The organism is Bowmanella denitrificans (assembly GCF_039522935.1).
In the GTDB taxonomy this organism is placed as follows: Bacteria; Pseudomonadota; Gammaproteobacteria; order Enterobacterales; family Alteromonadaceae; genus Bowmanella; species Bowmanella denitrificans.
Window position 1 is genome coordinate 173,015 of record NZ_BAAAEI010000031.1, and the last position, 57,671, is coordinate 230,685.

The following is a 57,671-nucleotide window of genomic DNA, read 5'->3' on the forward strand; positions in this document are numbered from 1 at the left end:
GCCGATATTGGCTCCTTCGGGAAATCGTTCATGTTGTACCAGTAAAGCGCCCAGCGTTTCAACTGGCGCACTGTCAATATCTTCCACTTCCATCACGCAATGGGGATTGCCCATCGATACGGCACCACAGAATACCGTGTGATCCTCTGCGCGAATAATATAAGTGGCTTCTTCTTTATTGGCTTTCAGTGGTATCTGGGCTGGCTCAAGTTGAGGCTTACCCATATTGACGGTGACCTGACCATCTTTTTCCAGGTACAGCACCATGCGGCCAGCCCGGGTACCCACCACGATTTTATTGCGGTTGGTCAGGCCTTTCAACTTAACAAAACGGGCAAAACAGCGGGCGCCGTTGCCACATTGGGATACTTCTGAGCCGTCGGCATTAAATATCCGGTAATGGAAATCCTGGTCTGGATCATAAGGCGGTTCCACCATCAAAAGCTGATCAAAGCCGATGCCGAAATTACGATCTGCCAGTTGCTGAATCTTGTCTTTGGTAAAAAATACATTCTGGGTGACATTATCAATCACCATAAAGTCATTGCCCAAGCCATGCATTTTTGAAAAGTGAATCTGCATCGGTACCACTAGTTGAATCCAATCGCCTTATTTTACGGAAGTTTATACTCGCCTTTAAACAGGTCCGCGAGCTTTTCCCGCTCACGAATCAGGTGGGGCGTATTTCCATCCACCAATACTTCAGCCGGACGACAACGGCTGTTGTAGTTGGAGGCCATGGCGAAACCATAAGCACCGGCACTGCGCACCGCAATCAGGTCGCCTTCGGCCAGTCCCAGTTCTCTGTCTTTGCCAAGGAAATCTCCCGTTTCGCAAACCGGACCAACCACATCATACAGGGCCTTTGGGCGATTGAGTGATCTGTCCACCTCAACAATATTCATCCAGGCTGAATACAATGCCGGGCGCAGCAGGTCGTTCATGGCGGCATCCACCAGGGCGAAATTCTTTTCCGCGCCCTGTTTCAGAAATTCCACCTTGCTGACCAGGATGCCAGCATTGGCCATAATGGCACGCCCCGGTTCAAATATCAGCGGCAGTGTAGAGCGGCCCTGCATACGGGATACGATGGCCTGTACGTAGGTATCCGGATCCGGTGGGGTTTCATCTTTGTAGGTTACGCCCAGGCCACCACCCACATCCAGATGTTCAATCTCGATGCCATGTTTGGCTAATTCATCCACCAGATCCAATAGTCTGTCCAATGCATCCACAAAGGGGGCTGTTTGGGTTAACTGCGAGCCGATATGACAGTCCATGCCAACAATTTTGATGTTGTCCATGGCGGCTGCCTGACGATAAACGTCGATGGCCTGTTCCCGTTCAATACCAAACTTATTGGCTTTCAGGCCGGTTGAGATATAAGGGTGAGTTTTGGCATCCACATCAGGATTGACGCGCAGCGAAACCGGCGCTTTTTTACCGGCCTGGCCCGCTACTTTGTTGATGCGCTGCAACTCGGATGGCGACTCGACATTAAAGCACTTAATACCTTGCGCCAGCGCATAGGCAATTTCTTCTTCGGTTTTACCTACGCCAGAAAAAACCACCTTGGCGGGGTCACCACCGGCTTCCAATACCCGGGTCAGCTCGCCGCCGGATACAATATCAAAGCCAGAGCCTAAACGTGCCAGCAGATTCAGAATACCTATGTTTGAGTTAGCCTTAACCGCATAGCAAATCAAGTGCGGGTGGTTGCCTACGGCTTTGTCAAAAGCTTGCCAATGGCGCTCAATAGTGGCGCGCGAATAGATGTAACAAGGGGTACCGTATTGGGCAACAATGTCGGCTACCGGTAAATCTTCAGCATGCAGTTGCTGATTCTGGTAGGAAAAGAAGTCCATCTAGTTTTGCTCTTGTGGTTGACTGTTTGGTGCTCTGTCGTCTTGCTGTTGTGTCTTCTGATTATCAGCAGCCTGGTCTGGCAGATAAAGTGCACCGTTCTTGCCACAGGCGCTGAGCATCAATACCAGCAGGGTTACTACAATTTTCAGCCTTTTCACACAGAGTCTCATCACAGGATATCGGGTCTGCTATGATGGCATTGCCGATTAAAAAAGCAAAGTCTGTGTCACGGCGAAGCTTTGTTATTTTGCGCCTTTCATATAAAAATTCTGGGGTTCTGCAAATATACCCATTTATAATATGCCCCGTTAGACAATAGAGATTTTCTTCCGCTGCTGGCAGACCAAAAGGTTGCAAGCGTCAGAATTACGCAAAAGTGGTACGGAATCAGTTCGACATCTGACACCTGCACCTTCAACTATGAAAGTGCACTCGCATGGAGCCCAAGCGGTTTCAACCCTGTTTTTCTTATCGACCAAAGGGAGATTATACCTTGGCAGATTGGACTATTGATGATGCAGAGCGTCTCTATCGCGTTAAGCGGTGGGGCGGCGGGTATTTTGAAATTGGTGAGAACGGTAACCTGCATATTACGCCGGTGCCGGGCAATCCCCAAGTCAGGATAGATTTTAACAGCGTAATTGAAGAGATGAAGGAAGAGGGCATCCAGTTTCCCGTGGTGGTGCGCTTCCATGACATTCTTCGTTCCCAGGTTGCGGAGCTGAACCAGACCTTCCGCAACTTGATTGAAGAAGCCGAATATCAGGGCCGTTACATGGGCGTATACCCGGTGAAGGTCAACCAGATGCGTGAGGTTGTGGAAGAGATAGTCGATGCCGGTGCGCCTTTCGACTACGGCCTGGAAGCCGGTTCCAAAGCTGAATTGTTGACGGTGTTGGCATTTAACACCAATGAGTCGGCCCTGACCATTCTCAACGGTTACAAAGACGAAGAGTTTATGCGTCTGGCACTGCTGGGACGCAAACTGGGCCGCAAAATTATTGTGGTGGTGGAAAAGTATTCCGAACTGCTGTCATTGGTACGTATTGCCAAGGAACTGGATATCGATCCCATTATTGGTCTGCGCTCCAAAATGACGGTGAAAGGTCGCGGCAAATGGGAAAGTTCAGGTGGTGACAGGGCTAAGTTTGGCTTAACCATTGCCGAGATTATCAATGCGGCTCGTTACCTTGAACAGCAGGGCCTGGCTCATACCCTGAAGCTGTTGCATTTCCATATTGGCTCACAATTAGTGGATATTCGCTCGGTGAAGGATGCCGTGGCTGAAGGTGGCCGAATTTACGCTGAACTGCGCAAGATGGGCGTTAATCTGGAATATGTGGATGTTGGCGGTGGTCTGGGGATAGATTATGACGGCACCCAGTCGACCAGCGACTCTTCGCGTAACTACAGCATGCAGGAATATGTGGCAGATGTGGTTTACGGCATGAAGGAAGTTTGTGATCTGGAAGGGGTGCCACACCCTAATCTGGTCAGCGAGAGCGGGCGCGCCATTACCGCGCACCACAGTTGTGTGGTGGCACAGATTGTTGGCGAGATCAAAAACAGCACAGTGCAGTTTGACACCTCAGAAGAAGAGGACGAACACGTATTTGTGCGCAATATGCGCGATCTGGCCGAGTCTTTGAAAGAAGAAGGCGACAATCTGCAGGAAATTTTCAACGACGCCTCACAGTGGAAAGAGCAAGCCATTGATGCCTTTAAACTGCGGGTGATTTCGTTGTCTGAACTGGCCAAGATTGAAACTTTCTACTGGCAGATTATGACGTACCTGCATCGCAAGATTAAGGAAGTGGAGTTTGTGCCTGAGGAATTGCAAGAACTGGAGTATGACCTGTCGTCCCAGTATCTGTGTAACTTCTCGGTATTCCAGTCTGCCGCCGACACCTGGGCAATTGACCAGGTGCTGCCGGTGGTGCCGCTGACCCGCATGAACGAAAAACCCACGGTAAATTGCTCGCTGGTGGACATTACCTGTGACAGCGACGGCAAGATCGACCAGTTTGTGGGTGAAAACGGGGTGGCGGATGTACTGCCTATTCATCCTCTTAAACCCGGTGAAGACTACTATATTGGTTTGTTCCTGACCGGTGCTTACCAGGACGTGATGGGAGACATGCACAACCTGTTTGGGCGTTTAAATGAAGTGCATATCTTCAGTGACGACGACGATCCACAGGACTTCTACATTGAAGAAGTGGTAACAGGTTCATCGGTTAGCAATGTCTTGTCCATTATGCAGTACAACCCGTCGGCCATGGCTCAGGATGTTAAGCGCATTATCGACAAACATGTTGCTGCAGGTAATATCAAACCGCGTGAAGGGGTGAAGTGGACGGATTTCTATGAAGACTGTCTGCACGGCTACACGTATTTGAAAACCAGTAAATAAGTCAAAGCCGCTTGATACAAACTCAAAGCCCTGTCAGGCATGCCAGCAGGGCTTTTTTGTTTTTAAGGGGCGGTTTGCGCACGGATTTTCATTTGTTCGAAGAAGTCTGCCCAGAAGTTAACCGTAATCTCATTCATCAGATTTGATTCGGCGTTCATTAAAAACACCATGCCGGTTTTATACTTAGGCGAAAAGCCCACATCTGCACGGTAGCCTTTAACCCAACCGCTGTGATGCACCAGCAATTCGCCATCAAAATCATACACCCGCCAGCCTAAACCGTAGTGGGCATCCTTTAAATGATCACGCCAGTGACGGCGATACAGCTCGCGGCTGGTACGGATTTTGGGTGTCAGTAACTGCTCAATTGCATGACTGGACAGCAGATGTGGGTATTGGCCCAGCATCAGTTTCAGCCATTGACGCATATCGCGAATGCTGGCGTTAACCCCTGCTGCAGGGGCAAAACGATAGTAGTCTTCATTAACCGCGACTTCATGCCAGCGGTTTTTGGCCAGCAATACATGCGGGCGTGCCCAGTTTTCGTCTCTCATCAGCGCCTGGCGTCCGACTCCTGAACGGGACATGCCCAGTGGCATCAACAAGTTTTCCTGTAGCAATTGCGCATAGTTCAGCTGCAGGCTGTTGTGTAATCCTTCTTCCACCACCGCGAATAACGCATTTTGATAGGTGTAACAGCTACCGGGTGAGCAGATAGGTTTCAATCCGGCTAATTCGTTGAGTACCCGCTTAACCGGATAGTCCGCTTCAATCAGGTTGTCATAGGCATTGGGCATATAACCACTGGATTGACTAAGGATGTGTCCCAGCGTCATGCTCTTGGCCAGCTCAGGTTTGAACGGATAATCCGGGGCAAGCTGCGAAAGGGGCAGATTCCAGTTTAATTTACCCTGTTCCACTAATTTTGCGGCAAGTACTGAGGTGAAGGTCTTCGACACTGAGGCCAGACGAAACACCGTATCCTGATTCACAGGTTGTTTGCCGTTTTTTCGGGTTTTACCCTGCACAAAAACCTGGTCGGGTTCCTCGGCGCTGACCACCGCAAAGGCATAACCGGGAATGGCCTTAAGGTGGGCTGCGGTTTTAACTTCGTCGGCAAAGGTACCGAGCCAATTGTCCTGGGCGCTGCAGGTCAGGCTGGCGGTGCAAAATAACACCAGCCAAAAAAAGTACTTCATTCTGTTTATGCTATCTCAATGTCGAACCGGTTAGCCCGGCGGTTACCACTATCAGTAGATTCGGTTTGGCATTCTATCATCTGAATAACAATTTTGGCTTGAGTTCCGCTTTCATCGCATTTTTTGTCACCGACTCGTTACAATACTCCGTATAGTTTTACAGTCAGAGACGATTATGAACCAGCAGGTTTATCAACGTGCCAGGCTTTCCCGCGATCGACGTTTTGATGGGCGTTTTTTCGTGGCAGTGAAGACCACCGGTATTTTCTGTCGGCCCATCTGCCCGGCTGTAGCACCCAAGGAAGAAAACGTTGAATATTATCCTATGGCGGAGTTGGCGATGCAGGCCGGTTATCGTCCTTGTCTGCGTTGCAGGCCAGATAGTTCTCCGCAATCCTGGGCCTGGAAAGGGGTTGAGACCAGTGTTGAACGGGCGCTGAAATTATTGGCGCAATATCCTGAGCTGAGCCTGGCGGATATTGCCGACAAACTGGGGGTAACAGATCGGTATCTGCGTAAGTTGTTTCAGCAACGTCTGGGTATCGCCCCTAAGCGCTATCAGCTTTTTCGCCAGTTGTTACAGGCTAAACAACTGCTGCATCAAACTAACCTGAACGTGGAGCAAGTGGCACTGGCATGCGGATTTCAGTCGTCGCGACGTCTGCAGGATAATTTTCGCCAATACTTGCAACTAAGCCCGGGGCAAATTCGTAGCAATGCAACTGGACAACAAAGTATGCAGATTCAACTTAATTTTCGACCGCCATACAACTGGCCGATGTTGCGTGATTTTTTAGCCTTGCGCGCCGTTCCAGGCACTGAATGGGTGACAGAAAACAGTTATGCCAGGCTGTTCAGACTGGCATCCTGTTCCGGGTATTTTTGCGCTGAATATCAACCCCAGCAACATGGCTTTAATGTTCGTCTGGATTTGGATGATATGAGTCAGCTCACCACGGTACTTGGGCAAATTCGCCGGGTATTAGATCTGGATGCCGACAGTCAGGTGATATCTGAACGTATGTTATCTGCAGGTATTCAGCCAGATCATCTGGTCGAAGGTTTACGTTTACCAGGGGTGTGGTGCGCTTTTGAAGCGGGATGTCGGGCGATTTTAGGGCAGCAGGTGTCGGTGAAAGCCGCTATTGGTCAAGTGACCTTGCTGGTGGAAACATTAGGGGATTCAACCGAGCGGGGGCGCTGGTTTCCCACGCCTGAGGTGGTTGCTGAAGCGGACTTGTCATTCCTGCGCATGCCTGCCAGTCGCCGGGACACTCTACAGCGTTTTGCCCATTATTGGGCAACAATTGGTGAACCACTGGATGCTGATGAATTGCTTCACCTGAAAGGGATTGGCCCCTGGACAGTCAACTATATGAAACTGCGTGGTTACTCACAGCCGGATATCTGGTTGGACACTGATTTAGTGATTAAAAAGCAACTGCTACAGCAAGCGGTGGATGACAGTCTGGTGGCGCCCTGGCGCAGTTACCTGACATTTCAGCTCTGGAGTCAGGCATGAGTGCGCAATATCAGTATTTGCATAGCCCCATTGGTCTGGTGGAAATTGCAGCTACTCATTCAGGCTTATGCTCGATTAAATTTGTCGAAACACAACGCTTTGACACGCAGCCGACGCGCTTATTGGACAAGGCTGTAACACAGCTTGACGAATATTTTCAGGGCAAGCGCAGACAGTTCGAGTTGCCCCTTGCAGCGCCTGGCACGGAATTTCAGCAGCAGGTTTGGCGGGCGTTGCAAACCGTTGATTTTGGCCAAACGGCAAGTTATGCGCAAATTGCCCGCCGTATTGGGAATCCTGCAGCCGTCAGGGCTGTGGGGGCCGCCAATGGCAAAAATCCGATTTCTATTCTGGTGCCTTGCCATCGGATAATAGGTAGCAATGGGACCCTGACAGGGTATGCCGGTGGTATAGAACGAAAGGCCTGGCTGCTGCAACATGAGCAAGCACAATTCAGCTTGGGAGACTGGTAAGTGGGATGGATTTATATCGGCGACCAATTCTGATTGTCGGACTTGCCACGGGTATGCTCAAGCTGAACAAGTGGGGGTATTTGAAACGCGGCACTGAATGATCAAAAAGTTGATCATGGTTTATGTCAATTCGATGGACAAGAGGTTACCCGATTCCGACCATCATTTCGCCGCCCCATCGGCCGACATAGTCTCCTTCACGCACGCCGTGACTGAGCTGTTCGGCAACGGCACGTATAACCTGGTCTCCAAGATTATGCCCATAAGTGTCATTGACGGATTTGAAATGGTCTATATCGGCCAACACTAAGCTAAGGGGCAACTGCTTTTCTTTGAACAATTGGAATACGCTATCGATATGCGCCCGATTGGACAGCCCGGTGAGGCTGTCTGTGTTGATGCGCTGGTAGACATTGCGCTGAAACTTTTTAGAGAGCAGAGCTGTCAGCCAGTAAAGTATCAATAAGCAGCAAACAAGTAACAGCATGTTGATGACGAAGGTTTTCCCCATTGCATGTTTTCTGTCTTCCAGCGGGGCAATGATAAATACCCGCCAGTTCATGGCGGCGATAGGAATCTCGGTAATCAGGGTGTCCTGTTCGGCTGAGTTAACTAAAAAGGAATGGCTGCCATGCTGTGGCGGGTTGTTCTGCCAATGTGGATACCAATCAAGATCCTCAAGAGTCAGTAGCGCTTGGTTACTGGGAGAAAGCTGAACCAGCGACGTCAGTAAAATTTCGTTTCTGGCATTAACAAAAACAAAATCATAACCATGTTCCAGGCGGTAGCGCTCGAAAACATGCAGAAAGTCATCCAGGGGTTTGCCGACGCCAATAAAACCCAGAAATTGACCGCTGCTGTCATATTGGCGTATATCGACGTAAAGATGCACATCCTCACGCTTGCCCAGTGCCAGCGTCAGATCATCTGGGTCGTCTTTCATCCTCTGGTACCATTGCACATCGCCGCTGTCCAGGCGACGAATCTCACCATTGGAATGGTATTGTCGCTTGGCTTTTTCACTGGCAATAAAAAACACCAGATCAAATTGTTGTTCCAGCCTGGTTAACTTCATCATCAGCGTTTGTTCATCTGCGTCCTCCTGCATATAGGGCAGGAAAATCTCAGCGCCTGCTAAGGCCTGAGCGATGTGAATAGGTTTGAGCAGTTCCTCTTCTATCAGACTAAAAACGGGCAGCATGGTGCGCTGTTGATGGCGGCTCTGCTCTGTGACTATGTTGCTGATAGCGAAATAAGCCACCAGGCTGATTGCTGCAACGGCCAGCAGAAATGTTATGAACAGAACTTTTTGTAGTGATTCTATACGATTCAACAAAGACTCCCTTGGCTAATTGGGTCATCAATGGTGTGTCTAAACTTCGTCATTTAAACCGTCCCTAAGCTGGCACAAATCTCTGCCTTAGTTAGAATAGCAGCCATTGTCGATATAAAAGGAATCAAGATGGCGTTTTCAGTAGTTGTTCTGGCGGCGGGAAAAGGAACCCGCATGAAGTCTTCATTACCCAAAGTTTTGCACCCTATTGCGGGCAAACCCATGGTTCAGCACATTATTGATACTGTGAAGGGGCTTGGAGCTCAGCATATCCATCTGGTCTATGGCCACGGTGGTGAACAATTGCAACAAGCGCTGGCGCACAATCAACTGAATTGGTGCCTGCAGGCCCAACAGTTAGGCACCGGGCACGCAGTTCAGCAAGCAGCACCGGCATTGCTGGATGAAGAAGATGTACTGATTCTGGTGGGTGACGCGCCACTAATTAAAACCGAGACCTTACAAGCACTGCTTGCAGTCAAACAGGGTTGTGATCTGGCGTTGCTCACTGTTGAGCTGGATGACCCCACCGGCATGGGCAGGATTATCCGTGAAGGTGATCAGGTGGTGGCCATTGTTGAGCATAAAGATGCCACCGAGCAGCAGCGTCAGGTGCGTGAAATTAATACCGGCATGATGGTAATGAAAGGAGCGGATCTTAAGCGCTGGCTGGGTAATCTGAGTAACGACAATGCCCAGGGTGAATATTATCTGACCGATGTGATTGCCATGGCAGCTGCAGAAGGCAAACGCATTCAGGCGGCCCATCCGCGACATGTTACCGAAGTGGAAGGTATCAATAATCGCAAGCAACTGGCTAATCTGGAAAGGGCCTATCAACTTGAACAGGCCGAGCGCCTGATGATGGAAGGGGTCAGTCTGTTGGACCCTGCGCGCTTCGATCTGCGCGGTCAACTGCAATGCGGTCAGGATGTCAGTATTGATGTGAATGTGATTGTGCAGGGCAAAGTCGTGTTGGGTAACAACGTACAAATTGGCGCTAACTGTATCCTGATTGACTGCGAAATTGGCGACAATAGCGTTATCGAAGCCAATAGTATTGTTGAACAGGCCAATGTCGGTGTGAACTGTCAGGTAGGCCCTTATGCTCGTTTGCGTCCTGGTGCTGTGTTGCAGGAAAAGGCTAAAGTCGGCAACTTTGTCGAGATGAAAAAATCCACCCTCGGCAAAGGTTCCAAAGCCAACCACCTGACCTATCTTGGCGACAGCGAAGTGGGTGATGGGGTGAATATTGGTGCCGGTACTATTACCTGTAACTATGACGGCGTGAATAAATTTAAAACGGTCATCGGTGATGGTGCCTTTATTGGTTCAAACACCGCTTTGGTGGCCCCGGTATCGGTAGGGAACAACGCCACTATCGGAGCGGGTTCTACTATTACTCAAGACGTCCCGGATGAGCAACTGGCTGTCGCTCGCGGTAAACAACGCAACATCAGCGGTTGGAAGCGGCCTGTTAAGAAATAGACTAAGGGGCAAAAAACAAGTGGGCAATCTTATTGCCCACTATGCTCTGTGGGTCGGACGTAAGTCCGATTAAAGCCGCGAATAAGCTTAAGGTTATCCGGAAGACTCAATTATTCGCAGCGGCAGTAAAGACGATTTCCACCAACATTTGCGGGTTAACCAGCTCGGCAATAATACAAGCCCGAACCGGCGCCTGGCCTTCAGGCAGCCAGGCATCCCAAATCAGGTTAAAGCCATCAAACAGTGTTCTGTCCTTCAGATAAATGGTAGCGCTCAGCAGGGCGCTTTTGTCGGCGCCAAACTGTGCCAGAGTCGTTTCGGCCAGGCTCAATAAATCCGCCGTCTGAATCGCTATGTCACTATGCAAATTTTCCGGCACTTCGGCCCAGTAAGCCGTTTGATTGTGAATGCAGATATCCGACATGCGCTTGCCGGGATTAATACGCTGAATGGTCAATTGCTGTGCTCCATTTTGATTCTATGCACGCCAAAGTGGCCAAAGAAGAAATACAAATAAGTAATGGCCAATATTATCAGGGCTATGGCGGCCAGCCTTGCCATTGGCTGTACCGCCAGCATAGTGAAATCGATAAAAGCCGGAGTAAAACCGTAGAACAGAAACCAAATGGCGTTGGTAAAGCCGTTGCGGCCCATTCTGATATACCTGAGTGGGATCAACAGCAGCATCATCGCGCTGAATAAAAAGGGTATTTCCAGATCGAAATACACCAGGAACAAACAGGTAAAGGCCAGATTGGCGCAGAATATATGACTGATTTTCACAGATACCTCAAATTTCCATAAATATCAGTTGGTCTGATTATACCCATGACGCAGATGTTCGCATGGGGAAATGACACAAAGATGTAAGGGGGGAAGCCCCCCTTCAATTACTCAGTCTCAGCCGTTTTCACATGTGTCTCCAGCCACTGGGACTGTTCCCACAGCATATGCAACAAAGATTCTCTGGCCCGGTAGCCGTGCTGTTCATGGGGGAGCATCACCAGCCGCGCATTGCCGCCCAGCCCCTTCAGTGCGGCGAACATTCGCTCTGACTGCATAGGGTAAGTACCTGAATTAGGGTCGTCCTCACCGTGCAACATCAGAATTGGCTCGTTGATTTTTTCGGCATGGAAGAATGGCGACATAGTGCCATACACATCCTGAGCCTCCCAGAAGCTGCGTTCTTCACCTTGGAAACCAAAAGGGGTCAGGCTGCGATTGTAAGCCCCGCTGCGGGCAATGCCGGCCTTAAACAAATCAGAATGGGCCAGCAGATTGGCTACCATAAATGCGCCATAGGAGTGGCCACCGATGGCAATGCGTTGTGGGGCGGCGATGCCTTTGTCTACCAATACCTTTACCGCGGCTTCGGCACTTTGCACCAACTGAGTGCGGAAGCTGTCATTGGGCTCTCCCTCACCTTCGCCCACTATCGCCATGGTGGGGTCGTCAAAGATGGCAAAGCCCTGAGCCAGATGTGGCATTGGGCCCCAATAGCTGACGCGTACAAATTCATAGGGTGAATCCTTAACCTGGCTGGCGACGTCTTTATCCTTAAATTCCCTGGGGTAGGCCCACATCAGTACAGGTAATGATCCCTGAGATTTGTCGTAGCCGGGTGGCAGATACAAGGTACCGTTTAACGCCACGCCGTCGGCACGTTGATATTGAATCCGCTCTTTTGTCACACCCACAAAGGCCGGGCTGGGATGAGGAAAGTAACTGAACTGGGTCAGGCTGTCCTTTTGCAAATGGCGAATAAAGAAATTCGGCTGCTCGGTCTGTGACTCTCGCAGGGTCAGCAACTGGCTGACATTGTCATCCAGTACCAGCATCACTTGCTCATAATATGGCGCTTCAGACTGCCACAAACGCTGCTTTTGGTTGGTGGCAAAGTCAAAACGGTCCAGAAATGGTACATTACCCTGAGGAGAAGCCCCGCGGCCTGTCAGGTACACCTGGCTGGCGTTTTCCACCTTAATCACCCACTCGCCGTATTGATTTTGCGTGTATACAAAATCGCCGGGATCTTTGTATCTGTCGTTGTAGGAACGCTCTTCAAATAGTACCCAGTCAGCTTTTGGATTGGCTGGCTGGAATTTCCAGCTGCGCAGCATGCGATCGCTGAAGCGCCATTCACTGACGATTGCCAGCCCCTGGTTACCCCACTGAATGCCTGAGTAACGTCGTTCCAGACGCAGCATCTCAGCAGGTTTGCCATCAAAAGGCGCGGCCAGGCTGTAAACGGCATCATGGTGGGGAACATCGACACTCATATCACCGCCATCCAGCGCTTCTGCCCATACCAGGGTGGCGGCGGTATCGCTGCGCCAATGCACTCTGCGTGGGCCTTCCCGTACCGAATCAAAGCCCTTGGGAATGGTTTCACCTGAAGGCAGGTTGGCAATTTCTTTTACCAGCTTGCCCTGTGCATCCCACACTTCAATCAACTCAGGAAATCTGCTGTAAGGCACCATATAGGAAAAGGGCTTTTGCAGTTGTGTCACCAGCAAAAAATGGCCGTCTGGCGAAGCGTCAAACTCGCTAATCATGCCAGGCTGGCCGAGCAGTTGGATGCTGCCGTCAAGTTCAATGCGGGCCAGTTGTGAGCGGGTCAGAAACTCAAACAGTGCTTCGTCATAGGGTGATTTCAGCAGGTCCGAATAGGTGCGCACGGCAGCTTTTTTGCCATCGGTGGTTTGAATCACGGGTTTAGTGGCGGTAAGGCTTGGTTGTGGACGCTCATCGGCTTTGGCGACGGTAAGCCGGGTATAAACGCCACTGCTATCCGCTAACCAGCGGTATTTCTTGCCGCGCAGAGAGGCGTTAATTAAACGCTGTGAGGCCTGATTCAAACGACGATCGGCCAGATGATAAAACCACAGGCTCAAACCCTGTTCCGTTTCCAGCACAAACGCCAGTTTCTGAGAATCAGGAGAAAAGCTCACATCCAGAATTTTTCCGGCTGGCAATTTATCCAGTTGGTATTCCTGGCTGCCGTCCAGGCGCTTAAGTTTTATACCCTGGTAACCGGATGCACGGCTTGGGGCAAACAGCGTTGGGTTGATTTTAAGGCCAGCCAGTTTTTCTTCCGGTTGGGCCAGATCGGCTAGTGTTTGGGTACCGGGCCTTTCCAGAAAGGCCAGCCACTGCCTGTCTTTAGAGATGGCCACTCCCGGGCGCTGCGGGGCATCTACCAGGTCAGCCATTATCTTAATCGGGGTCTGATATCCATCATCCTGTGCTTGGGCGGCCTGGACTGATGCCATTAAACCCAGTGCCAGCAATATGCCGGGCAATATCCTCATTGTCTGTCCTTATTGTTGGTTATTATCCATGTGATGTTATCTCAATTTGCGGCCCTTTTGCGCGACTATTTCGGCCAAAGCAAAGCTGAAAAAGATAATCTGCAGCAAATAAAAAAGCCGCCGCTCCGGGGAAGGAACGGCGGCTTCAGCAACACTATTACAAACTTTCGATGGTCTGCTTTTGTTCCAGCAGTTTATCCACCTGGGTTTGGAACTCGGCCAGTTTAGCCTGCTCTTTTTCGATAACCGCGGGTGGCGCCTTGCTGACAAAGCTGTCATTGCTCAGTTTGCCCTGGGTGCGGGCCATATCCGCCTGCAGTTTTTCCAGCGCCTTACCAATACGGGCCAGTTCAGCATCTTTGTCAATCAGGCCTGCCATGGGGATCATCACTTCCATTTCACCGACAATAGCGGTGGCTGATGCCGGGCCTTTGTCTCCTTCAGGCAGGACAGTGATGTTTTCCAGGCGCGCCATTTTGCTCAGCAGCAGTTCGGTATCGGCCAGGCGGCGTTTGTCTTCGCTACCGGCGTTACGCAGCAACACAGACAATGGCTTGCTGGGGCTGATATCCATTTCACCACGGATATTACGCACGCCGACAATCACCTGCTTAACCCATTCAATATCTGCCAGCACCTGTTCGTCTACCAGGCTGCTGTTCTGCCCTGGGAAGGCTTGCAGCATAATGCTCGATGGATTAGCAGTCGGATTGAAGTCCGACCTACACAGCGGTGCTACCCGTTGCCAAATTTCTTCGGTAATAAAAGGCATAATGGGGTGCATTAAGCGCAGCAGGCTTTCCAGCACATTCACCAGGGTATGACGGGTACCGCGTTTTTGTGCCTCGCTGCTGCTGTCGGCATTCAGTACCGGCTTGGACAGCTCCAGATACCAATCGCAGAACTGGTTCCAGGTAAACTCATAAATCGCCTGCGACGCCAGGTCGAAACGGTAATCTTTCAGGGCCGTTTCAAAGGCGGTCAGGGTTTGCTGGAAGCGCGCCCAAATCCATTTGTCGGCCAAACTTAATTCCAGTTCCCCGCCATTGACGCCGGTGTCCTGCTCTTCGGTATTCATCAACACAAAGCGCGAGGCATTCCACAGCTTGTTGCAGAAGTTGCGATAACCTTCCACCCGGCCCATATCAAAGTTGATATCACGGCTGGTGGAAGCCATGGCCGTAAAGGTAAAGCGCAGGGCGTCGGTACCGTAGGCGGCGATGCCGTCAGGGAACTGTGCGCGGGTGCGTTTGGCAATTTTCTCGGCCAGTTGCGGCTGCATCATGCCGGCGGTGCGCTTGGCCACCAGCGACTCAAGATCGATACCGTCAATCAGGTCGATAGGGTCCAGTACATTACCCTTGGACTTGGACATCTTATTGCCCTGCTCGTCGCGGATAAGACCGGTGATGTAGATTTCCTTAAACGGAATACGACCGGTGAATTTCTTGGTCATCATAATCATTCTGGCCACCCAGAAGAAGATGATGTCGAAACCTGTTACCAGCACCGAAGAGGGGACAAAGGTCTCCAGTTCTGGGGTCTTGTCTGGCCAGCCCATAGTGGCAAAAGGCCACAAGGCCGAGGAAAACCAAGTGTCCAGTACGTCTTCGTCCTGGCGCAGGTTAACGTCGTCGGCCAGACCGTGCTTAGCCCGGACTTCGGCTTCGTTACGCCCTACATAAACATTTTCGCTATCGTCGTACCAGGCAGGAATACGGTGGCCCCACCACAACTGGCGGGAAATACACCAATCCTGAATGTTGTACATCCACTGGTAGTAGGTTTTGTTCCAGTTCTCAGGAATAAAGCGGATCTCGCCGGACTCCACCGCATCAATGGCGGGCTTGGCCAGGGACTCTACCGCCACATACCATTGATTGGTCAGGTAAGGCTCAATCACCGCACCAGTGCGATCGCCCCTTGGCACTTTGAGTTTGTGGTCTTCTACTTTTACCAGCAGACCCTGGGCGTCCAGGTCCTGGACCACTTTTTCTCTGGCAACGAAGCGATCCAGTCCGCGATAAGCCTCCGGGGCGTTTTCGTTGATTTTGGCGTCACTGGTAAAGATGTTGATCATCTCCAGGTTGTGACGTTTGCCCAATTCATAGTCGTTGAAATCGTGGGCTGGGGTGATCTTGACACAGCCTGTGCCGAATTCCGGGTCCACATAGTCATCGGCAACGATTTTAATCAGACGGCCAGACAGCGGCAGGCGGATATCTTTGCCAATAAAGGCCTGATAGCGTTCGTCATCCGGGTGCACTGCTACGGCGGTATCGCCCAGCATGGTTTCCGGACGGGTGGTGGCCACCACCAGCTCGCCACTGCCATCGGCAAGTGGGTAACGCATATGCCACATATGCCCGGCTTCTTCTTCGTTAACCACTTCCAGGTCTGACACGGCGGTATGCAGCACCGGATCCCAGTTAACCAGGCGTTTACCGCGGTAAATCAGACCCTCTTCATGCAATTGCACAAAGACTTCCTGTACGGCATTGGACAGATCTTCGTCCATGGTAAAGGCTTCGCGGGTCCAGTCACAGGATGCGCCAATACGACGCATCTGCGATGTAATCGTGCCGCCGGAATGGGCTTTCCATTCCCAGATTTTTTCAATAAAGGCGTCGCGACCTAAATCGTGACGGCCTTTACCCTGGGCGGCTAATTGGCGTTCGACGACCATCTGGGTCGCGATACCGGCGTGATCGGTACCGGTTTGCCACAGGGTGTTATCGCCTTTCATGCGGTGATAGCGGGTCAGGGCATCCATAATGGTCTGCTGGAAACCGTGGCCCATATGCAGGCTGCCGGTGACATTAGGCGGTGGTAACAGAATACAGTAAGGGTCGCCTTTTCCACTGGCCTTGAAATAGTCACGTTGCTCCCATTCCTGGTAGCGACTTTGTTCGATATTTTGTGGATTAAAAGTCTTATCCATCTCAGCTCTCATTTAAACTTGAAGCGTTGCGGGTATCCAACTGGTGGCCCTGGGCGCGATATTGCTTGTATCTTTCTCTGGCCTGCGATTTTTGTTGTTCTTCTACAGGCACAAAATCATAAATCTGTCTGGCACGCTGGTGCTGTGGCGGTAACTGTTCGGCCAGATTAATCAGCACTGGACGGGGCCCACTTTGTTGCCCAACCCAACTGATTTCAACCGGTGTGCCCTTAGCCGGTCCTTCGCCACACAGATTGTGTGGAATAAAGGCATCACTGGGGCGTTGCCATAACAATTCATCCAATGCTTCGGCACTTTGTTGATCCTGGCACCACAGCAGGCAGGCCTGCTTATTGCGAAATGCCTGGGCCGCCAATTGACAAGCCAGCGCAAGGGGCGCTGGCTGGTTGTCGAGCTTGTCCTGCTCAAGCAGGTAAAAAATTACCTCTGCCAAGGCATCAGTCTTCCATTTCCACGCCGGCGCGGTTCATTAAAAACTGGGTCAGCATAGGCACCGGGCGGCCTGTGGCACCTTTGGTTTTACCACCACTGGTCCAGGCCGTACCGGCGATATCCATATGTGCCCAGTTGTACTTCTTGGTAAAACGCGACAGGAAGCAGGCAGCGGTAATAGTGCCGGCCGGACGACCACCCAGATTGGTCATATCCGCAAATGGGCTTTCAATCTGTTCCTGATACTCGTCCCATAAGGGGAGGCGCCAGGCTCTGTCGCTGCTTTGCTCGGAGGCATTGATCAGCTCATGGGCCAGTGGGTTGTGGCTGCTCATCACCCCGCTGGCATGTTTGCCCAAAGCAATAACGCAGGCACCGGTCAGGGTTGCCACATCCACCACAGTGTCTGGATTAAAACGCTCGACATAAGTCAGTGCATCGCAAAGTACCAGGCGCCCTTCGGCATCGGTATTCAGTACTTCAACTGTTTGACCGGACATAGTGGTAAGAATATCGCCCGGGCGATACGCATTGGCATCCGGCATATTTTCACAACCGGCTAATACGCCGACCACGTTCAGCGGCAAACCCAACTGCGCCAGTGACGCCATAGTACCCAGTACAGAGGCGGCGCCACACATATCGTATTTCATTTCATCCATGGCTTCGCCAGGCTTAATGGAAATACCGCCGGAGTCAAAGGTCAGCCCCTTGCCGACCAGCACAATAGGGGCCTGGCCGGGGGTGCCACCCTGATAATGCATCACCGTCATAATGGATTCATTTTCTGAACCGCGGCCTACCGCCAGGTAAGAGTGCATGCCCAGTTCATCCATTTGCTGTTCGCCAATGGCTTCAATACTCAGTGAATCGTGCCTTTCAGCCAGTTCTTTGGCTTGTTCCAGCAGGTAAGCCGGGTTACAAATATTCGGTGGCATGTTGGCCACGTCTTTACAGATTTTCACACCGGTAGCCACTGCCAATCCATGCTGAATGGCGCGCTCGCCAACTGTCAGTTCCCGGCGGGTAGGAACATTGAAAACAATCTTGCGCAAGGGGCGACGTGGTTCTTCTTTCTTGGTTTTCAACTGAGTGAAGCTGTACAGGGAGTCCTGGGTGGTTTCCACCGCCTGGCGCACTTTCCAGTATGTGTCACGGCCTTTAACATGCAGTTCTGTCAGAAAACAAACGGCCTCCATTGAGCCGGTTTCATTCAGCGTACTGATGGTGCGGGCGATTATCTGCTTGTACTGGCGCTCATCCAGTTCGCGTTCCTTGCCGCAACCCACCAACAGTACCCGCTCGCTGAGAATGTTGGGTACATGGTGCAGCAACAACATCTGACCGGCTTTGCCTTCCAGATCACCGCGGCGCAGCAGGTTGCTGATGTATCCGCCACTGATTTCATCCAGTTGTTCTGCAACCGAGCTTAAGCGACGCGGCTCAAACACGCCGACCACAATACAAGCGCTGCGCTGTTTTTCAGGGCTGCCACTTTTTACACTAAATTCCATTCTTCACCCCATTAGAACTGGTGTTGAGTCACCTGGTGCGTTAGCCTTTTCGTTGTGGTTTGTGGCCGCCGCAGCAATAACGCGCAGTGGCCAACCTTGTGTGCAAAGGGAATTTTTAATTTATTCCGTTGCCAAACCGTTAAAAAAGGCCGGAATCGCAAATTAAACTTGTGAAAACATTAAGTTTACTTAAAAATTTACAGCATTCCACTAAAAATCCCGCTTTTCTATTGGACAGGACGTGCTGATTTTCCGATATTTGCTCAAAGAAACCTTCAAGTCGCAAGTGGCGGTTTTTCTGGTGCTGATGGCGATTTTTGTTATTCAAAAGTTCGTCCGTGTACTGGCCGAAGCCACCGATGGCGATATCCCTGCCGGTTTGGTACTGGGCTTTTTGGCGCTGAATATGCCGGTGCTGGCTTCGCTGATTCTGCCATTGAGTTTATTCCTGGGCATTATGCTGGCCCATGGCCGTTTCTACGTGGATAACGAAATGGCAGTGATGCGCGCTTGTGGCATCAGTGAATGGTATGTTACCAGGGTTATGTTAGTGCTGGCGGCGCTGGTGGCCGTGGTATCAGGGGCACTAACCCTGTGGCTGGCTCCGCTGTCTATGGAAGTAGAGTATCAGTTGGAAGAGCAAATCAGTGCCGAGTCTGGACTAACCAGCCTAATTCCAGGCCGCTTCCAGCAAACTGCTAATCAGAAAGCGGTGATTTTTGTGCATGATATTGGTTCCGGTGACAATCAATTGGAACGTATTTTTCTGGCCCAGCAGGGGGAAGGTCAGGCAGAGTCTGAATTCAGAATTATCTACGCAGATCATGGCTCGGTACAGCAAGCGTCTGACGGTTCAGAAAAACTGGTGCTGCGTGGTGGCGTGCAATATGAAGGGGCGCGTAGCAAGCTGGATTACCATGTGGTGAAATTTGACGAGTATCAGGTGCAGATAGCCGAGCGCCCACCAGAGCATAAAGCCCGCAAATTGGCAGCTTATCCCACCAGCCAACTTTGGGGGGATAAAGAGTTGGATGCCATAGCGGAAATGCAGTGGCGCCTGGCCATTCCCTTATCCCTGCCGTTTCTGGTTCTGATCGCGGTGCCCCTTAGTGCGGTGAATCCACGCCAGGGCCGCTTTGGGCGGATTTTTCCGGCACTGTTGTTGTATCTGGGCTATTACCTGCTGCTGATGGCCGGCCGCAAGGTACTGGAAAACGGCAAAGTGCCGCCTGAACTTGGCCTTTGGTGGGTGCATGCGGTGATCCTGCTAATTGGTGTGCTGCTGATTGTCAGAGGTCGAAGTGCTGGTGTGCGTTTGCGGGCCCGGCTCAAAGGTAGTCTGGGGAGTCCGTCATGATTAAAACCCTGGACCTGTATCTGGCCCGTACGCTGCTCAGTACGGTATTTATTACCTTGCTGGTGCTGGTCGGGCTATCCAGCCTGATTAAGTTTGTTGAGCAGCTTAAGTATCTTGACCGCGGTAACTACGACATGATGGTGGCTGGCATCTATGTGTTGCTCAGTATGCCCCGCGAGATAGAACAGTTTTTCCCCATGGCTACCCTGATTGGCGGGCTGATTGGTATGGGTATGCTGGCCAGCAACAGTGAACTGGTGGTGATGCAGGCCGCCGGTATGAGCCGCTGGAATATTATCGCATCGGCGATGAAATCGGCCTTGTTGATGGTGGTGTTTGTAATGGCGCTGGGTGAGTGGGTAGCGCCGGTAACAGAAGCCCATGCCAAGGCTATTCGAACCCAGGCTATCTCGGGTGGCAGTCTGTTTTCATCAGAGCGCTTGGAGTGGGCCAAAGATGGTCGCAACTTTGTCAGCATAGGCGAAGTAGTAAGTAAGGACCAACTACTGGATATCAGCATCTATGAATTTGATGAGCAGTTACACCTTACCCGGATTATCAATGCCGCTCAGGCGAGTTTTATTGGCCAGAGCTGGCGCTTGAATAAAGTGGTCACCACCGATTTTACTGAAAACCTAATTCGCAAGCAGGTGGATAAGCAAGGTAAATGGGAGTCCAGCCTGACCCCGGATAAGCTGGAAGTGGTAAAGATTAAACCCGAAGCACTGTCTGTTCGAGGCTTGATGGATTACGTCAACTATCTGGAAAACAATAGTCAGGATGCCAGTCGTTACCAGTTGGCTTTATGGCGTAAAGCCTTTCAACCCGTCACGGTCGGCGTCATGCTGCTGGTTGCGTTGTCCTTTATTTTTGGGCCGCTGCGCAGTGTGACTATGGGCGCCCGGGTAATTATGGGAGTATTGACCGGATTTGGTTTCTTTATCGCCAATGAAGTTTTTGGCCCCCTGAGCCTGGTTTACCAGTTGCATGCGTCAGTAGGTGCATTGCTTCCCAGTTTTTTGTTTGCCCTGATTGCCGCTCATTTGTTACGTAAGTAGCAGGTAATTGGTCCGACCAGATCTGGTTGGGCCAGTTTGTCTCTTGCCCTTGCCCGCCGTTACGGTTTTGACTGAACCACTCTACAGCCCGCTTTTTAATTGAACGTTTAATTAATAAAAAAACAATCCATTCCAGTTTTTGGCTGCCATAGTCAAAAAACTGTCATGTCGATGACATTTTTCTATCAAATTGGTGACATCAAATATCTTTTAAATGCTGCCCTTGACCATTTTCTGGTCATTTTTTTATCCATAAAAAGGGCGCATTCATGTTCAACTTAAAAGACCTCTTTAGGCACAGGTCATGGCTGGTGCACGGCTTACTGACTTGTCTGCTGGTCGGTTTCAGTTCGCTGGCTTTGGCCAACCCCGTTCCCTATCTGCAATCTGCGACACCCGATTCCATCTGGGTCTCCTGGAAAACCGCCAGCGGCAGCGATTCCCTGGTAGAGTATGGGGTAACCGCAGAACAACTTGAACACAAGGTTAGTGGTAACGTACAAACGCTGGCCAGTGACTATCTGTACCACAGCGTACAGCTGACTGGCTTAAAGGCTGAAACCCGTTATTTCTACCGGGTCACCACTGGCAATCAGCAATCTGCAACATACAGTTTTATGACCCCACCGGCTGCCGGAAAAAACGACGGTAAGCTACGCATACTGGTGATGGGGGATCATCAAATCCGCAATCAAAACCGTTACTCACAACTGGTCAATGCGGCCAAGAATAAGATTGAGGACTTGTATGGCGAGCCCATTGAACAGGCTCTGAACCTGATTCTGAATGACGGTGACCAGGTCGACGTGGGTACCTTGGATCATTATGAGAATCTGCACTTTGCCCAGTCTTCGGCCATTTCCCCCAATGTGCCTATTATGACCACGGTGGGTAACCATGAGTATTACTACGATGGCAATCTGGCGAACTATCAGGCCCACTTTATTTACGACGGCCTGAGTTATCAGGGCATTGCGCCTGCCAGTGATGAGAGTTACTACAGTTATCAGGTTGGTCGGGTGCTATTCGTGCACCTGAACAGCATGCGCACCGATGCCACCCAGCAGCAATGGCTGAGCCGCGTGATCGCCGCGGCGGATCAGGATCAACAGGTGGACTGGATTATCAGCATCATCCACCACCCTTACCAGGCAGAACAGTACGTTGGCGACATTTCCAAAACGCTGCGTGATTCCTGGATGGCGATTCTGTCTTCCACCCGTAAGCATGTACTGAATATCGGCGGCCATCACCATTTATATGCCCGCGGCCAAACCCGCGAGTGGCCCACTTACCATATGATTTCAGGGGGAACCGCCTGGGATCAATATTGGGGACAGTCCAGTGAAGTGGACTTTGACGATGTGCAAAAAACTATCGCCAACTGGGCCTGGCAGCTAATAGAGATAGATGTGGCCAGCCGCCAGATGAAGGTGGACACCTATGCTGAAGCCCATCCGATTGTGTATAAAACAGAAGGCTTTCATCTGCATAGCAAGCTGATCGACAGTTTCCAGCGTCGTCTTGACGGTGGACAGCCTAATCAGCCAGCGATTCAGAATGAAATCACTGCCCCGGTTGCCCTTCCTTATGATTTTGTCAGTAGCAGCTTTAGCTCAGCCTATCCGGATGGTTTAAACAGTACCCAATTCCAGATCGCCGACGATGCTGAATTTAAGCAGTTACGGGTGGATCGTATCCGCGATATTGAAAACATCTTCGGTGATACCGGTGCACCCTTATATGAACCCGTGGATTTGCATGCCAATGTGGACATTATGACCTGGCAGGTACCGGCTTATGGTTTGCCTAATGGCCAGTACTTTGTGCGGGTCAGACACCGTGACAGCAATATGGAATGGTCGCCCTGGTCTGACTCTGTCAATTTTGAAGTACAGGGCAGCAGCAGCGGTGATCCCGCGCTAAAACTGGACAACAACAAATATGCCAGCGGGGCCATGGTGAAGGTTGGTTACAGCGGCGGACGTGGTAACCCTACTGATTGGATTGGCATTTATAAGGCGGGGGACAAACCCCAGTCAGTGCGCGCCACAAAATGGCAATACGTGCCAACACCGGCAGGCGAACTGAGTTTCACCGGCCTGACGGATGGTGAATATTTCGTGGCGTTTTTTGAGAAAGACAGCTACGAGGAAATCGCTCCGCGCCAGCATTTCTATATGGGGCCGCTGGTGCAACTGAATATGGCCAAACAGCACTTCAATGAGCAGGAACCTGTGGTCATAAACTGGCAGGGCTCAGGCGCTGGTAGCAAAGATTGGATCGGCATCTACCGGGTAGGGCAAACACCCGGCGGTGTTGGCTCCACAAAATGGCAATACACCACCTCCGCAGAAGGCACGGCCACATTCAGTGGCCTGGCCAAAGGGTATTACTTTGCCACTTTTATGATCAATGACGGCTATACAGAGATTGCCGAGCGTATAGCTTTCTCGGTCGGCGCGGAAATTGCCTCGGTGAGCCTGGACAAGCAACGTTTCGAGCAGGGCGAAGCCGTGCAAGTGCATTTTAGTAATGGCCCTGGCATTGCCAAGGACTACATTGGTGTGTTCCGTCAGGGTGCTATCCCCGGCCAGACCGGCAGCGAGCTGGTAACTTACCTGTACTTTGATGGTGCGGTGGCCGGTACGGTTAATTTCGAGCAAGGTTTTGAGCCGGGCCAGTACTTCCTCGCCATGTATACCAATGACTCCTATGACCAGGTATCCAATCGCGCCTGCTTTGTGGTGGGGAATGGCCCCCTTTGCGGCGCAGTGGCCGGCCTCAGTGTTGGGCAGCAGGACTACGAGACTGGCCAGGCAGTGGTATTCAGTTGGAGTGACACTCCGGGTAACAGCAAAGACTGGCTGGGGGTTTACAAAATTGGCCAGGAACCGCAATCCGATTACGCCACAAAATGGCAATACCTGAGCGACAAACAAGGCAGCCTGAGCATTAGCGGGCTGACCGCAGGGGATTACTACGGAGTGGTGCTGCTTAATGATGGCTATCAGGAAGCGACCAGCCGGGTGACCTTTAGCGTCAAAGCCGCTGTTATGGCCGGTGATTTAGACGGCGACGGCCAATTAACCATGCAGGATGCCCAGCAATTACGCGCTGCCTTTGGGCGCTGTGAAGGTGATGAGGGTTACCTGCCTGGTGCTGATCTGCAGGCCGACGGCTGTATCAATTTTGTTGACTACGGAAAATGGCTGGCCTTGTTCCGCCAGCAATAACCTTCTATCTGGCGGCCATTGGGCCGCCACTCTTTATTTAAGGAATACAAAATGTTGAAACGCAACAATCTGAAATCTGTACTGCTGGCTCTGGCGGCAATCTGTGGGCTGACGACTGCACCTGCACATGCGGCTTTTTTGAGTCTGGACTTGTCTGACACCGACGCCAAAGTGGGGGATGTGGTGACTCTGGACTTGGTTCTGCACAACCCCTTTGACAGCGTAACGGATGGGCTGCTGTATGGCTTTGGCTTCAGTATGGACTTCGATAACCAGGGCCTGAGTCTGGGCCAGGCCACAATGGGCGCTGACTGGGAAGATGTCTCTGCCCTGTATGCCCAGACCGATTTGGCGGGTCTGTCCATGTTTGGCGTACCGGATATGGGCCAGACCAGTCTGTTGCTGGCCAGTTTTGAGTTGACGCTGAACAAGGCCGGCAATTTTGTGCTTGATGTGTTTAGTGACAGCAACCTGCCAGGTGAGCAGGGCCTGTTCTACCTGGACCAAAGTGGCGCACCTGTATCATTGCTGCTGGATGCCAGCACCAGCCTGAATGTCAGTGCGGTGTCTGAACCTGGTGCGCTGGCGCTGTTTACTCTGGGCCTGATGCTGGCCGCACGACGCCGTTTTAACTAAGTTCACAGCGGGCGCTGCGGCGCCCGGATATTGCCGATGAAATATTTATTTAGTGCTGTACTGGCAGTCTTCAGCTTTGTTTGCCACGGGCATCTGAGCGGTTTTACCGACACCGCCATTGAGGTAGCACAGCCTGGCGTGCGCATTCTATATACCTTGCCTGCAGATAATCTGCTGGAGCTCGACCCGCTAACGGCTGGCAGAGAGCAAGCCGATATTCAGCCTCCTGAATATTATCTGCCCTGGGTGAGCCGTGGTTGGCAGGTCGATGCGCGAATGCGTAATTGCACACAAGCTCAGGCACTGTCCCGTGAACTGAAAGAGATACAGGCTTATCAGTTCGAACTGATCTTCCTGTGTCCGCAGGGCGTGGATGCGCTGGATATCCGCTATTTATTGTTTACCGAACAATGGCGCGGGCACCAGAATTTTACCCGTATCTTTATGGCCGATCAGCAACAGCGCATGCGCTTTGCGTTTGATAAGAGCCAACTGAGTATTCCGGTCAGTGACCTGCTTGGTCAGTGGCAAGCCAGTTTGGCTGAAACCTTTTCCGGCCTGGACCCGAATCGCAAATTCAGTCGCCAGGATATGGGCATGGGCGCCGATGGCGGCACAGTGGAAAGTTACAGTCAGTGGCAGGAAGACCCGTATTTTATCTGGATGGGGATGCTGCATATCTGGGAAGGGGCGGATCATTTGCTGTTTATTCTGGCGCTGATGTTAATTCCGGTGACAATCAAGCGTCTGGCCTGGTGGGTGAGCCTGTTTACCCTGGCGCATTCCATTACCCTGGGACTGGCTTACTTCGGACTTTTTAGTGTATCACCCGCAATTACAGAGCCATTGGTGGCGCTGACCGTCGCCGCCATTGGTGTTGAGAGCCTGATACTGCTGCGCCAGGCCCAACCCAACTTACGTTGGCGGGCATGGGTGATCTTTTTGTTCGGACTGATCCATGGTGTCGGCCTGAGTTACCAGCTCAGCGCCACGTCAAACGGTGTGCCGTCATTGGGGCGTTTGCTGTATTTCAATCTTGGCGTAGAACTTGGACAACTGGCGGTGTTGTTGCTGTTAGCTGTACCTTTTATGTTATTACGCAGGGGAGGTTATGCTGCCAGAACCTCCATGGCGTTGTCTGTTGCCCTGACGGGTACCGGCTTGATATGGCTGGTGCAACGTACCTTGTTTTAGGTTAATTCCCCTTTGGTTTGGCGGCCTTCAGGCAGTCAAGCCAACTGCTTCGGTCAAAGTACACCTCATTGCGTTGGATCAGCCCGTCCGTGTTGATCTGAACCAGGCATACGCCCTTAATTTCCAGGAGCTGATAGCCTACCGGAATGCGTGCCAGCCATTTGTTAACAAAGCCCATTTCCATCGGAATGGCTTCCAGTTGCTGCCAGGTCCATTCCGGATTGCGCGCCAGTAATTTAACAAAGTGCGCCATGATGGCCTCCCGCCCTTTTAAGCCCTGCGGCTCAGCCGGATCCAGATAAAACGCATCGCTGGCGTAAAAGCTGATAAGCAGTTCCGGATGATTGCCGGTCCAGGCAGGTAACCAACTGGCGGCGAAAATTCTGGCTTCATCTCTTGTCATCGTTTTTCCCTTCCCGACAGATTGCAAAGCTAACAGACACAGGGCAGGCCACGTTGGCCCTGACATTAGTTATAGCCTGTGGCTGGCCTGGTACAAGGTGGTAAATGTAAATGAATGATAAAAAATAAGTAAAATATATTGTATGCAATATATCGTATGCTATTTTAAATAAGCCAGCAGAGTAGTGGGCACAAATAACTAAAAAGCAATCAGCAACAAACGAGGAAGCAAAGATGAAAGCTCCACTTCTGTGCTGGATGGCGTTAGCCCTGGGGGCAACGAGTCAGGCGCAAGCCGGGCAGGACCATCCGCAAGACCCGGGCCAAAACCCGCTTAGCAGACAATCTGTTCTGACGATAGAACATGGCGTGGATACAGGTGAACAGCATCCGCCCCGACCACCACGCACCTTATCGCCGCTGGAATTTCAGCAGCGCCTGATGCAATCCGAACATCTGCCGGTGCTGAAAAGCAAAAAAGCTGCCAGTCAGGCGCTGGACAAACAATCCGCCAGCCTTAATGCGGTTGTCAGCAGTTGCAGCAGTGCCAGTGAATTACAGGGCCTGACCGGCAGTGCGCTGGTGGATGCGGTAAAACAGGGGCAACTGACCAGTTGCCTGTATGGTTTGTACAATGTGTCCTGGGTTGGCAGCGGCATGTTCAGTGACGCTAATTTACTGAGTATTGTCGGCGCTATTAACGATGTGCTGGCGGGCTACGATGGCAGCACCGCCACTGGCGCTACCGAACTGGAAAAGCTGGTGACTTTCCTGCGTGCCATGCACTGGGCCGAGACGTCTGCCGGCAGTAACCGCCAGTTCCAGGCCGCCTATAAACAACAACTTCAGCAGGCCTTCGACAGCTACTTTGGCGGCGCGCACTTTGTGCAGTTTAACGGCAGTGCATCGCGGGATTTTATGACCCGCTACGAGATGCTGATCCTGGTGAACAGTTCCGGCACCAACCGCTTACCTTATATGGCCAGATTCAGCCAGGCGTTGCTGGGGTATGCCAATACGGTGGATCGCACTGACAACTGGGGAATTGGCTATGAGGAAAGTGGTGTCACGCAACTGCTGACCCATTACTACAACGCCATGCAACAACAGCAGCAGGATTATGCCCAGGTGCTGGCGGCGCATCCGGAAATTATCACCAACCTGCAGAGCTTTGTGATGCAGCAGGGCCTGTGGCTGGTCAGTCATACACGCGAATATCAATGGTCTGACGCGGTATCTGAACTGGGACGCTTCCTGCAAATGGGCGGGCAGATAGCCAATACCGTGCGCCCCAGTATGCAGAGCATTCTGGCCACTTACAGTTATGACGGTGTGGGAGCCAATGGCTGGATTAATGCCCAGGGTATGGTCAGCTTCTACGACAGTGCTAATTGTGACCTGTATGGCAATGCCTGTGATTTTGATTTAGAAGCCGTGGTGCTGTCTGGCAATCATGTGTGTGGCAGTACCCTGAAAGTACGCTTCCAGGAGCCTATCAGCAGCGAAAACCTCGGGCAGATCTGTGCCTCCCTGGCCGGTCAGGAACAACTTTTCCATCAAACCTTTGGCACCAATCCTGCCACCCCGGTGGCCGACGATTTAAACGAAGATCTTGAGGTCGTGATCTTTCAGTCGTCGTCTGATTATCAGAATTATGCCGGTACTTTCTTCGGCATCAACACCGACAACGGCGGTATGTATCTGGAAGGTGATCCGGCTGTTAGCGGCAATCAGGCCCGTTTTATTGCCTTCCAGGCCACCTGGCTGCAACCCGACTTTGTGGTGTGGAATCTGGAGCACGAATACATTCACTATCTGGATGGGCGTTTTAACAAATGGGGCGGTTTTGGTGACCAGCCCGCCAATTCGGTGTGGTGGGGTGAAGGTGTGGCCGAATATCTGTCGCAGCCCAACACCAATCCTAACGCACTGGCCGTAGCGGCGCAGGGCACTTATGACCTGAGCCAGCTGTTTCAGACCACTTACGAGAACGGTGATACCGCCCGAGTGTATTACTGGGGGTATTTGGCTGTGCGCTACATGATGGAAAATCAGCGGGTCGAGATTGACCAGCAACTTCTGCCCAGTATGCGCGCTGCTAAGTATGCAGCAGGCAATGAAGGCTGTTTATTTGACTGGCAGTGGAAAGCCAAGCCCGAGGCGCAGGCCAACGGTTGGTACTGGCTGTACGACGACAGTGAAAATGGCTACACAGGTTCCGGCTACTGGGTGTGGACCTGTGGGCAAAGCGAAGCGGATAACGGTGGCGAACTGCCGGAATTCACCCCTTATGAGGATATCATCAGTGACTGGGGCAGCCGTTTTGATCAACCATTTGACCAGTGGCTGGTCTGCCTGGTAGCCGGTGCCGGTGAGTGTGCAGGCAATACCAACCCTGCCGACCTGGACGGCAACAACAGTATCGACAGCCGTGACGTGCAGTTATTTATGCAGCGTTTACGCAACCCCACCACCCTTGGCGCTGAATTTGATTTTAACGGTGACGGCCGGGTAGATCAGCGGGATATCCGTGCCCTATCCGGTCAGTGTGATTTACCACGCTGCGCCATTGCATCCTGAGGAAGTAAAAGATGAAAGCACTATTGATAACTATATTGCTGGCCTTTAGTTCTGCTGGCCAGGCTGCTTTGTTGACATGGCAAAGCGACCAGAACCCACTGCAGGTCGGGGACAGCCTGAATGTACAACTACGGGTCAGCGACTTTAACGAGTTACTCGGTGGCTTTTCCGGCCAGGTCAGCTATGCGCTGGCCGGGCTGGAACTGACCGGCTGGCAGTTTGGCGACGGTTTTGACGATGGTCTTGGCTCTTTGCAGATGGACGACCACAATGCCCTGGCCGGTACCCTGACGCTGGATGACTATGCGGATCTGTTTGCCGACGCCTTAGTGATAGGGGCCAAACAAGGCACAGATTTTGTGCTGGCCACGCTGAGCTTTCGCGCCATCAGCGCGGGTTTGCACAGCATTGGTCTGGACAGCCTGAGCCTGGTGAGTTTTGATAACCAGGATCTGCTGATGCCGCAGCTCTCTGCCCTGACCATTCAGGTGCAGGACGCTGCCCAAGTACCGGTGCCCGCCACCATACTGTTGCTGGCGAGCGGCCTATTGCTGCTAAGAAGACGCCTGTAAGCACGTTTGGCATGGCCTGCGGGCCATGCCACTTACGGCAGAAACGTGGGGTAGTCGGTGCGCCGGTACGGCACCAATTGATATTGCGGTTGTAAAAAGGCTACCAAGTCGACCAGTTCGCTAACCGTCATCAGATCATTGTAATTACGCATCTTAGAATGCCCCTGGTCATCTGATACCATGGATGGCACATAATGCTGGGCTATCTTGTGGGACGGGTTAATTACCGACGTCACCAGCTCTGCGTAAGTTTTAATCTGGCTGACATTGCCGCCTAATCTTACCGGTGTGGGTAACTGCTTTTCAGTGCTATCGTCCTCGAAGCCTTTTAAGCTGTGGCAGGCCAGACATTGGTACTTTCTGAACACTAATTCCCCTTTGGCTGGATTACCTTCGGGCAGACTGAAGCCTCTTGGTGAGTCAGCGCCCTGACTGCAACTTAGCAGTAGCAACATCAAGCCAGCAGTAAGCAGGAGTTTCATAACAGGATCCCAGGATGCAGTTTGCGGTAATCCTAGCTTAGGTAATCCGGGTTGGTGATATTTTGACCAGGATCAAGTCAGGCTCAGAGATCTTTCCAGGCTTTGTGATGATTGGCATCTTTGCTTAGCACCAGCATTTCGGTGTGCGCCAGCCGGTCCTGCAGGGATTGTTTGTGTTTTACGTCAAACAGCACCAGCAGGGTGCCCAGGCCACCTAACGAACACAGCAAACGCCACAAGGCCCGACCATAGCCCAGTGGTTGCTCGTTGGTGCTGAACAGGCGCAGCCGCCAGGCGCGCATGCCAATCGTTTGGCCGCCGTTGCGCCAGAACCATAAAAAGAAGCCCAAGGTCCACAGCAGCGCCCAGGTAAATATCAGCCGCGACAACCATGGCGAATGGCCGATGGCTTCCATACTGTGCTGATAGCCCTGTTTATCCAATACGCCGTTTTCCAGCAGAATAATCAGCAGTACGGTAATCAGAATACCTGCCACCATAAACACCGCCAGGGCCACCAGACTGTCGTACACAATGGCGGCCAGGCGGCGGAAAAATCCGGCGCGGGGGAATGAGGCGTGTTCGGTCATGGCGGCTTCCGGCTGGTCAAAACAGTGCGGAGTCTACCAGCCTGTGCGCTGCCGGGGTAGTCAATCCTTAAGGGGCCGGTTGATGGCTGAACTGCTGCTGCAGCATATGGGCGCGGCCGGGGTGTTCTACCCTGAAGGTTTCAATGGCACCGCGTTGCTGCATTGTCACAAATAAGGTTCTGCCGTCATCACCGCCAAAGGCGACATTGGTGGGGTGCTGTCCCTTCAGGCGATATTCCCGCAGCAGCTCGCCGGCAGGCGACAACACCGCTACGGTGCCGGCACCATAACGGGCAATATATAAATTGCCCTGGGTGTCACAGCGCATGCCATCCAGACCGTGGTCGTCAAACTGGTGAAACAGGGTTTTGTCTTTGGGCATCCCCTCGGCATCCAGCTTGTAACGCCAGACTTTACGCTGCACTGATTCATTCACATACAAATACTGCTCGTCTGTACTGACTTCCACCCCGTTGGTGGTGCCCATACCTTTTTCCACCAATGTGACCTGCCCCTGTGGACTGATAGCCCAGAGCTGGCCGCTGTTGTCAGCCCAGTTTGGATCGCTGGCATACACAACGTCCGTGGCGCTGATGGCAATATCATTGGGCTGATGCATGGCGGGCTCGTGGGCAAATACACTAACTTGCAGGCTGTGCATATCTACCGCCAGCACGTTGTGATTGACATAATCGGCCACCAGTAATTGCCCGTTGCTGTTAAAACGCAGGCCATTTCCCACCGAATCACCGGGCAGTTTAACCAGTAGCTCGGCCTGGCCTGCTGCGGTTACCTTGCCAATAGTGCCCTGCTCGGCAAAATTCACCGCATACAGCACGCCGTTATTGTCTACCACCGGGCCTTCCACGCCTTTGGTAAATACACCATCAGTGATGTAATCAAGGCTATCAATAGCCTGTTGCTGGGCACAGAGTGAAAAGGGCATCAGGGCCAGGGCAATACGAATAAGTGAATGCATTCAGTCTGGCCCTCCTGCGGCCTGCGGTGTTTCTGTTTAGTCTGTTGGTAAAAATTCTGACCGGATGGTTATCAATTAACCATTCTGGCTTTACTGGATGTTAAATAAAAACATGCCAATCAACAACGAGATAACGCATTGATTTATCGCTACCGCAACAACAAGGCTGGCGCAGGTACAAGCTGCGGCTTAAAAACAGTGCCTGACCGGTTAAGGTCGGGAACAGCAACAATTGCCGCCAAAGAGCCTAAGTGACGGTTTATTAAACAGTTGCAAGGGCAATTATGACAAAATACTTGCATGGCCAAAGCCAGTCGCTATAATGCCTGCCACTCTGACAGCCAAGCCCTTGGTATCATTGTCAGATGTAAGACCTCCCTTAACCGAGAGGCATAATGGTAGACGACGTGCAGGAAGCACTAGTGTCGCGATAGGCAGGAGGCCGGTAGCGACCGCAGCGAGAGTGCAAAGCGCTCTTAAAAGCTGAAAAACCATAATTTGTTTGAAAGACCTCCCTTGCCTGGGTGGCGACAAATTTGCCGGGAGCAAATTTGAACAGCTTTAGCTGGCCTGCACAGCAGGTGAGTCACAGGACGTGACGAATAAATTGGTAGACGCAAGAGTGCAGGGCACTCTCAATGTACCGATAACACTATAATCTGAGTAAATGTCCCCCTTGCCTGGGTGGCGAAATTGGTAGACGCAGCGGATTCAAAATCCGCCGATGGCAACATTGTGTCGGTTCGAGTCCGACCCCAGGCACCATAAGTTCCCTCAGTTTCAAATTGTTAAATCAAACTAAGTGTTCGTGCGTCTTATAGCATGATCCGAGTGCTTCGTTTTAATGCATACTTGCCAGATATCAGGTTCTCTGTTGGCTAATAGAAGTGATAAAAATTCAGTCAAAGAACGGCACATGATACTTGCGCAAAGCGTTGATGTAGTCCTTGAATATTATCTTACCGCCTCCGTGTTCCAGTTCATTCTCCATTTTGGAGATGGCCAACTCAGCCACATCCCGAAATCGTCTGCTCTTGGACAGCGTACCCTGTTCGGCCTTAATCCGGCTCTCCAATATGATGTAATGCGCTTTGGCGATAGCTTTATCTTTGTCCTTCTCTTTTGTGGATTTACAGTACCATTTACCGAAAAGCTGGAATCGGGCATACCAGTACTTGCTGTTGTCTTGGGTGTAAATGTAAAGGTTGTCTTCGATGTCGTGCCGAGCGGTCTGTGTGGTCATTAGTGCTTGCAAAAAAAAGTAACGTGTCTATCAAGCATTCTAACTGACTGATTTTAAACCGCTATCTATTTAGCAGCTTGCACTACGTCTAGTCAGTGTTAATTACTATTAAGATGACTAATCAGTCAGAGCCTAGAAACCTGATGGTGATCAACTGCGAAGTTTGCGGCTGAATGGCAAGCTAACTTCAGAATCGTGATTGTGTATGAACTTGTGTCCACGCTGTTCCAAGCTCGTCTTGTTAACACACATTAACGTGACTAATCAGTCTGAATCTAGAAATCTGGTGGCGATTCAATTCGTACCAAACAGGCTACTTATCAGATACTAATTTTCTAACAGATAACACACCATATACAGCTATCAAAAAATGCAAGATGATACCTATCAGTGTAATAGCAACACCAGGCAAAATCTTTTCAGCGCGCAATCGTGTTTGCGTTTGCGCATCCAGGGCGAACACTGGCTCCATAAGACGAGATTGAGACTCAACTGGTAAATTGCTTAAGGGTTGAACGGAGGTGTTTTTTATTGCCTTGAGAATTTCAAACCACACAGGAAAAAATCGCCCAGAGTCATAGGATTCTGGTTTTGTCGGCAAACACATACCATTCGAATCTTTTTTTAGGTACAAGCCCTGACGGTCAGGATTTACGGCCAAATGGTATACTGACTGAGGCGTACCATCTTCTTTACGAAGAGTCCATTTCGACAATAACGGGCGCACGGTATTACGATCCATACGTGAATAGTCCCAACGAGGTAACCTATAACCAGAAATATAAGAAAGGGCCTCTGTCTTGATATCGACAAAAAAGTGCTGATTTTCATCAAACAAAAATGGTGTTTTAAATAGTGAAAAAATGCCAGGAGTACCAAGATTAGATCGGGTTGCTTTTAAGTAGATACCATTCTCGTATGCCTCTTTTGGAACCACTCTCATCGCCGATTTTGATGCATTCATGAATTTCTTTCTATTTTTTTCAATGATGCCTTCAGGAAAAAACCACATTCCGTAATCGTCTGTGAGAATAATATTTACGTCACGCATCCCATCATTAAAAAACGTGAAATCCGAAACTTCTAAACTATTGTGATAATACGCAGTAAAGTTTGTAGTTTTTGAATTTGAACATTCGGAGAAAAGCTCGAGAGTATGTTTAAACTGATCGTCAAATCCTTGAAGTGATAAAGCCACCCGAGCTTTCTCTCCTATGAGAAATGCAGAATGGTTAGACTCATAATTTTGGAATTTAGCTATTAATTTTATGTCCGTCGGCTTCTCATCAACATTGAACGGCTCCAATACATGAATTTTTTCGCCTGGAGGAGTGATATCTTTCGCATATATATATTGATGGCCCATGTTCTTACCATTGACATAGACTTCTATCTTCAATTTATCCTCTGGCGAAGGCCAACGCACTTGAATGATTGGCTTGAGCTTTATAGATGAGCTAGTTGTTGAATCTATACGAACAAATGGTCTGCCGATTATCATGGGCATATCGCCAATTTGTTGGACTGTTGCATCAGCATGTATCGCAGAGATAGGGGAAGTTACCAATGATGGTACTGAAAGATATGCGTCAATTCCTGTCCAAGCATGCCCAGATGGTGTCGTCCTGGGGTGTGCTTCGACTGTATAAGCTCGTACATTTTTTGTAAGAGTGATGGCTTTAAGCATCGAAATTTCGATACTCTCAATCACCCATCTAGGAAAATGTTGAATCCAAGGCTTCAAATTTGGATTTTCCTCTATTTCAGAAGAAAATGACTGTTCAATAGCTTCAATAAATATATGTGCATTCCCAATGTTTTCTCGGTCCCATGCTCTATTCGCGTAGTTATTGTTTAAATATTGTAATGCGCGATCAACGTAGGGTTGTAAGTCGATCGGTGATAATCCAGCTTTTTTCGCTTGAGCCTTCCATTCTTCAAGTTCGCCATCCCATCTGCTTTTGGAAGTTGGATCAAATGAATACGGATGCGAACCACTTTTTAAATATATTGCATATGGCACGTGTATTGGAACAAGAGTAAGCAAGACACCAATCCCAGTCATTATTGGTAATATGAAGGCTAATGAGTAATTCAGGAACTTGCTTTTAGATCGGAAAAGCCCTTCGCTACGTGACCAGCACCCTCCAGTATTAAGAAACCAGTAGGATGCAGTTGAAAATACAATAACAAGTAGGGTAGCTAACAGTGCAATTGGCCATGGCCAAAAAGTTGGAGAGAAATACAACATAAACTTTTCAATCCACTCTATCATCAGTCTGCAACTCCGGACTCGCGGATTTCAGATAGGACCTCCGAATCCACCATTTTCGTGTCGAAGATAGCAACTTTCCCTCCATGCCCTTCAACGCTTGCTCGAATTTGACCGAGCCGCTTATCCCGAATCAATCGTGTTTCTGCCTGTGTCCATTCCGACCTATCAACAAGCGTTCCGGATTGAATATCTCTGAGAAGCATATTAGCGTTTAGCTCTTCCTCACTTACGACAAGTAGCAAAGAAAAACTGGCACCATTTGCCATCACGCGCTCAGAAAGTTTTTCAATCTGGCTAGTTGATGCTGATAGTGGATCGATGATCACAATAATGTATCTATTTTCTTCATCGTCCGTGATTTCCTTATGATCTAACTGAAATGCCTCACGACTTTCCGCAACCTGTCGATAAAGTTCTGATTCGAGATGGTTTGGATCCGTATCAGGCTCAACATCTAGACTAATGGGACGGGCGCTTGTAGTAGCTAGCTTCACACTACCACTGGCTCGCATGGCCAAAGCAAGTGCAGAAGCTAGCCTACAGGCAAATTCACTTTTCGTAATTTTTTCATTGATAGCAGGGAAGTTTAACGCGCCTGTGCTATCTAAGACGATTAGAGACTCTTTGGATTGATTTAGAGAGCGCAGCTTTACCCTGGGCTTTTTCATGGGGAATCTTTCGGGTGAAACAATGCCGATTAGATCAACCCAAAATACACTAGCCAACGAATCACCTGATATTAGGTTTCTCACACCAAGGGGAACCCCTGCGTGTCTCCCTGTTCCAGGTCTGCCAACATTGGCTCCCCATTCTGTTAAAACTGCCTGTACAGAAAAGCCAACTGCACTGACATCTCTCAGTATCGTTGTGTTATGGCGACGTAGAAATGCCATGATTGATAGCTTTGCACCTTTCCAAGGCCTGACAAAGCCGCTCATCAAAAATAGAACACCTGTTAATACTATTACCGATATTGTCGCAGTACCGGATTTATTGGCTGTGAATGGAATTACACCGTAATACAGTTGGCTAGTTCCACCACTCATCTCTGAAACTTTTCTAAGAAGTCCATACACGCTGTCACCCGCGGCCGGCGGTTGTAAAACGGCTGCAATAGGAGTGCTCAATCCTTGGCTTGTTATAACAATTGGAGAAGGAGAATAACCGGGCACTGACTCTGTACGCCGAACTCTATAGGTAACGAACTGGTTTATCGGATCATAGCCAACGGGGGCGGCTATATGTCCGCGTGAAATTTTAGGCTCTTCCCATGCTTTAGCTTCATCAGCGCTCACCATAATGTCCAACGAATTATGATCTTTACTCTCTATTGCGCTGATATGCCCGGCGGAGGTATTTGAAATATCAGCAGCAGATATCCTCATGATATCCAGCAAAGACTGCAAGCCCCATCCATCTGTATGTGTACTATAACGATACAGCTCCTCGTTATCCACTTGAATACTCTCACCAGGAAGAAAGCAGCTATCCGACATCCAAGGTTTAGAGTTCGAAGATGTTGGCTCTGGTGGAGTAAGCCCGATATGCGCATCACGTTCGATAAAATCCCGCGCAAATGGCGAATAACCGTATGTATGGATGCGGCTTTTTCCAAATTCGTGTTCTGTATAAATAACGTCAGTATCACCGTTAGAAACGACTGTCGTTAATGCTGAATCTAAAAAAACATCCGTGGGTAGTAGAGGCGTAAATCTTTCAGGCCCTGACCTTTTACCACCTTTACGTATAACACCGCAGTAATTACCGTTGTTATCTCGAACACAATCTGCCTCTGAATCAAAACTTCGACCAAAACCGGCCCTCTGCATGTCAGAAGCTTTGTAGGTCAATCGTGACTGAATATCACCGGCGTTAAAATTTGCCTTAATCACCGAATCCCCACCGATTGCCTGCAGGGCTTGAAAAGGGCCCTCTGCGCCACGAGGATAATGTTGTTTCATGAAAAGTTTAACTTGCTCTTTAGAGACATACTCTTCATTTTCAGGAAGTGGCACGACAATTACTCGTGCGCCGCTTTCAAAGAAGGCCTTCAACGCCTCCTTATCTACAGTGCTGAGTTCTGGTTGATATACATCTGCCGCAAACAGCACTACGATCGTGTTGGGCCGCTTGGTTTTTGACCACGCATCCTTTCCGCCGCGTACATTTACAAATCTCGTAAGCTGGAGTAATGCAATACTGTCTAAATATGGATCCAATTTAAACTGATTGAAATCACCACCTGTGGAAGTTTTATTGTATAAGTCTGATTTCTGTGGCCCTGAAATGTCAACTCTTGCCAATACGGGGGAAGTATCGTCGTAAGCATATGAGAAAGTAGCCCTTGGTACTAAAAATTCTAAATCATCCCCTCCTACAATAGTTCCTCTGTCTGTATCGCTGGAGCCTGGATATTCACATTTTAGATATTTCTCGTTATCTTTTAATAATGAATAAATAATTTCCCGCTGCTGTGATATACCATTAGGATAAGCCTGCGCCAGAATTGACCTGTCAAAGATGACCTGTATTTTCATCTCTTGATGTGTGGTAAGAGCGAAGGATTTGCCAGGTGCCGGTTTTGAACCATTCACCCAAGTGGGCAATATATCACTCGCGACAGGCGGTCCGATAATTGCTATTACCTTACCATTGTTTATTAGGTAGCTTTCGAATTTTTGCTTCTGATCGATCCAAACCAAATCTTCTGTACTAGGCTCAATGATTACAACGGAATCTGCTTCAGACAAACACCGACGATCGAGGGTTTCTGAACCACTTCGCAGAGTTGAAATAGTGTAAATGCACTTCTTTTCTTCTAGCTGGTTTGCTAAATTTCTCAAAAATATGGCGTATAAATCATACTTTCCTAGAAAACTATCTCTATTGATTTCTTGAATAAGATTTATTGATGGACTTGGTGTAGTTAGCCCTTTCCACCAAGTTTCCCTAGAGAGACGTCCTTCATTTTCCCCAATAAGAAAAATAACGGGCTTTGTTGATTTTTGCTCAAGATATACAGAGGCGCTAGGAAAGTCGATTTGCCTATCCTTAGTAATCGACGCTTTACTTTCAAGTTGAATCCATCCATTACAAGCGAGTCGCCAGACACCAATATTGGTAAGGTAAGATGGTGAAGCACTATAGATAACACTATTATTACTTCCTTCCCATGATAGAAATGGAAAACTCTCATTGTAGAAAACGTGTTCTTTGCTTTCGGAAATCTCATTACAGCCAGGGCCAACTAACTCTCGGAAAGTTGTTGTAACCTTTGGCTGAGATATGTTTTCAGTACGGCTTAACTCGATGTTGCTCAGCTGTAGGTGTAGAGTTTGTTTATTAAAAAGCAGGGAGCCTGATACATCGTTGACCCATTTCAATTCACTTGTAGTGACATAATCGTTTTTAATTGAACGATTTAATATATGGAGGGGGACATGTAGTGAAAGTAATTTTTTTACCAGCATCAGATCGAGCGATTTTGAGATGGCCTCGCTATTTTCATTGGTCGCTATGTCACTAATATTTTGGGTAAGCTGGCTCTGATTTTCAAGAATTAGAATTGCTACCGATACAGTAGCCCAGTGTTTAAAACGCTTATTCTCCCGAGCAAAGTCAATTCCACAAATAATATTATTTACTAAGTTTGACGCGGAATCCTCACAATCTTCGCTTGTCGCAATGCCAACTCTATCTGGCCATACCGTATTTACGTCACTTCGGTAATCAATGCTTGAGAAGGGGTGCTGGGCTTCAGAGAATGCCGAGCATTGCTTATTGTTATCCGATGTAAACGTAACAAGGGATATGCTCGAGATATTTGAGAATTTCTTCAGCTCATTTTCAACGGTTAGTAATGATGTGGTGTTGCAGTCAAAAATGGCGATCAGATGCCTTGGCAATTCTATCGCTTTTGCACCGGAGTCTAGATAAAGCAGCCCCCCAGTCATTAAAGCTAACGCAATTGATCCACTCAATAGTCGATTCCGGCGAGGCCGAAAAAGACTTATCACTATACCGAAGCAAGCAACTGCCGCGATACAAACCAATAGCACGTTAATATTCATCGCACACTATCACCCATTCTATGGCTTCAATGGGTATTTGGAATCAATGAGGTGCTTGAATCGTTTAGTCCCTTGCCCGAGCCTTTTACTATAAATTATGTTGCTAAGAATGTGCAGGGCCTGAGCGACAGATTGCTGATCACTCAACAAAACCAACAATCGTTGGCTCATTGAATGAAGCAGACGTTCAGGATCATCGATTTCAACGTGGTGCCATAGGATGTCGAGTTCATCACCAAGGCTCCTTATGAAGCCATGATCACTTTTGCATATATCCTTAAAGTCTTCTTTCAATTTTTCTGCATTTAAGCCCGCTTGAACAACACTTAATGATTCCAAGTATCGGTCAAGCGGTTCACTCCTTGCTACTGGGAACTTTTCAACACAACTCTTAAAGTTCTCTGATATTTCCAGTTTCACCCAAGAATCCGATTTTTGGCTGTCACTTTCTCCACAACGCTCCCCGATCCATTGGGCAAAATTTCGATCGCCTACAGAGCGAAAAATTTCCGTTTGTCCAGATGGTTCAATGATTTTTGCTGACTGTAATATATTAGATAGATCACAAGATGCGTTGGCCGGAGAATATCGATCAAAGCATTCAGACCATCGCTCAAGATCCTTATCGCCACTAAGACCGCATGAAAGCAATTTATTGCGAACGATGCTTACTAAATTATCGGGCACCTGATCTTCCACTAGTAGATCCGTGCGACAAATTGGCTTTACAAACCCCTTTAGGTGAGATTCATCATCAATATTACGCCTAAGCCCCACTATAGTATTGTATGTTTCAGGGTGAGTGAGTATCTCATGGGCGATTTGCCGTATAGCATTTTCTTTTCGTGCCAATTTACCAGGGTTAGTAGCTTGAGCGAATGCATCTTGAATTTTGTGTCCAAGTGTTCGCACTGATACTCTGTCAAAATGTATCGGCTTAACCTTAACCCGCTCATTAAAACGATAACCAAGTTCTACACTTTCTCTCTTTGCTTCAGCATAAGCGGCGCTGTACCAATCTCCTAATGCTCGACCATCAGGACCAAAATTGCACAACTCGGAAATCGTTGCCATTGCATTTTGCAATACACCAGGGCTTCCTTCTCGCTTTGCTTTCTTCAATGTTTCAGAAAGCAAGTCTCGCGTATTTCCAGATAAATATTCGAGACCAGGTTTATCTGCATTCGGATCGCCCCAGCAACAGAGGGTAACAAGCGCTGCGCGCCTCAGCAATGACCAATCTTGATCCTCATCCCCTACCTGTTCTCTTAAGATAACATCAGATAACACATCAAGGCTTGGGCTTCTAAGTCTGAACGACTGACCAATACGTGCTGCTAGCGGGGGGCTCAATGTTCTTGCAGATGCGTCGTAGCCGGGAGGATTCATCGTCATACAAACGACAACATCCATTTGGTAAAGGTTCTCGCCAATGGCAACCTGACCTTCTTCAAGAAGGAGAAGGAGACTGTCCAAGATGCCGTCAGAGAACCGGTTAATCTCATCCAGGAACAAGACAAACGGCTTTTTATCTGCATAATCTAGCTCAAGCGGTTTTATTGTGGCTTTATTACTGGGCGCCGTGTGTTTTGGGCGTCCTTTGTCATCGCGGTTTACCCTTCTAAGCAAAGGGGCTCCTTTCCTATCCGGAAGCACATTTCCACCGGTGTCTTTATCTGTTATGAGAATGATGTCGTCTTCAATAAGCGCATCTCGAGACATTTCTTTATTCCCCTGGACCTTCGTCCATGCACCCTCAACGATGATATTGTTGCGTTCCGCCCTCTTTATCGCTTCACCAATACAATAACTTTTGCCACATCCCCTGGGGCCGTACAACACGACATGCTGCCTACGTTCAATAGCTGCCATTACCGTTTGAATTAGTTGGTCACCTGTTTCATAGAACCGCCCAGCATCACGCTCATGAGGTTCAGGTAACAACTCAGGCTTGAACGTCAGCCATTCGATTAAATCTCTGCCAGCTTCTCGGGCAATGCTGCGCATTCGATTTACGATTTCCTTATTCATCGGTCAGTAACACCTTTAACAAGTTCGACATATTTATCTAGCGTGGGTGCATCATCAACGCGCTCATTGAGACAATTTATTATTGCTTCGCTTGTTGAAACGGGGAGAGTCATCCCTTCTGGGAAAGTCACACCCTCTATAAGCTTATTGCACGTATCATTGACCCAAGCGTTCAGTTTTGAGTTGGCGTCTTTTGTTGATGGATTGTTTTTATCTAAAAAATTATCGATGGAATTTAATATGTCATTCGCATCTTCTTCAGAAAGACCTCCATCTTGTATTTGATTCATTAGGGCTGCAATCATAGCTTTTCGCAGCTCATATGCTTGGTTTATATCCAGATTGGTAAATTGCGCTTTTAATTGTTGGACAACGCCTGCTTTGTCAAAACTAGTGGTCGAGGTGCTTTTTACAATTTTATGAACTGTTGTTGTTTTCGATCCGAATGCACCACCAATTCCACCTCCTAAACGCCTAAATATTTCCTCGATTAGGCTTGGGCTATCTCGGTAAACTCTACGGTAATTTTCGGTCGTTGTCGTAGCATCTTCGCCTCTACCCGACGCCACTATTTTTCCAATATCTTCACCTGTGGCTTTGTCATTTTCACTTTGATTACTGATCTTATCCTCTGAAAATTGGTCTTCAGTTTCCGGTGGTGAGATATAGTCTTTTTTTGCGGTATCTTGTTCTGGGTTGCTTTCTAGCGCTTTGTTTTCTTTATTTCCTTGCGCAAGGGGCGCCTCGTCTTCTTGAGCCTTCTTGATGTTTTGAACACGCCATTTTTCGTCTGCTTCTTGTAATCGCTGTCTAGCTGATTCTGACACCTTGCAACCAGGATTTAGTCGTTCCAAACCTTCTATGTCATTTGTTGGTTTACCCCTTCCTAAATGACTTTCCCTTCCTATTATCAATTCAGCCATGTTGTCAAAATTACCACAGGGGATCGGGTTCGAGTTCGTCGGGTCGACAATAATGACTGGTTCTTCAGGAATGCGAAGTACAATACCGATACTAAAAGTAAACGGAATGAAAATAATTAAAGGTATCCGTAAATAAGGCTGCAAAAAAAGTTTGTTCAATTTTTTTTGACCGTATTTCTTTGCGAATCGGTAACCTAGCCAGAAACACCCTATAAAAATAAGAAGGTAGATGATAATTTTGAACTGGCCTTCTAGCGCATCAAATAGCGGTAAGAGCTTGAGTGGTGCCCATATGACGACAAAGAGAAAAACGCTAAGCAGAATTCCATCACGATTAATCTTATGCATAGCTAACCCGCCTGCGATAAGCTTTGCATACAAGCTGCCGCTTCCGGATAATTTCGGTAGATTGCCTTAGCAGTCTTCTCAATGGTAGCAATCCTTTTGTTGCCTGGAAGAAGGTCTAGTGTATTTTTAATTTCTTGGCATGAGAGACTCTCTCCACGCGTTAATTTCTCAAGCAAATCAACTCCATCTGTACCTAGCTCCTTAGTAAGCGCTTCCTTTGCCTTGTCCTTTAAATAATCTCCTGCCCGATCACGATTAGTGTATATATCCACTAGTTCCTTGTAGATATCGGAGGAACTCGAACCAAGTCGTTTATCTAAAAATTGCTTTTGCTCAGTAGTAAGCGGCTTTCCCGCTGACATCGATTCAAACACCGAGGCCGCTGTTTTAATATCTTCCACAGATGTTTCGGTCCCCAATAATCCGCTTGCGAATTGGGCAGCCATAACTGCACACAATCCACCAGATGCCGCAGTGCAAGCGGCGGCTAGGGCGGCCATCGCCGCAGCGTGTTGTGCTGGGTCATTACTATCATCTGAATCTTTGGCTGTATTTCCTACACCTACTTCTTTCATAACTTCATCAACAACATCTGATTTAACTTCTGGAAGATTTTCAATATAGGATTCTGCAAGTTCCGTTTTATTTCGTTGATTCTCTAGTTCTATTTTCAGGCGGGCCGCTTCTTCACGTGCCTCATCTAACTTAGCTTTTGTTTCTTTGATTGCATCTTCATTTTTAGACTTGAGTGCTTCAGCATAAGCATTGAATCGCTTGTCGAGTTCCTGGTTTAGCCCTTTAATTAGCGCGTCTTGTGACGCCGCAATCAACTGATCTACCTGTGCAAGCTGCACTTTGTATTCATAAGTGGCCCTTTCACCGGCTGACTTTGCCATAGCACTTTCATACTTGGCGTTGGTCAATTCAAGCTGCAACTTGAGAGTTTTAATTTCTTGCTCATGACTCAAGCATGGCTCATCAGATTTACAGCTACTGAGCAGAGCAATAGATGCACTTAATAGTAGAATTGGTGCTCGTTTCATAGCTCACCTCCTAATACGGTTAATTTTCTTTTACATATTTACGTTTTACTTCATACCAAAGTTGGAATTCCGTTGTTTTAATAGAGCGTAACAATGTCACTTCAGACTTAGCACTACCATCGCCAGGTATGCTGCTAGGCCTTTTGATACTTCCACCTCCGACAATGCATAGCCGAGCAGGGTAGTTAACAATTAGCTTTTGATTTAGTGTTGTTTGGGGTTTTAGTACGGGGTCTTGAGCCGTACATTTGGCGCCATCTGGTAAACCTTGCAGTCCAATTTTTATATTCCAGCCATTGCTCGGTTTTTTAAGATGCTTATCCTCTGGATAGCTATGGTGGTAAGTTTTTTTACATTTCCGCTTGCTAAATAAGCCCCCACCTTTACACTTTTTCCCAGCGTATTTTTCCCAGTGCTGTGTCCACACCACGATTTCAATCGGTGTGTCATGGCTGACTGTCACCGTTACCTCATCTCCTGGCTGAAAAATAGGTAGCGAATTTTGACCTTGTGGACTCAACATAGCTGAATATACGAACCCATCTCTGCTTTCGTTTCCCTCGGCCTTTACTTCCAAATAACCTGCCTTTGATATCTGCGAATAAGCGGGTTTTGAAAGGATCAATAGAAGAGCAGCAATTAGAGTTAAAGTACTATTCACAATTAACATCGCTCGATTCTTCATTTGAGTCCTCCCACGAATCATCTAACGATTCAATACTTACAGTGAACTTTTCAACTGGCGTCCAGGACTTTTCATCAATAGCCTTGAGAATGATTTTCTGGTTGCCATCTGGAGCAGGTAGCATTACCGTGCCTATGCCACATATTGTTGCAGGCGCATTCGTATTGTTGTTGAGGGAACCCTTAGGAGCACTATCAGACCAGTCGCAAACTCGGCCAACCTCGAGCAAGCCCCAAGATATATTTATCATTCCCTCGGTTAATTCTATATCCTTACTAATAGCGTCCTTAATGTTGTTTTCCAGCTGAGTAGTGGTAAAAATGGTGCCCACGATTAATGAATTAAATTTTGCAGTAACAGTGGCCTTCCATTGAGTTGGTATCAACTTCTCCCCACTTTTTGCTTTAAAGAGGATTCGATTTTTCTCAATATCTAATTTTGCTTCCAGGTACATGGGAAATTCTGTTGCCAAGCATTCCCATTCGATTTCATCGGAGGCGTTAGAAATAGAAGGCGCCATTATCAAAATGGCCAATAACTGTAAACTAACTAAGCTGCGCGTAATTTTCACCATACATTTTATGGAGTAAAGGCCGAGTAATGTTATCATCTTTATATACCTAATTATTTTTCTCGATCCACATCAGCAAATATTTTCCGCCCCAATCTTTTAACTCGTAATCATTCGTAATATTCACACTTGCGGAGTACTTTTTGTCTCCAGAGGTGATTTCCTCGCTGCACATGTTAAACTGTTTCTGATTCGATTTTACTGCCGAATTAAGAACCAAAAATGCTTTGTCCATATTGGCTATCGATTTATTGGTTGGGACAGCTTCAGTCAACCCCAGAAGGGTAACTATGTGCCCACTTGCATAAGAATCGCCATTTAACTTTTGAACCGAAGTCATGATCGGCTTTTTGACGAGGACAGCGGCAATAGGCGCGCCGAAAATATCTGAGGAAGTAATACCTGTGATGTCTGAGATTTTTTGGTAATACTCAGTTGGTGAAGAGGGGTAATATAACGTTAGTTTAAGGTTATTGGATGAAACCCTTTTAACAGCCTCAACCCACGTAGCATGGAGATATGGATTTATCTTTTTTCCTTTTGAATTCTTCGAATTGTGTTCTTGTACGACTGAATTAATTTCCTTTCTAACTATAACCTCAAGCTCTCTGAGCTGTTTGGGTGTTTCTATTGCCTGATACCAAAGACCTGAGTACGCTAGTGCATAGGCTATAGAATAAGACTGGCAGGTATTGGATGTTGATTGAGGTGATGGATCGAGTATAAGCTCGCTTATAGCTAGTGAATTAGCAGAAAGTAAGCAGGTCAATACCCCTAACAGTAGCTTTCTCATTAATCCTCCTTGAATTTAGCTAAACTTGCGCGAATGTGTTTGCTCAAAAAATAGCCTATCACAGGTTGTCATTAATGCAATTGAAAGTAATGAATCGCCGCTCATGAAAGAGGCTAGTCATGCAAAGAATTTGAAAATTTTCTTTTCTTCCTTTTAACCTATTGATCTGCAATAGCTTAAATAGGCGCTAACTTTTCAAAATCCGCCGATGGCAACATTGTGTCGGTTCGAGTCCGACCCCAGGCACCATATCTTATTAAGCTGTAGAGCTATAGATGTTTTATCAATACATCTGATCTCCTTGATTGGTGACGGTAATCGCTTCTTGCCCGAGTATAATTTAAAGCTCAGCCTGGCATGCGTGATTAGCACTACCGCAGATTTCATTGGTACCTCCCGAAAAAGCATATTGCTCGCTGTTTGGAGGGCGGGATGCATCAGCCTTATCCATTAGTACAGATGTCATAACCTGACGGGCAGCGCTTGGTTTTGAACTCGCTTGTCCACAGATTGAATTCAGCTATGCTGAATTGTCGCCAGCCGCGGATATCCACTAGGGTTTTCACCTCTATATCCAGCTCATCCAGAGCCTGTCGAAAGCGCACCATATCCTGGTAAATTCGTGGCTTTGCGGATTGCAGTTCGGTTACATAATGATCTTCTGCTAAGACCATCCTGGGAACAGGTAGATACGCCAACAAATAATGCTGCGAGTGCGCCGTGGCAATATCAAACAGGGTAAGATTACCCAGCGTAAGCGAAGCACCTGGCGGTACTAACAGCAGATTGTCTGCGCTTGTTGTTGTGTTTAAAGCCTGTAGAACGCTGCCTTGGTGTGGCTCTGCCATTACCAGAGTGGCACCCAAGGCCAGGGCATTGTCTAAGCCTCTGAGACTGGCATTGTGGTGGTGGGTGACAACAAAGTACTTAATGGGTTTGTCTTGCTGGGAGAGTTGCTTGATTGCGGCGAAATTCTCGGCCAACCCGTCTGCCGCACCCATGGCAATATAAAAGTCAAGTTGCTCCACAAAGACCGTAAATGTGCGGCCTTTGCCAGCCTGGTAAACGCCGTCAGCCAGTTTCTTTGCTTGCAGCGTTGAGCGGTCGAAAAGTTCTCCCCAAGGGGTAAAGTGGGCAAAGCCGGTGAAGGCGTTGGTCAGGTCTGGATTCAACTGAATATCACGCTTTACTGAGAGCAAGCGTAGCTGCCCATTGACAAAGAAATTCATATCCCGGGCAAAGGTCAGTTCGCTGTTTGTATTGTGGTTGGAAAACACGTACAACATTTCCCCGGCCCGGGGATGCTCACGACGTATTTTGTTGATAAGGCCTGATGCCTTGTCGATAAAATATGTATATATCTCGCCCGAGGCCTGCTTCAGCTGTAATTTCTGTTGCAGTTTGCCGCGGTAATATTCCTCGCCGCGATATTCCAGCTCGTTCAGTAGTCCGGCCAATCTTTTTGCTTGCAGAGTATCGCTACTGCGTACTAACGAGCTGCCAAGCCGGTCAAAATCCGCCCAGTCTTCGACTGAGTATTTCTCATGCAATATGTCGTACATAACGGTAGATGTGCCGTCATAAATCCATTTTTCCAGATCCAGGGTGGTGCGCGGCACGCGATAGGACAATAAGCTTTTGCGTTTATTTGCATAGTCGATAGTTAATTCTTCGTTGATACGCCACAACTCAGGCACATCGGGCGATTCTCCTTCTCCTGGCCAGGGGCCCTTGTTGTAATCGACCACTTTGATGCTGTTGGCATTAACCAAGGCCTTGCCGCCATAAGCGCTGACAACTTTGTCGACAATGACTGCTTCCAGGGGGGTTGGTATGTCAATGTCTAAAGCCAGGCTCAACACTGATGGACTGATGAATAACAAACAGCCACTAAGTGCGAACTTTTTGGTTATGCCTGAGAGCCGTTTCGATATTCCTGCTTTGCTGCATAAGCCGTTAAGTCGCACCTCGTGGTCGGCAAAGATGACATTGAGCAGATAAGGGGGCACTTTCATTGGCACTATTCCTGATATTCAATAGCAGCATGCTAGCAATAAGAACGTCGCGATAATGTGAAGATTGTTCTGTTTGTGACTTTGCGGTTTGCTCTTTTGGGCTCACGAAATCTTCACGCCACGTAGGTTAGGCTATCAGAGAAGCCTTCTGGAGTGAGCATTATGAAAGCCATCGTTATGTTGTTGTGTATGCCTTTGCTGCTAAGCGGATGTAGTGGTGCGCATCTGGATATTTTTCCCAAACTCGACAACCCAGCGCTGATGCACGCAAAGATCGCTCCAGAACTGTTGCGGCAGGATCTCGATGCCTTTGTTGCCGGTGTCAGGGAGCGGCACCCGGATTTTAGTGGTTATGCCGATGAAGCCGCGCTAAGTCAGATGTTGGAAAAACTGAAAAACAGCATCACAAAGCCGATGACACGTGTTGAGTTTTTTCGTTATGTCGGCCAACTATCCCATGCTTTTGGGGACGGACACAGCTTTCTAATCTGGCCTTATCAGGAGCTGAATGCCTTGAAGGAACAAGGCGAGACGCCTTTCCCATTTGCGGTAAAACTGACTTCAAGTGGTGTGTTCGTTCCGCAGTCGTATGTTTCGGGAGAACAGCAGCTCCCGGTTGGAAGTCAGATTTTGCGTATTAATGGTGTTGCCACATCTGACATTTTTGCCAATGCGCAGCGCTACGTGGGGGGCGAAACCGCAGGCTTGCGTGGCGCTTTTGTGGCTGAGCGCTTTTCGCATCTGCTTTGGGCGGTATACGGTTTTATCAGTCAGTTTGACATTGAATTGCTTTATCAGGGGCAAATGCAAACGCTCCATATTGATAGCCGCCAAAGCTGGCAGCGCGCGGCTTCGCTGTTTGAGCGACCTGGTGATGATTTGGCTTACCAGCGCCTGGCGGGCAATGTGGGTTACTTAAAAGTAGACAGCTTTGATGTTGATCCAGAAGAGTTCTCGGACCAACTTGAAACGATCTTCAGCCAAATAGTGCAACAACGGCCCAGTGCCCTGATTATTGATATTCGCAACAATACCGGCGGCAATACCGATACCGCGACAGAACTGGCTCGTTATATCGCCAACAAGCCCTTCAGACTAGTGTCCAGCATGACCGAAAAGCTCAATAAAGATAATCGCGGTCTGTTCGGTTATAAAGGTCAGCCCGGCGAGATGCAAACTAAGGCATTACATGACTATGTTGAACCGATGGGTAAACACAAAGGCTTCAACGGTGATGTGGTGGTGTTAATTGGTCCGGTAACTTATTCGGCAGCGATTGTGTTTGCTACAACCGTGCAAGATAACGGCTTTGGCCTGCTGGCGGGGCAGCCTACCGGGGGCTTTGCTAATCAAAGCGCGCAAGGGAATTTATTTAATCTGCCGCATTCGCAGTTAAGGGCCTATGTTGCCACCCGCTTGCTGGTGCGCCCAAATGGTAATGCCGATGTCACCGCAGTGATACCGGATCTGGTCGTGGATGAAGCCTTCGAGGACCTGCACAGTGCAGTCGACACTTTACTGCAGCGCGTGTTACAACGGTTTAAAAACAGGGATGGCACTTAAACGCTGGATAGGCACACTAGTCATGCAATACACATAGGGAAGCACGAGCTTGGCAACGTTGTTGGTACTGGTCATTGAAGATACAACGCAGATTGGCGGGGAAATTTGCGACTTTCTGAGCGCCCAGGGAATGCTGGTGGACTACGCTGCCACCGGCACGCTGGGGCTGGACCTGGCGGCGCAGCAACCCTACGATGTTATTGTACTGGACGTGATGCTGCCGGATATTAACGGCGTGGCTGTGTGTAAGATGTTAAAGCAGCAGTGCGATCCCACACCTGCGGTGTTAATGCTAACGGCGCGAGACAGTATTGCAGACAAAAGTCTGGGGTTCGACGCCGGGGCCGATGATTACCTGACTAAACCCTTTGATTTAACGGAGTTACTGCTGCGTTGCCAGGCCTTGGCGCGTCGCCACCAATTACATCAGTCGCAGACTATCTGCATTGGCGAACTGCAAATTAATGAAAAGCAGCAACTCGCCATGCGCCAGGGACAAACTTTAAAACTCAGCAGTACGGATTTTTCGATTCTGATGATGCTGGTGCAGGCCTACCCGAACGCGGTCAGTCGGCAGCAACTGATTAACCGTATATGGGGTGAGGATGCCCCGGACAGCGACGTCATCCGCTCACATATTTATACCTTACGCCAAGCGCTGGATAAGCCGTTTGCGTCGGCCATGTTGACCACCATTCACGGCATTGGCTTTAAACTGGCGGCAACGGACTGAACATGTTTGCGCAGCGCAGTCTCAAAGCTACCCTGCAGTACAGTATCGTTGTTTCTACGCTGCTATTAGCTGTGTGCTTTATGGTGTTGATGCTCGGCTATGCCTGGATAGTAGAAGACAATGTGTTTAACCGTTTGGTGTTGTCAGAAGCGCAGTATATCCAGCAGCAATTTCAGGATACCGGGGGTATTACGGCCCCGCGTCATCCCTTTATGACCCTCTATCCGGGTTGGCAGGCCTTGCCAGAGCAAGTGCAGCAGTTACATAGGTTATCGCCACAGCGGGTAGAATTTCCCAACGGCAACGACGGAACGCTGCATTTGCTACCCATTGAACTTGGCAGCCGTGAGTGGGTACTGGCCGCCAACGTCTCCGGCTTTGAAGTCACCCGGGATTTTCTGCCTAAACTGATGCCTTGGTTAGGCATGGCACTGGTGCTGGTGTGGTTGCTGGCCTTTGCGTTATCACAGTATTTAAGTCAAAAAGTGATCCGGCCGCTGGAGCATATTAGTACCAGGGTAAAACAACAGCAGCCAGGCCAGTCGCTGATACTTAGTGACACCTTGCCAGATAACGAGATTGGCTATCTGGGCCGCACCATTCAAAACAATATCAGGCAATTGCAAACAGCGCTGGCGCGGGAAAGTGATTTTACCCGAGATATCAGTCACGAACTGCGCACCCCGGCTACGGTGCTGAAGATGGTGTTAAGCCGCCTCAGTCCATCTCAGCCGCTGGATAATGATGCACTGACGCAACTGAGACAATCTGCATTGCAGATGGAGCAAATTATCCATGTGCTGCTGGCATTGGCGCGTGAAGAGTCGATGCAAAGTGAACGCTTATGTTTGCTGGAAGAGATAGAGCATTGTCTGGTAAATAACCCGCAGTTGACACGACAGCCGCAGTTGCAATTGGCATTGCAGCTACCGGCTGATTTCCATATACAGGCGAATAGAAACTTACTGCATATTTTGCTGGGCAACATCATAGATAATGCCCTGACCCATGCCAGCGCCAGTGAACAGCATATTTGCCTGACCGGCGAGCAACTGAGTATTGCCAACCCAGTAGCTGATGCCTGCCCGGCAAATCTGTTAACCCCCGGCGTGAAAAACAAAAGCAGTCCAGGCATCGGGCAAGGCCTGCATATCGTTACGCGTATCTGCCAGTGTTATCAATGGCAGGTGACATCCCACACTCAGGATAATTGGTTTTATCTGAACATCGATTTTTGTACTTAGTGGTAATTGCATAGTCACTTATCTCTATTGTGAAAACACAACCCGTCTTTCTATCGTAAAATCAGGGGGTTAAACAAATAGATAAAGGGTAGGGAAGGTGGGATGCCAGTAGTTGCTCGTTAAGCATTTTTATTGTCCCGTTTGGGTCGATGCTAAACAGTCCGTCAAACAATGAATCGCCATAACAGACTAATGCCCGAACCTGGTAGTTGCCGCTCTGTGCTTGTTCGGTGACCTCAGGAGCGAAGTAATATTGCTCAATGCCAGTATCGAAGTGCAGTTCCGCGTCTTTTTCCTTGCTTAATACTTCCGGCAGCGCGCATTGTTCAGGACGGGTGACAATAAAGAAACTGCCCTGTTCACCCTGGCTGAAAAAGCTGAAGAAGCTCAAATAATCAAGCGCTTGCGAAGGACGCAAGCGTAGTGACACTTTACGGTTAAGCGCAATAATGGGAGCGGCCAAGCCATTCAATATATAGAAGTCGCCCTGACAGGCCAGAAAGTAGCGCCAGCTGTTACTGCCAGGGTGGGATTTTTTAGCTATGGCGAGCAAGGTCACTGCATCATAAAAGGCTAGTGGAAGTTGCATCGCTAAATATTCATTAGCAGCCAGACCAAGCTGTTGGAGCAGATTGGCCACCAGGCTGTCTGTTGGCGGCTGCCAGTTATCTGTGCTGGTGCAAAATAACGGTGGAGCATGACTAAATCGTGTTGGCAGGGCGTTAAGCATGCTTATTTTAGCAAGCTGCGCTTGGATTAACTGCGTTATGGCCGCTGATTTGTTTTGCTGATTTTCTGCCAGGCAGTGCTGATACTCGTCAAACTGGATGGTAAATCTGAAGAAGCGGCCGTCAGGACTGAGTTTTACCCTGCCACTGTAGCTATGCTCACAAATCATACAACCGAACCGGCTGACGTCCGGTGAACTTTGCAGTGCGTCGAAGAAACGCTGCGACGTTTCACGGTCAAAAATGCGGCGCATATCCCTTTCATTGTGGGTTTGCCTGTGAACGTCTGAGCGTTGTTGGTGCCCGGTCTCAGTTAAATGTTGGGCCAGGCATCTATGACACAACGAACGGCCACAATCGCAGTCCAGTAGATTTTCCAACAAAAAGCTGTCACGGCAAGTATCACATAGCGCACGGAACATGCTTATCTCTCAATAAGAGCGCAGAACTCACTTACTTCTTTTATAAATATCATAGTCTTAACTGACAAGTAAGAAAAAATAGGTTAATAATTGTGCTCCGTGTTTTATGAGCAACAAGCTTCGTTAATAAGAGAAACAGGCCATGGCAGCTACTACCGGCACCAACCCAAGTTATGACGTGTTTATCAGTTATTCGAGTAAAGACGAACGCAGAGCCAGGGAATTAGTCAGTGAGCTGGAAGCCAAGGGCTACCGTTGCTGGATCGCGGTCCGGGATTTATTTCACTCGGGGAATGATTACAGCCTGACTATTCCGCGGGTGATTGCCCAGTCCCGTTGTGTATTGTTGTTACTTACCGCTGATGCCAATCAGAGTCGTCACGTGCGCAATGAACTGGATATTGCCTTTGAAAAGCAGATCCCAATCTTCCCCATGAAACTGGATGCTACAGATGGTGCGCAACTTGAATGGTTTCTGCGCAGCTCGCAATGGTTTGATGCCGTGGATGCCAAGTTAGACGAGATGGTAGATGCCATTGTCGCCAAACTGGAAAACAAAGAACTGCATGTTTCGTTAAAACCCAAGCGCTTCCCTCTTAAAAAGAACATGGTGGGCATGGCTGCGGCGCTGGCCGTGCTGGCTTTTGTGCTGTTCTCAGTGTGGGAATGGTTCTATCTGTCTCCCATGCCAACCCCCATCGCCGACATACGGGAACTGCAGGCCGACGATTTTGCTGCAACGGTCGAGGAAAGTTACAGCAATGGCCCCGTACTGCTTAAACTGCGGGCAACAGGTATGGGACTGATGTCCAGCGCCACTGTTGCCAACAAACAATATGAATTTATTTTCGAATTTGACAGCGGGCAGCGAACCGAATCTGTTCAGATGCTGGTACTGGCGCAAACCGAAGTGGACATGGCGTATCCCATACCCAGCGAAGTCACAGTAACCGTGCGTGACTTAAATGGCTCCTTCAGCAGTGAACCCATGACCTTTGCTTTACCGCAAATGCAGAAAATGCTGGGGGCAAAGCAGGCCGAAAAAATAGCCAAGCGTAAACAGCAATTAGAAGGGCGTTTATCCTGCTATAAGGCGCTCGCCTATGCGGCAGGTTTTCCTCTCTGTCAGTTTGGTTCTCTTGGTCAGGGGGAGTCGCTCAAGGCGCTGCAACCTATTATAGAGCGTATTAGTTTTGGCACCGACAAAGACCAATTAACCGACATCCTATATTTAAACCCGTTAAAGACCGAGGGAGAACTGTTGGCGCGGGTTAATGACAAACAGGAACTGCTGGTTCTGCTGCCCAGACAAGCAGAGGAGATTTACTACCGCTTGCATTTTAGTGATGGCGAACAAGGCAATATTCATACTTTGAAACCGCAGGGCGCCGCGGCCAAGGTGTTACGCCTGACCAGCGGTGACCCTTCAGCACCAGCGCTGTTTTTATCCAGTGATTTCAATATGCTGAATTATGTGCTGGTGCCATTGAGTGGTGCTGATATCAACCACATCAGCTGGAGTGTCTACGCTGGGATGAATAATGCCATGCAACAAAGTGATGGTTTGTTTTACGCCGACAAGATAGCTAAATCAATGTTGGAAGATGCTTCTGAATTAGACCTTATCTATGTGGACGAAAGTGGCAAGTCGAGTCGCTATAGTTACCAGTTGAATCTGGCTCAAACGCAGCAGACTGCGCGAATTGACGCACTGAAAAATAACCCCCAGTCGTTGATTGAATGTCAGCCGAATGAGTGTCACTTCAAGTGGATGAGCGCAGGGCAGAAGGAAATCGATGGTATAGACGATATCTTCATCGGCCTGGATGCGCGTGAGATGTTCTCTATTAGCCATGATGATCTTTCGCCACTGACTGCCCAGATGGAGTCTCGGCGCCAACCTTTGTATGCAGAAGCGCAAGCCAGTGCGGCGGCTAAACCCAGAAGCAGCTTGTCTTTTGGCACCCCGGTGAATACCGGCACTGTTTCGCTGCTGGACCGTTTAGCAAAACCCTCGGCATTCACGGTAAATCCTAACTGGAAAAAGCGAGAGGCGACGCGAACATCACCGATCGTGAAGTTTTCGTGGCCAGTAGGGCCTTTGTTTATTCAGTTGAAATGGATAGATGGATCTCTGTCTGACACTGTCGTTTATAAGGTTCCTTACCAGTGATGAAGCATCGTATGCCCTTGTTGATTGGTGTTAGCGGCCACCGCAATGCCCTGCTGCGGGATAGCAGTGGCAATGCCGATGAAAGTCTGATCGTTCAGGCTATTATAACTGCACTAAAGCACTGGCGGGCACAGGTTGGGGAGCAGACTCCCATCTGGCTGCTGACCGGCATGGCGAGCGGACCGGATTTACTCGCCATTGATGCTGTCGAAGCCTTGATGGAAGGGGAGCCTGACTGGTATACCGGTAACTGCGATGTGATCCCGGTTCTGCCTATGCCCGTGGAGTACTTTAGGGCCGATTTCGCAGGTACTGAACCGGCCTGGCAAACCAAGTTTGATTATTACCTGAACAAATACCAGCACAATCTGATCGTTACCACGGCAAATATGTCTGATGAGGAACGGCTTAGTGCCTATACCGACCTTAACTATGGCGAAAGCCGCAGTCAGCTATACCTTAACCAGGGCGCATTTTTAAGCCGTTACAGCAATGTATTGCTGACGCTGTGGGATGGCCAAGATAGCGATAGCGTTGGCGGCACCGCTGATGTGGTTAAGCTTAAGTGCGGCATGCCGGGCGTTTGCACCGACAAGGTTCACCCTGGTTTGCAACCCGTTGGCTATTTTGATGGCCTGCAGGGTGGGGTGCTGCAACATATTCTGGTGGAGCGCACAGCAGAAAACCCTGCTGAGCATCTGACTGCGGGTTTTCAACGCCTCGCCCCGGATGCCCCAGAGCAGGCAACGGTTTACCTCTGTCATAGTCACCCGTCTGCGCAAACGTCACCGTTATCTTCGAGCCTGAGTGAGGAGTTTGTGGCACTGGTGCGACAACTGAAGCAGTTTAATGCTGAACCAATGCAAGGCGATTGTAGCGACGACGCGCTGCTCGGTGAGGGGCTGGCCGGGCGCTGTGCGATTTTCTCCAAGGCCGATAAGGTGGCGCTCAAGGCGCAAAGCCGCTATCGAACGCAATTGCTGCTCTTTATGGCGTTTGCCTTCTTAGGTCTGCTGGCCTACGAAACCGTGTCTAACCTGCTCAATACCCTTGGCGGACTCATTATCATAGGCGCAGTGTTAGTGGTGGTGGGCGTTACGTTTTTTATAATTCTTGGGGCCAAAATGGCCAGGCTGAAATGGCGCTATCAGCTCAATCGTATGGTGGCCGAATCCCTGCGCTTACGTGGCTACCTGAATCTTGCTGATGTGCCACCGTCTTTACCGCCCATGCTGCCGAGGCGCTATCGCAGTAGTTTTCCGCTGGTTAGTCAGGCCAATGCACTGGGCGAGATGATCTGGTGGCAAGATCGCCAGACATTCCAGAACGGCTACCAGGGCAACCTTGAACGGGTGAAAGAGCAATGGATAGGCGGGCAAATTCGCTATCTGGACAGCAAACTGAAAACCACTCGTGAAAGCAAAATACGCTGGATTAACAAACAGCCGAAATTGGCGATGCAGACCTTCAATCGCATGTCTTACCAATTGTTTATCGCTGCGGTAATGCTGGGTGTAATGATGTGGCTGGTGCATGGCTGGCTGTTGTGGCAGTACCCGCTGGATACCTTTGCCGGCAATGTTAACCGCTGTGAGCTTAATCAACTGTCTAACGGCTTTTTGCCCTGGTTATGGTGTGAATGGGACACCGGGGTGATGTTGGCCGTGCAGTTTTTAGTGATGCTGGGTGGTGTTATTGCCCTGTGGGTGGAACTGGCCAACTACCGTTTCGCCAGTGCGGGTTTCGCGCATATGCAGGTATTTTATAAGCGGGCGCAGTTTTTATTGGCCCAAAGCCTGACTAAAGTACAAACCGATAAACTGCTGACGGAGCTCGCCAACGAAGCCATGCAGGAGCATGCGGAGTGGAATTTGTCGGAGGCCGAAAGCGATTTGGCAAGACGTTAGCGGTTGGTAAAGTAAGCCAGGCCAGATTTTGAGCCATATAAATACGGCGTAGGGCTGTTTGTTTAACTGGTAAAAAGCTCAGCCGCACCTGTGTCTTTAGTGTGCTGTTCCGGTTATTCCTGCAATCTGCCGCAGCCATACGGATTCAGCCATGATTTGCTCGGTACTGGTAACGTGATCGAGCCAGGTCTTACCAATCAGGTGATCGTATTCATGCAGGAAAATACGCGCCAGAAAGCCCGTAAACTCGATTTGGCATGGATTGCCGTCGGTGTCCTGGTAGCTGACCTCTACCTGATCCGGACGCTGGATAAAACCGCGCAGTGCCGGTACCGACAAGCAACCTTCCCATTCCCATACCCAGTTTTCTGATTGGCTGATTATGCGTGGGTTAATTAACAGCAGCGGTTCCATCTGCGGCGCACTGGGGTAGCGGGGGCTGGGCCGGGAGGCGACAAACATAATGGCGCGACCATCGAATACTTGTGGGGCGGCAATGCCCACACCATTGGCATCCAGCATGGTTTTCAGCAGGCCTTCGGTAAAGTTTTTCAGTTCAATAGTGCCAAAGGCATCAGCAGGCACTTCATGGGCCTGCTGTTTCAATACTGACTCGCCGATCTGGGCAATATGCATGTTGTATTCCTGGTGACCCTGAGAAGGTTTATCGTCTGGGCATAACAAAATAAGTTGCCATTAAAGCGATGCAATAACAAGGCCGGTTTCAGGCTATTGGTACCGCCTTATTGCTTCGCCCTGAGTACTTCAATAATCTCGGCACTCACCCAGTAAATATCCACATTGTCATTTTTTTCATCTATGCCGCGATTAAACAGAATATATTTACCATCCGGGGTGACGCTGGCGTAGGCGTCCCATCGCTCTGAGTTAATCTGCTCGCCCATATTGATTGCCCGGCCCCAGGCGCCATCCGCTTGGCGGAAGCTGATATACAAGTCGGAGTCGCCATAGCCGCCTTCACGCTCGCTGTCCCAGATAAGATAGCTTTCATCGGGGGCGATAAAAGGGTGGGCGGTCCACTTACCGCTATTGATCTGTGGCCCCATTGGGATGGGCTCCTGCCGTTGGCCGTTTTTGATGGTTGAGATGCGGATCACATCATTATTTTTATAGTCGTCGAATACGTAAGTACCGCTGGCAGAGGACGACAGGCGCATAATGCCCCAATCCTTACGTTCGAACATGGCACCTAAGCTTTTGCGCTCTGACCAACCATTAGCAATACGCTCCTTATAGCCTTTTGCCATATGCATAACCTGGCCATCCGGGGAAAAGGATATTTCG

At 49.2% G+C, this 57,671-nt stretch carries 44 protein-coding genes and 1 tRNA gene (2 of these 45 running past the window's edge); 17 read left to right on the forward strand and 28 right to left on the reverse strand.

What is annotated here, in order from left to right:
• The 3 genes in view from dapF to lptM are tightly spaced (at most 32 nt apart) and all read right to left on the reverse strand, a layout consistent with a single transcriptional unit that may run on beyond the window.
• On the reverse strand, positions 1-582 hold the 5' portion of the coding sequence (dapF, locus tag ABD028_RS22045) for a diaminopimelate epimerase (protein ID WP_102794408.1). It extends 249 nt beyond the left edge of the window; the window shows 582 of its 831 coding nt (coding positions 1-582); it begins with the start codon at positions 580-582; its stop codon lies beyond the left edge, outside the window.
• 32 nt (positions 583-614) lie between these two features.
• Positions 615-1,865 (reverse strand): diaminopimelate decarboxylase, encoded by a 1,251-nt coding sequence (lysA, locus tag ABD028_RS22050; RefSeq protein WP_343847499.1) that lies wholly within the window; start codon positions 1,863-1,865, stop codon positions 615-617.
• A complete protein-coding gene (lptM, locus tag ABD028_RS22055; protein WP_343847500.1) occupies positions 1,866-2,024 on the reverse strand; it encodes an LPS translocon maturation chaperone LptM in 159 nt (52 codons plus the stop codon).
• A gap of 335 nt (positions 2,025-2,359) precedes the next feature.
• Here lptM and speA point away from each other — a divergent pair, with 335 nt between their 5' ends.
• The gene (gene speA / locus ABD028_RS22060; RefSeq protein WP_245921280.1) at positions 2,360-4,279 is read left to right on the forward strand and encodes a biosynthetic arginine decarboxylase; all 1,920 of its coding nucleotides are present in this window, start codon (positions 2,360-2,362) and stop codon (positions 4,277-4,279) included.
• A gap of 62 nt (positions 4,280-4,341) precedes the next feature.
• Here the strand turns inward: speA and ABD028_RS22065 are convergent, their stop codons facing one another.
• Positions 4,342-5,478: a serine hydrolase domain-containing protein gene (locus ABD028_RS22065; RefSeq protein WP_343847501.1), complete on the reverse strand. Its 1,137-nt coding sequence runs from the start codon at positions 5,476-5,478 to the stop codon at positions 4,342-4,344.
• A 172-nt stretch (positions 5,479-5,650) separates the two neighbouring features.
• On the opposite strand from ABD028_RS22065, the gene ABD028_RS22070 reads away from it, so the two are divergent.
• Complete coding sequence (locus ABD028_RS22070; protein ID WP_343847652.1) at positions 5,651-7,000, forward strand: DNA-3-methyladenine glycosylase 2 family protein; 1,350 nt, start codon at positions 5,651-5,653, stop codon at positions 6,998-7,000.
• Complete coding sequence (locus tag ABD028_RS22075) at positions 6,997-7,473, forward strand: methylated-DNA--[protein]-cysteine S-methyltransferase (protein ID WP_343847502.1); 477 nt, start codon at positions 6,997-6,999, stop codon at positions 7,471-7,473. The genes ABD028_RS22070 and ABD028_RS22075 overlap by 4 nt, the downstream gene beginning before the upstream one ends.
• Positions 7,474-7,618: 145 nt before the next feature.
• Here ABD028_RS22075 and ABD028_RS22080 read toward each other — a convergent pair whose 3' ends face one another.
• The gene (locus ABD028_RS22080; RefSeq protein ID WP_343847503.1) at positions 7,619-8,806 is read right to left on the reverse strand and encodes a sensor domain-containing diguanylate cyclase; all 1,188 of its coding nucleotides are present in this window, start codon (positions 8,804-8,806) and stop codon (positions 7,619-7,621) included.
• Between the two features lie 129 nt (positions 8,807-8,935).
• On the opposite strand from ABD028_RS22080, the gene glmU reads away from it, so the two are divergent.
• The gene (gene glmU, locus ABD028_RS22085; protein WP_343847504.1) at positions 8,936-10,294 is read left to right on the forward strand and encodes a bifunctional UDP-N-acetylglucosamine diphosphorylase/glucosamine-1-phosphate N-acetyltransferase GlmU; all 1,359 of its coding nucleotides are present in this window, start codon (positions 8,936-8,938) and stop codon (positions 10,292-10,294) included.
• A gap of 106 nt (positions 10,295-10,400) precedes the next feature.
• On the opposite strand, the gene ABD028_RS22090 is transcribed toward glmU, so the two are convergent.
• The 6 genes from ABD028_RS22090 to pepA form a co-directional block, all read right to left on the reverse strand.
• Complete coding sequence (locus ABD028_RS22090; protein ID WP_343847505.1) at positions 10,401-10,751, reverse strand: RidA family protein; 351 nt, start codon at positions 10,749-10,751, stop codon at positions 10,401-10,403.
• The gene (locus ABD028_RS22095; protein WP_343847506.1) at positions 10,748-11,077 is read right to left on the reverse strand and encodes a hypothetical protein; all 330 of its coding nucleotides are present in this window, start codon (positions 11,075-11,077) and stop codon (positions 10,748-10,750) included. The genes ABD028_RS22090 and ABD028_RS22095 overlap by 4 nt, the downstream gene beginning before the upstream one ends.
• Positions 11,078-11,184: 107 nt before the next feature.
• Complete coding sequence (locus tag ABD028_RS22100; protein WP_343847507.1) at positions 11,185-13,605, reverse strand: S9 family peptidase; 2,421 nt, start codon at positions 13,603-13,605, stop codon at positions 11,185-11,187.
• 157 nt (positions 13,606-13,762) lie between these two features.
• On the reverse strand, positions 13,763-16,546 hold the full coding sequence (locus ABD028_RS22105) for a valine--tRNA ligase (RefSeq protein WP_343847508.1): 2,784 nt from the start codon (positions 16,544-16,546) through the stop codon (positions 13,763-13,765).
• A gap of 1 nt (position 16,547) precedes the next feature.
• Positions 16,548-17,000 carry a DNA polymerase III subunit chi gene (locus ABD028_RS22110; RefSeq protein ID WP_343847509.1) on the reverse strand — a complete coding sequence of 151 codons (453 nt, stop codon included), beginning with the start codon at positions 16,998-17,000 and terminating at the stop codon, positions 16,548-16,550.
• Between the two features lie 4 nt (positions 17,001-17,004).
• Entirely contained in the window at positions 17,005-18,513 is a 1,509-nt protein-coding gene (pepA, locus tag ABD028_RS22115) for a leucyl aminopeptidase (RefSeq protein ID WP_343847510.1), read from the reverse strand.
• A gap of 241 nt (positions 18,514-18,754) precedes the next feature.
• Here pepA and lptF point away from each other — a divergent pair, with 241 nt between their 5' ends.
• From lptF to ABD028_RS22140, 5 genes are all read left to right on the forward strand, one after another.
• A complete protein-coding gene (gene lptF, locus ABD028_RS22120; protein WP_343847511.1) occupies positions 18,755-19,870 on the forward strand; it encodes an LPS export ABC transporter permease LptF in 1,116 nt (371 codons plus the stop codon).
• Positions 19,867-20,928: an LPS export ABC transporter permease LptG gene (gene lptG / locus ABD028_RS22125; protein WP_343847512.1), complete on the forward strand. Its 1,062-nt coding sequence runs from the start codon at positions 19,867-19,869 to the stop codon at positions 20,926-20,928. The genes lptF and lptG overlap by 4 nt, the downstream gene beginning before the upstream one ends.
• Positions 20,929-21,239: 311 nt before the next feature.
• Entirely contained in the window at positions 21,240-24,164 is a 2,925-nt protein-coding gene (locus ABD028_RS22130; RefSeq protein WP_343847513.1) for a fibronectin type III domain-containing protein, read from the forward strand.
• A gap of 51 nt (positions 24,165-24,215) precedes the next feature.
• Positions 24,216-24,800, forward strand: a complete 585-nt coding sequence (locus ABD028_RS22135) for a hypothetical protein (protein WP_343847514.1) — start codon at positions 24,216-24,218, stop codon at positions 24,798-24,800.
• A gap of 36 nt (positions 24,801-24,836) precedes the next feature.
• Positions 24,837-25,994, forward strand: a complete 1,158-nt coding sequence (locus tag ABD028_RS22140; protein ID WP_343847515.1) for a HupE/UreJ family protein — start codon at positions 24,837-24,839, stop codon at positions 25,992-25,994.
• A 1-nt stretch (position 25,995) separates the two neighbouring features.
• Here ABD028_RS22140 and ABD028_RS22145 read toward each other — a convergent pair whose 3' ends face one another.
• Entirely contained in the window at positions 25,996-26,397 is a 402-nt protein-coding gene (locus ABD028_RS22145; protein ID WP_102794388.1) for a nuclear transport factor 2 family protein, read from the reverse strand.
• Positions 26,398-26,630: 233 nt separating this feature from the next.
• Between ABD028_RS22145 and ABD028_RS22150 the strand changes: the two genes are divergently transcribed.
• Together ABD028_RS22150 and ABD028_RS22155 are read left to right on the forward strand one after the other, a co-directional pair.
• Positions 26,631-28,976 (forward strand): collagenase, encoded by a 2,346-nt coding sequence (locus ABD028_RS22150; protein ID WP_343847516.1) that lies wholly within the window; start codon positions 26,631-26,633, stop codon positions 28,974-28,976.
• An 11-nt stretch (positions 28,977-28,987) separates the two neighbouring features.
• A complete protein-coding gene (locus ABD028_RS22155; protein ID WP_343847517.1) occupies positions 28,988-29,548 on the forward strand; it encodes a PEP-CTERM sorting domain-containing protein in 561 nt (186 codons plus the stop codon).
• A 32-nt stretch (positions 29,549-29,580) separates the two neighbouring features.
• Here ABD028_RS22155 and ABD028_RS22160 read toward each other — a convergent pair whose 3' ends face one another.
• From ABD028_RS22160 to ABD028_RS22170, 3 genes are all read right to left on the reverse strand, one after another.
• Positions 29,581-30,030 carry a c-type cytochrome gene (locus ABD028_RS22160; RefSeq protein ID WP_343847518.1) on the reverse strand — a complete coding sequence of 150 codons (450 nt, stop codon included), beginning with the start codon at positions 30,028-30,030 and terminating at the stop codon, positions 29,581-29,583.
• Positions 30,031-30,113: 83 nt separating this feature from the next.
• Positions 30,114-30,620, reverse strand: coding sequence for an RDD family protein (locus ABD028_RS22165; protein ID WP_343847519.1), 507 nt, complete (start codon positions 30,618-30,620; stop codon positions 30,114-30,116).
• Positions 30,621-30,687: 67 nt separating this feature from the next.
• Positions 30,688-31,599 (reverse strand): SMP-30/gluconolactonase/LRE family protein, encoded by a 912-nt coding sequence (locus ABD028_RS22170; protein WP_343847520.1) that lies wholly within the window; start codon positions 31,597-31,599, stop codon positions 30,688-30,690.
• Between the two features lie 678 nt (positions 31,600-32,277).
• Here ABD028_RS22170 and ABD028_RS22175 point away from each other — a divergent pair.
• Positions 32,278-32,364 (forward strand) — tRNA-Leu (locus ABD028_RS22175).
• 133 nt (positions 32,365-32,497) lie between these two features.
• Here ABD028_RS22175 and ABD028_RS22180 read toward each other — a convergent pair.
• The 10 genes from ABD028_RS22180 to ABD028_RS22225 form a co-directional block, all read right to left on the reverse strand.
• Positions 32,498-32,842 carry a hypothetical protein gene (locus ABD028_RS22180; protein ID WP_343847521.1) on the reverse strand — a complete coding sequence of 115 codons (345 nt, stop codon included), beginning with the start codon at positions 32,840-32,842 and terminating at the stop codon, positions 32,498-32,500.
• Positions 32,843-33,155: 313 nt separating this feature from the next.
• Positions 33,156-35,117 carry a hypothetical protein gene (locus tag ABD028_RS22185; protein ID WP_343847522.1) on the reverse strand — a complete coding sequence of 654 codons (1,962 nt, stop codon included), beginning with the start codon at positions 35,115-35,117 and terminating at the stop codon, positions 33,156-33,158.
• Positions 35,117-39,097: a hypothetical protein gene (locus ABD028_RS22190; protein ID WP_343847523.1), complete on the reverse strand. Its 3,981-nt coding sequence runs from the start codon at positions 39,095-39,097 to the stop codon at positions 35,117-35,119. Before ABD028_RS22190 ends, ABD028_RS22185 begins: the two co-directional genes overlap by 1 nt.
• 108 nt (positions 39,098-39,205) lie before the next feature.
• Positions 39,206-41,218 carry an ATP-binding protein gene (locus tag ABD028_RS22195; RefSeq protein WP_343847524.1) on the reverse strand — a complete coding sequence of 671 codons (2,013 nt, stop codon included), beginning with the start codon at positions 41,216-41,218 and terminating at the stop codon, positions 39,206-39,208.
• Positions 41,215-42,489 (reverse strand): MraY family glycosyltransferase, encoded by a 1,275-nt coding sequence (locus ABD028_RS22200; RefSeq protein ID WP_343847525.1) that lies wholly within the window; start codon positions 42,487-42,489, stop codon positions 41,215-41,217. The genes ABD028_RS22195 and ABD028_RS22200 overlap by 4 nt, the downstream gene beginning before the upstream one ends.
• A 2-nt stretch (positions 42,490-42,491) precedes the next feature.
• On the reverse strand, positions 42,492-43,532 hold the full coding sequence (locus ABD028_RS22205) for a hypothetical protein (RefSeq protein ID WP_343847526.1): 1,041 nt from the start codon (positions 43,530-43,532) through the stop codon (positions 42,492-42,494).
• A 19-nt stretch (positions 43,533-43,551) separates the two neighbouring features.
• Positions 43,552-44,217 carry a hypothetical protein gene (locus ABD028_RS22210; RefSeq protein ID WP_343847527.1) on the reverse strand — a complete coding sequence of 222 codons (666 nt, stop codon included), beginning with the start codon at positions 44,215-44,217 and terminating at the stop codon, positions 43,552-43,554.
• Positions 44,186-44,827, reverse strand: a complete 642-nt coding sequence (locus ABD028_RS22215; protein WP_343847528.1) for a hypothetical protein — start codon at positions 44,825-44,827, stop codon at positions 44,186-44,188. Before ABD028_RS22215 ends, ABD028_RS22210 begins: the two co-directional genes overlap by 32 nt.
• A 10-nt stretch (positions 44,828-44,837) precedes the next feature.
• On the reverse strand, positions 44,838-45,581 hold the full coding sequence (locus tag ABD028_RS22220) for a hypothetical protein (protein ID WP_343847529.1): 744 nt from the start codon (positions 45,579-45,581) through the stop codon (positions 44,838-44,840).
• 443 nt (positions 45,582-46,024) lie between these two features.
• The gene (locus ABD028_RS22225; RefSeq protein ID WP_343847530.1) at positions 46,025-47,596 is read right to left on the reverse strand and encodes an MBL fold metallo-hydrolase; all 1,572 of its coding nucleotides are present in this window, start codon (positions 47,594-47,596) and stop codon (positions 46,025-46,027) included.
• A gap of 162 nt (positions 47,597-47,758) precedes the next feature.
• Between ABD028_RS22225 and ABD028_RS22230 the strand changes: the two genes are divergently transcribed.
• Genes ABD028_RS22230 through ABD028_RS22240 form a run of 3 tightly spaced genes read left to right on the forward strand, consistent with a single transcriptional unit; the run spans position 47,759 to position 51,136 of the window.
• Positions 47,759-49,159 (forward strand): S41 family peptidase, encoded by a 1,401-nt coding sequence (locus ABD028_RS22230; protein WP_343847531.1) that lies wholly within the window; start codon positions 47,759-47,761, stop codon positions 49,157-49,159.
• 49 nt (positions 49,160-49,208) lie between these two features.
• On the forward strand, positions 49,209-49,892 hold the full coding sequence (locus ABD028_RS22235) for a response regulator transcription factor (protein ID WP_343847532.1): 684 nt from the start codon (positions 49,209-49,211) through the stop codon (positions 49,890-49,892).
• A gap of 2 nt (positions 49,893-49,894) precedes the next feature.
• A complete protein-coding gene (locus ABD028_RS22240; RefSeq protein ID WP_343847533.1) occupies positions 49,895-51,136 on the forward strand; it encodes a sensor histidine kinase in 1,242 nt (413 codons plus the stop codon).
• 61 nt (positions 51,137-51,197) lie between these two features.
• Here the strand turns inward: ABD028_RS22240 and ABD028_RS22245 are convergent, their stop codons facing one another.
• Entirely contained in the window at positions 51,198-52,118 is a 921-nt protein-coding gene (locus ABD028_RS22245; RefSeq protein ID WP_343847534.1) for a hypothetical protein, read from the reverse strand.
• Between the two features lie 310 nt (positions 52,119-52,428).
• Here ABD028_RS22245 and ABD028_RS22250 point away from each other — a divergent pair, with 310 nt between their 5' ends.
• Together ABD028_RS22250 and ABD028_RS22255 are read left to right on the forward strand one after the other, a co-directional pair.
• Positions 52,429-54,459, forward strand: coding sequence for a toll/interleukin-1 receptor domain-containing protein (locus ABD028_RS22250; RefSeq protein WP_343847535.1), 2,031 nt, complete (start codon positions 52,429-52,431; stop codon positions 54,457-54,459).
• 11 nt (positions 54,460-54,470) lie between these two features.
• Positions 54,471-56,366, forward strand: a complete 1,896-nt coding sequence (locus ABD028_RS22255; protein WP_343847536.1) for a hypothetical protein — start codon at positions 54,471-54,473, stop codon at positions 56,364-56,366.
• Between the two features lie 96 nt (positions 56,367-56,462).
• On the opposite strand, the gene def is transcribed toward ABD028_RS22255, so the two are convergent.
• Positions 56,463-57,002: a peptide deformylase gene (gene def, locus ABD028_RS22260; RefSeq protein WP_343847537.1), complete on the reverse strand. Its 540-nt coding sequence runs from the start codon at positions 57,000-57,002 to the stop codon at positions 56,463-56,465.
• Positions 57,003-57,109: 107 nt separating this feature from the next.
• Positions 57,110-57,671 carry the 3' portion of a TolB family protein gene (locus ABD028_RS22265; protein WP_343847538.1) on the reverse strand. It continues 308 nt past the right edge of the window, so the window shows 562 of its 870 coding nt (coding positions 309-870); its start codon lies off the right edge, out of view; its stop codon occupies positions 57,110-57,112.

Bases quoted from the DNA above. Each gene is read 5' to 3' on its own strand.
- ABD028_RS22185 (WP_343847522.1), bottom strand. From the start codon at position 35,117: ATGATAGAGTGGATTGAAAAGTTTATGTTGTATTTCTCTCCAACTTTT.
- ABD028_RS22140 (WP_343847515.1), top strand. From the start codon at position 24,837: ATGAAATATTTATTTAGTGCTGTACTGGCAGTCTTCAGCTTTGTTTGC.
- ABD028_RS22100 (WP_343847507.1), bottom strand. From the start codon at position 13,605: ATGAGGATATTGCCCGGCATATTGCTGGCACTGGGTTTAATGGCATCA.
- pepA (WP_343847510.1), bottom strand. From the start codon at position 18,513: ATGGAATTTAGTGTAAAAAGTGGCAGCCCTGAAAAACAGCGCAGCGCT.
- ABD028_RS22180 (WP_343847521.1), bottom strand. From the start codon at position 32,842: ATGACCACACAGACCGCTCGGCACGACATCGAAGACAACCTTTACATT.
- glmU (WP_343847504.1), top strand. From the start codon at position 8,936: ATGGCGTTTTCAGTAGTTGTTCTGGCGGCGGGAAAAGGAACCCGCATG.
- ABD028_RS22205 (WP_343847526.1), bottom strand. From the start codon at position 43,532: ATGAAACGAGCACCAATTCTACTATTAAGTGCATCTATTGCTCTGCTC.
- ABD028_RS22075 (WP_343847502.1), top strand. From the start codon at position 6,997: ATGAGTGCGCAATATCAGTATTTGCATAGCCCCATTGGTCTGGTGGAA.
- ABD028_RS22245 (WP_343847534.1), bottom strand. From the start codon at position 52,118: ATGCGCCGCATTTTTGACCGTGAAACGTCGCAGCGTTTCTTCGACGCA.
- ABD028_RS22170 (WP_343847520.1), bottom strand. From the start codon at position 31,599: ATGCATTCACTTATTCGTATTGCCCTGGCCCTGATGCCCTTTTCACTC.
- ABD028_RS22225 (WP_343847530.1), bottom strand. From the start codon at position 47,596: ATGAAAGTGCCCCCTTATCTGCTCAATGTCATCTTTGCCGACCACGAG.
- ABD028_RS22195 (WP_343847524.1), bottom strand. From the start codon at position 41,218: ATGAATAAGGAAATCGTAAATCGAATGCGCAGCATTGCCCGAGAAGCT.
- ABD028_RS22105 (WP_343847508.1), bottom strand. From the start codon at position 16,546: ATGGATAAGACTTTTAATCCACAAAATATCGAACAAAGTCGCTACCAG.
- ABD028_RS22255 (WP_343847536.1), top strand. From the start codon at position 54,471: ATGCCCTTGTTGATTGGTGTTAGCGGCCACCGCAATGCCCTGCTGCGG.
- ABD028_RS22215 (WP_343847528.1), bottom strand. From the start codon at position 44,827: ATGATAACATTACTCGGCCTTTACTCCATAAAATGTATGGTGAAAATT.
- ABD028_RS22200 (WP_343847525.1), bottom strand. From the start codon at position 42,489: ATGCATAAGATTAATCGTGATGGAATTCTGCTTAGCGTTTTTCTCTTT.
- ABD028_RS22220 (WP_343847529.1), bottom strand. From the start codon at position 45,581: ATGAGAAAGCTACTGTTAGGGGTATTGACCTGCTTACTTTCTGCTAAT.
- ABD028_RS22155 (WP_343847517.1), top strand. From the start codon at position 28,988: ATGAAAGCACTATTGATAACTATATTGCTGGCCTTTAGTTCTGCTGGC.
- ABD028_RS22165 (WP_343847519.1), bottom strand. From the start codon at position 30,620: ATGACCGAACACGCCTCATTCCCCCGCGCCGGATTTTTCCGCCGCCTG.
- ABD028_RS22135 (WP_343847514.1), top strand. From the start codon at position 24,216: ATGTTGAAACGCAACAATCTGAAATCTGTACTGCTGGCTCTGGCGGCA.
- ABD028_RS22145 (WP_102794388.1), bottom strand. From the start codon at position 26,397: ATGACAAGAGATGAAGCCAGAATTTTCGCCGCCAGTTGGTTACCTGCC.
- lysA (WP_343847499.1), bottom strand. From the start codon at position 1,865: ATGGACTTCTTTTCCTACCAGAATCAGCAACTGCATGCTGAAGATTTA.
- ABD028_RS22160 (WP_343847518.1), bottom strand. From the start codon at position 30,030: ATGAAACTCCTGCTTACTGCTGGCTTGATGTTGCTACTGCTAAGTTGC.
- lptG (WP_343847512.1), top strand. From the start codon at position 19,867: ATGATTAAAACCCTGGACCTGTATCTGGCCCGTACGCTGCTCAGTACG.
- ABD028_RS22065 (WP_343847501.1), bottom strand. From the start codon at position 5,478: ATGAAGTACTTTTTTTGGCTGGTGTTATTTTGCACCGCCAGCCTGACC.
- ABD028_RS22250 (WP_343847535.1), top strand. From the start codon at position 52,429: ATGGCAGCTACTACCGGCACCAACCCAAGTTATGACGTGTTTATCAGT.
- ABD028_RS22240 (WP_343847533.1), top strand. From the start codon at position 49,895: ATGTTTGCGCAGCGCAGTCTCAAAGCTACCCTGCAGTACAGTATCGTT.
- ABD028_RS22230 (WP_343847531.1), top strand. From the start codon at position 47,759: ATGAAAGCCATCGTTATGTTGTTGTGTATGCCTTTGCTGCTAAGCGGA.
- ABD028_RS22150 (WP_343847516.1), top strand. From the start codon at position 26,631: ATGAAAGCTCCACTTCTGTGCTGGATGGCGTTAGCCCTGGGGGCAACG.
- ABD028_RS22210 (WP_343847527.1), bottom strand. From the start codon at position 44,217: ATGAAGAATCGAGCGATGTTAATTGTGAATAGTACTTTAACTCTAATT.
- def (WP_343847537.1), bottom strand. From the start codon at position 57,002: ATGCATATTGCCCAGATCGGCGAGTCAGTATTGAAACAGCAGGCCCAT.